General features: G+C 57.0%; 55 protein-coding genes (1 of these 55 running past the window's edge). 34 read left to right on the top strand and 21 right to left on the bottom strand.

The annotated features are described in order from the left end of the window. Positions 1–90: 90 nt before the first annotated feature. Positions 91–789 carry a helix-turn-helix transcriptional regulator gene (locus B9A13_RS09785; RefSeq protein ID WP_084234959.1) on the bottom strand — a complete coding sequence of 233 codons (699 nt, stop codon included), beginning with the start codon at positions 787–789 and terminating at the stop codon, positions 91–93. A gap of 372 nt (positions 790–1,161) precedes the next feature. Between B9A13_RS09785 and B9A13_RS09775 the strand changes: the two genes are divergently transcribed. From B9A13_RS09775 to B9A13_RS09735, 9 genes are all read left to right on the top strand, one after another. Then, positions 1,162–1,542 (top strand): Rid family detoxifying hydrolase, encoded by a 381-nt coding sequence (locus B9A13_RS09775; RefSeq protein WP_084234957.1) that lies wholly within the window; start codon positions 1,162–1,164, stop codon positions 1,540–1,542. 15 nt (positions 1,543–1,557) lie between these two features. Continuing rightward, a complete protein-coding gene (locus B9A13_RS09770) occupies positions 1,558–2,766 on the top strand; it encodes a pyridoxal phosphate-dependent aminotransferase (RefSeq protein ID WP_084234956.1) in 1,209 nt (402 codons plus the stop codon). 56 nt (positions 2,767–2,822) lie between these two features. Further along, the gene (locus B9A13_RS09765; protein WP_084234955.1) at positions 2,823–3,893 is read left to right on the top strand and encodes an aminopeptidase; all 1,071 of its coding nucleotides are present in this window, start codon (positions 2,823–2,825) and stop codon (positions 3,891–3,893) included. 3 nt (positions 3,894–3,896) lie between these two features. Further along, entirely contained in the window at positions 3,897–5,309 is a 1,413-nt protein-coding gene (locus B9A13_RS09760; RefSeq protein ID WP_084234954.1) for a Sapep family Mn(2+)-dependent dipeptidase, read from the top strand. Positions 5,310–5,326: 17 nt separating this feature from the next. Next, positions 5,327–6,967: an ABC transporter substrate-binding protein gene (locus B9A13_RS09755; RefSeq protein ID WP_084234953.1), complete on the top strand. Its 1,641-nt coding sequence runs from the start codon at positions 5,327–5,329 to the stop codon at positions 6,965–6,967. A 103-nt stretch (positions 6,968–7,070) separates the two neighbouring features. Next, positions 7,071–8,093 carry an ABC transporter permease gene (locus B9A13_RS09750; RefSeq protein WP_084234952.1) on the top strand — a complete coding sequence of 341 codons (1,023 nt, stop codon included), beginning with the start codon at positions 7,071–7,073 and terminating at the stop codon, positions 8,091–8,093. A 5-nt stretch (positions 8,094–8,098) separates the two neighbouring features. Beyond that, positions 8,099–8,995, top strand: a complete 897-nt coding sequence (locus B9A13_RS09745) for an ABC transporter permease (RefSeq protein WP_200809706.1) — start codon at positions 8,099–8,101, stop codon at positions 8,993–8,995. Beyond that, complete coding sequence (locus tag B9A13_RS09740) at positions 8,996–9,979, top strand: ABC transporter ATP-binding protein (RefSeq protein WP_084234951.1); 984 nt, start codon at positions 8,996–8,998, stop codon at positions 9,977–9,979. Beyond that, entirely contained in the window at positions 9,976–10,941 is a 966-nt protein-coding gene (locus B9A13_RS09735; RefSeq protein WP_084234950.1) for an ABC transporter ATP-binding protein, read from the top strand. Before B9A13_RS09740 ends, B9A13_RS09735 begins: the two co-directional genes overlap by 4 nt. A gap of 250 nt (positions 10,942–11,191) precedes the next feature. Here the strand turns inward: B9A13_RS09735 and B9A13_RS09730 are convergent, their stop codons facing one another. The 3 genes from B9A13_RS09730 to B9A13_RS09720 all read right to left on the bottom strand — a co-directional run bounded on the left by B9A13_RS09730 (position 11,192) and on the right by B9A13_RS09720 (position 13,355). Next, positions 11,192–11,953: an enoyl-CoA hydratase/isomerase family protein gene (locus B9A13_RS09730; RefSeq protein WP_084234949.1), complete on the bottom strand. Its 762-nt coding sequence runs from the start codon at positions 11,951–11,953 to the stop codon at positions 11,192–11,194. Positions 11,954–11,990: 37 nt separating this feature from the next. Beyond that, on the bottom strand, positions 11,991–12,923 hold the full coding sequence (locus tag B9A13_RS09725; protein ID WP_084234948.1) for a 3-hydroxyacyl-CoA dehydrogenase family protein: 933 nt from the start codon (positions 12,921–12,923) through the stop codon (positions 11,991–11,993). 204 nt (positions 12,924–13,127) lie between these two features. Then, a complete protein-coding gene (locus tag B9A13_RS09720; protein WP_423241267.1) occupies positions 13,128–13,355 on the bottom strand; it encodes a ketopantoate reductase family protein in 228 nt (75 codons plus the stop codon). An 849-nt stretch (positions 13,356–14,204) separates the two neighbouring features. On the opposite strand from B9A13_RS09720, the gene B9A13_RS09715 reads away from it, so the two are divergent. The 4 genes from B9A13_RS09715 to B9A13_RS09700 all read left to right on the top strand — a co-directional run bounded on the left by B9A13_RS09715 (position 14,205) and on the right by B9A13_RS09700 (position 18,014). Beyond that, positions 14,205–15,245, top strand: a complete 1,041-nt coding sequence (locus tag B9A13_RS09715) for a ketopantoate reductase family protein (RefSeq protein WP_084234946.1) — start codon at positions 14,205–14,207, stop codon at positions 15,243–15,245. Between the two features lie 405 nt (positions 15,246–15,650). Next, positions 15,651–16,073: an SLC13 family permease gene (locus tag B9A13_RS09710; protein WP_159448095.1), complete on the top strand. Its 423-nt coding sequence runs from the start codon at positions 15,651–15,653 to the stop codon at positions 16,071–16,073. A 45-nt stretch (positions 16,074–16,118) separates the two neighbouring features. Beyond that, positions 16,119–16,949 carry a GntP family permease gene (locus B9A13_RS09705; protein WP_159448094.1) on the top strand — a complete coding sequence of 277 codons (831 nt, stop codon included), beginning with the start codon at positions 16,119–16,121 and terminating at the stop codon, positions 16,947–16,949. A gap of 99 nt (positions 16,950–17,048) precedes the next feature. After that, a complete protein-coding gene (locus tag B9A13_RS09700; RefSeq protein WP_084234978.1) occupies positions 17,049–18,014 on the top strand; it encodes a 3-hydroxyacyl-CoA dehydrogenase in 966 nt (321 codons plus the stop codon). Positions 18,015–18,092: 78 nt separating this feature from the next. Here B9A13_RS09700 and B9A13_RS09695 read toward each other — a convergent pair whose 3' ends face one another. Beyond that, positions 18,093–19,280 carry a thiolase family protein gene (locus tag B9A13_RS09695; RefSeq protein WP_084234943.1) on the bottom strand — a complete coding sequence of 396 codons (1,188 nt, stop codon included), beginning with the start codon at positions 19,278–19,280 and terminating at the stop codon, positions 18,093–18,095. Between the two features lie 495 nt (positions 19,281–19,775). Here B9A13_RS09695 and B9A13_RS09690 point away from each other — a divergent pair, with 495 nt between their 5' ends. Then, positions 19,776–21,179 (top strand): sigma-54 interaction domain-containing protein, encoded by a 1,404-nt coding sequence (locus B9A13_RS09690; protein ID WP_084234942.1) that lies wholly within the window; start codon positions 19,776–19,778, stop codon positions 21,177–21,179. A gap of 113 nt (positions 21,180–21,292) precedes the next feature. Here B9A13_RS09690 and B9A13_RS09685 read toward each other — a convergent pair whose 3' ends face one another. The 11 genes from B9A13_RS09685 to B9A13_RS09635 all read right to left on the bottom strand — a co-directional run bounded on the left by B9A13_RS09685 (position 21,293) and on the right by B9A13_RS09635 (position 34,349). Further along, a complete protein-coding gene (locus tag B9A13_RS09685) occupies positions 21,293–22,414 on the bottom strand; it encodes a glycosyltransferase (protein ID WP_084234941.1) in 1,122 nt (373 codons plus the stop codon). Continuing rightward, complete coding sequence (locus B9A13_RS09680; RefSeq protein WP_084234940.1) at positions 22,414–23,772, bottom strand: sugar transferase; 1,359 nt, start codon at positions 23,770–23,772, stop codon at positions 22,414–22,416. The genes B9A13_RS09685 and B9A13_RS09680 overlap by 1 nt, the downstream gene beginning before the upstream one ends. A gap of 11 nt (positions 23,773–23,783) precedes the next feature. Next, positions 23,784–26,657 (bottom strand): O-antigen ligase family protein, encoded by a 2,874-nt coding sequence (locus tag B9A13_RS09675; protein WP_084234939.1) that lies wholly within the window; start codon positions 26,655–26,657, stop codon positions 23,784–23,786. A gap of 62 nt (positions 26,658–26,719) precedes the next feature. Continuing rightward, a complete protein-coding gene (locus tag B9A13_RS09670) occupies positions 26,720–27,175 on the bottom strand; it encodes a GtrA family protein (RefSeq protein WP_200809705.1) in 456 nt (151 codons plus the stop codon). Between the two features lie 468 nt (positions 27,176–27,643). After that, a complete protein-coding gene (locus tag B9A13_RS09665; protein WP_084234938.1) occupies positions 27,644–28,363 on the bottom strand; it encodes an ABC transporter ATP-binding protein in 720 nt (239 codons plus the stop codon). A gap of 173 nt (positions 28,364–28,536) precedes the next feature. Beyond that, complete coding sequence (locus B9A13_RS09660; RefSeq protein ID WP_084234937.1) at positions 28,537–29,967, bottom strand: ABC transporter permease; 1,431 nt, start codon at positions 29,965–29,967, stop codon at positions 28,537–28,539. A gap of 41 nt (positions 29,968–30,008) precedes the next feature. Further along, positions 30,009–30,866: a dTDP-4-dehydrorhamnose reductase gene (rfbD, locus tag B9A13_RS09655; RefSeq protein ID WP_084234936.1), complete on the bottom strand. Its 858-nt coding sequence runs from the start codon at positions 30,864–30,866 to the stop codon at positions 30,009–30,011. 6 nt (positions 30,867–30,872) lie between these two features. Then, the gene (gene rfbB, locus B9A13_RS09650; protein WP_084234935.1) at positions 30,873–31,892 is read right to left on the bottom strand and encodes a dTDP-glucose 4,6-dehydratase; all 1,020 of its coding nucleotides are present in this window, start codon (positions 31,890–31,892) and stop codon (positions 30,873–30,875) included. Further along, the gene (rfbC, locus tag B9A13_RS09645) at positions 31,889–32,455 is read right to left on the bottom strand and encodes a dTDP-4-dehydrorhamnose 3,5-epimerase (RefSeq protein WP_084234934.1); all 567 of its coding nucleotides are present in this window, start codon (positions 32,453–32,455) and stop codon (positions 31,889–31,891) included. The genes rfbB and rfbC overlap by 4 nt, the downstream gene beginning before the upstream one ends. A 40-nt stretch (positions 32,456–32,495) precedes the next feature. Continuing rightward, the gene (rfbA, locus tag B9A13_RS09640; RefSeq protein ID WP_084234933.1) at positions 32,496–33,380 is read right to left on the bottom strand and encodes a glucose-1-phosphate thymidylyltransferase RfbA; all 885 of its coding nucleotides are present in this window, start codon (positions 33,378–33,380) and stop codon (positions 32,496–32,498) included. Positions 33,381–33,392: 12 nt separating this feature from the next. After that, on the bottom strand, positions 33,393–34,349 hold the full coding sequence (locus B9A13_RS09635; RefSeq protein WP_159448093.1) for a glycosyltransferase: 957 nt from the start codon (positions 34,347–34,349) through the stop codon (positions 33,393–33,395). A 349-nt stretch (positions 34,350–34,698) separates the two neighbouring features. Between B9A13_RS09635 and B9A13_RS09630 the strand changes: the two genes are divergently transcribed. The 10 genes from B9A13_RS09630 (at position 34,699) to B9A13_RS09585 (ending at position 43,458) form a co-directional block, all read left to right on the top strand. Beyond that, positions 34,699–35,241 (top strand): stage V sporulation T C-terminal domain-containing protein, encoded by a 543-nt coding sequence (locus B9A13_RS09630; RefSeq protein WP_084234931.1) that lies wholly within the window; start codon positions 34,699–34,701, stop codon positions 35,239–35,241. 139 nt (positions 35,242–35,380) lie between these two features. Continuing rightward, positions 35,381–35,836, top strand: a complete 456-nt coding sequence (locus B9A13_RS09625) for a ribosome maturation factor RimP (RefSeq protein ID WP_084234930.1) — start codon at positions 35,381–35,383, stop codon at positions 35,834–35,836. Between the two features lie 22 nt (positions 35,837–35,858). Beyond that, positions 35,859–36,908 (top strand): transcription termination factor NusA, encoded by a 1,050-nt coding sequence (gene nusA / locus B9A13_RS09620; RefSeq protein ID WP_084234929.1) that lies wholly within the window; start codon positions 35,859–35,861, stop codon positions 36,906–36,908. Positions 36,909–36,977: 69 nt separating this feature from the next. Next, on the top strand, positions 36,978–37,250 hold the full coding sequence (rnpM, locus tag B9A13_RS09615) for an RNase P modulator RnpM (protein ID WP_084234928.1): 273 nt from the start codon (positions 36,978–36,980) through the stop codon (positions 37,248–37,250). Further along, on the top strand, positions 37,243–37,710 hold the full coding sequence (locus tag B9A13_RS09610; RefSeq protein WP_084234927.1) for a L7Ae/L30e/S12e/Gadd45 family ribosomal protein: 468 nt from the start codon (positions 37,243–37,245) through the stop codon (positions 37,708–37,710). The genes rnpM and B9A13_RS09610 overlap by 8 nt, the downstream gene beginning before the upstream one ends. Positions 37,711–37,752: 42 nt before the next feature. Next, positions 37,753–40,176: a translation initiation factor IF-2 gene (gene infB / locus B9A13_RS09605; RefSeq protein ID WP_084234926.1), complete on the top strand. Its 2,424-nt coding sequence runs from the start codon at positions 37,753–37,755 to the stop codon at positions 40,174–40,176. 178 nt (positions 40,177–40,354) lie between these two features. Then, positions 40,355–40,714 (top strand): 30S ribosome-binding factor RbfA, encoded by a 360-nt coding sequence (gene rbfA / locus B9A13_RS09600; protein ID WP_084234976.1) that lies wholly within the window; start codon positions 40,355–40,357, stop codon positions 40,712–40,714. Then, positions 40,701–41,645, top strand: coding sequence for a DHH family phosphoesterase (locus B9A13_RS09595; protein ID WP_084234925.1), 945 nt, complete (start codon positions 40,701–40,703; stop codon positions 41,643–41,645). Before rbfA ends, B9A13_RS09595 begins: the two co-directional genes overlap by 14 nt. Then, positions 41,642–42,547, top strand: a complete 906-nt coding sequence (gene truB / locus B9A13_RS09590) for a tRNA pseudouridine(55) synthase TruB (RefSeq protein WP_341456027.1) — start codon at positions 41,642–41,644, stop codon at positions 42,545–42,547. Before B9A13_RS09595 ends, truB begins: the two co-directional genes overlap by 4 nt. Next, the gene (locus B9A13_RS09585; RefSeq protein ID WP_084234924.1) at positions 42,544–43,458 is read left to right on the top strand and encodes a bifunctional riboflavin kinase/FAD synthetase; all 915 of its coding nucleotides are present in this window, start codon (positions 42,544–42,546) and stop codon (positions 43,456–43,458) included. Before truB ends, B9A13_RS09585 begins: the two co-directional genes overlap by 4 nt. Positions 43,459–43,740: 282 nt before the next feature. On the opposite strand, the gene B9A13_RS09580 is transcribed toward B9A13_RS09585, so the two are convergent. Next, positions 43,741–44,919 carry an MFS transporter gene (locus B9A13_RS09580; RefSeq protein ID WP_084234923.1) on the bottom strand — a complete coding sequence of 393 codons (1,179 nt, stop codon included), beginning with the start codon at positions 44,917–44,919 and terminating at the stop codon, positions 43,741–43,743. 253 nt (positions 44,920–45,172) lie between these two features. Here B9A13_RS09580 and B9A13_RS09575 point away from each other — a divergent pair, with 253 nt between their 5' ends. The 10 genes from B9A13_RS09575 (at position 45,173) to rpsR (ending at position 53,595) form a co-directional block, all read left to right on the top strand. After that, a complete protein-coding gene (locus B9A13_RS09575; RefSeq protein ID WP_242942830.1) occupies positions 45,173–47,533 on the top strand; it encodes a SpoIIE family protein phosphatase in 2,361 nt (786 codons plus the stop codon). A gap of 95 nt (positions 47,534–47,628) precedes the next feature. Next, entirely contained in the window at positions 47,629–47,904 is a 276-nt protein-coding gene (locus B9A13_RS09570; RefSeq protein WP_084234921.1) for a translation initiation factor 2, read from the top strand. A gap of 319 nt (positions 47,905–48,223) precedes the next feature. Further along, complete coding sequence (gene dusB, locus B9A13_RS09565; RefSeq protein WP_084234974.1) at positions 48,224–49,192, top strand: tRNA dihydrouridine synthase DusB; 969 nt, start codon at positions 48,224–48,226, stop codon at positions 49,190–49,192. Positions 49,193–49,196: 4 nt separating this feature from the next. Next, positions 49,197–49,829, top strand: coding sequence for an RNA polymerase sigma factor (locus B9A13_RS09560; RefSeq protein ID WP_084234920.1), 633 nt, complete (start codon positions 49,197–49,199; stop codon positions 49,827–49,829). After that, entirely contained in the window at positions 49,816–50,712 is an 897-nt protein-coding gene (locus B9A13_RS09555; RefSeq protein WP_084234919.1) for an anti-sigma factor family protein, read from the top strand. Before B9A13_RS09560 ends, B9A13_RS09555 begins: the two co-directional genes overlap by 14 nt. A 213-nt stretch (positions 50,713–50,925) precedes the next feature. Continuing rightward, positions 50,926–51,441: a QueT transporter family protein gene (locus B9A13_RS09550; RefSeq protein ID WP_200809704.1), complete on the top strand. Its 516-nt coding sequence runs from the start codon at positions 50,926–50,928 to the stop codon at positions 51,439–51,441. A gap of 110 nt (positions 51,442–51,551) precedes the next feature. Beyond that, complete coding sequence (gene galU, locus B9A13_RS09545) at positions 51,552–52,421, top strand: UTP--glucose-1-phosphate uridylyltransferase GalU (protein ID WP_084234918.1); 870 nt, start codon at positions 51,552–51,554, stop codon at positions 52,419–52,421. Between the two features lie 157 nt (positions 52,422–52,578). Further along, complete coding sequence (gene rpsF / locus B9A13_RS09540) at positions 52,579–52,875, top strand: 30S ribosomal protein S6 (protein WP_084234917.1); 297 nt, start codon at positions 52,579–52,581, stop codon at positions 52,873–52,875. Positions 52,876–52,887: 12 nt separating this feature from the next. Then, on the top strand, positions 52,888–53,322 hold the full coding sequence (locus B9A13_RS09535) for a single-stranded DNA-binding protein (RefSeq protein WP_084234916.1): 435 nt from the start codon (positions 52,888–52,890) through the stop codon (positions 53,320–53,322). Between the two features lie 24 nt (positions 53,323–53,346). Then, positions 53,347–53,595: a 30S ribosomal protein S18 gene (rpsR, locus tag B9A13_RS09530; protein WP_084234915.1), complete on the top strand. Its 249-nt coding sequence runs from the start codon at positions 53,347–53,349 to the stop codon at positions 53,593–53,595. A gap of 80 nt (positions 53,596–53,675) precedes the next feature. Here the strand turns inward: rpsR and B9A13_RS09525 are convergent, their stop codons facing one another. From B9A13_RS09525 to B9A13_RS09505, 4 genes are all read right to left on the bottom strand, one after another. Further along, positions 53,676–54,161: a deoxycytidylate deaminase gene (locus B9A13_RS09525; RefSeq protein WP_084234914.1), complete on the bottom strand. Its 486-nt coding sequence runs from the start codon at positions 54,159–54,161 to the stop codon at positions 53,676–53,678. Between the two features lie 448 nt (positions 54,162–54,609). After that, a complete protein-coding gene (locus B9A13_RS09520) occupies positions 54,610–55,989 on the bottom strand; it encodes a short-chain fatty acid transporter (protein WP_084234913.1) in 1,380 nt (459 codons plus the stop codon). Positions 55,990–56,666: 677 nt separating this feature from the next. Then, on the bottom strand, positions 56,667–57,329 hold the full coding sequence (locus B9A13_RS09510) for a V-type ATP synthase subunit D (protein WP_084234911.1): 663 nt from the start codon (positions 57,327–57,329) through the stop codon (positions 56,667–56,669). Between the two features lie 15 nt (positions 57,330–57,344). Continuing rightward, on the bottom strand, positions 57,345–57,543 hold the 3' end of the coding sequence (locus B9A13_RS09505; RefSeq protein ID WP_084234910.1) for a V-type ATP synthase subunit B. The gene runs 1,178 nt beyond the window's last position; only the last 199 of its 1,377 coding nucleotides appear in the window; its start codon lies off the right edge, out of view — the gene reads right to left on this strand; its stop codon occupies positions 57,345–57,347.

Raw genomic sequence — 57,543 nt, 5'->3', positions numbered from 1 at the left:
AGAGGGGAGGGACCCGGTTTTTCCCGGATTTTCACAGAAAAGCGCCCGCCGGAGAGAGATTTTTCTCCGACGGGCGCTTTTTGCGTATTTTTATGACTGCTCGTTTTCCTGTTCCGACTGGCCGTTTGCATGATTCAGGTTCCGAAGGTGCATATAGACGGTGTTCCTGGAGATTCCCAGCATGTCGGCGGTCTGGACCACCGCGTCCTTCAGGTTGAAGATGCCCTGACCGTACAGGATGGAGATGATCTCCTTGTTCCGGAAGCTCGGCAGGATCAGGGGCGAGCCGTTTACCGTCTGCCGGGCCTGCTCCACGGCGTTCTCTATCACGTCTCCGATGTTTTCGGCGAAATTTTCGGAGATGAACATCTGTTTTTCGTCTCCCCGAGACTGGAAATTTTTCAATATGGTCTCAAAGGGTGTGTTCAGATAGAAATTGATGCACACAAGGCCGATGATTCTTTGGTTTTCCCCTTTGATGGCGATGGTGGAGGCTTTGATGGGCTCGCTTTTTTTATTGGTGCTGTGATAGGAGATAAACGGCACGTCGTCAGTTTCCCGGATCCGGGAGAGCATGGAAAGGGCGAGATCCGTGATGGGGGCGCCCTCGCGCCTGCCGGAATGGAACCCGTTGATGATTTTGACCACCGAGTTGTCCAGGCTTTCCAGACTGTGTACCACGATTTCATACCCGTCGCCCAGATAGTTGGAAAGGCCCTCCGCAAACTGCTTATAGGATTCCAGCACGATTCGATCGGTTTCGGTGAGCGTGACGGTGATGTTTTCCATGACAGCGCCTCCAACAGTTTTTTTACGGGCCGGCGTTTCCATAGATAGCATAAACTCCGGGAATTGTCAATAAATGAATGTAAAAAAGCTTATTATATAAGGAGAAAAGAGTGAAAGAACGTTCATAATGAAAATTATTTCATTATACGCTAAACATATTGACAGTGAAATGGGAATGGATTATAATACAGGAAAGTGGATACCGCAAGGGATGATAAAGCTGTCGAAAAGAAAGCAAAGGCGCTGCAAGATTGGATTGGGGCGCCTTTTTCTTATAGGCGGCGGGGTTTTAGGGCCGGTTTTTCCGGACATGAACCGAATCCCCGGGCGTGAAAAGGCTTCCATATTACCAATACGGAGAGGACGACAGGAATGAGTAAACAGGTAATCCAGACGGACAAGGCACCCGCGGCTATCGGCCCCTATTCCCAGGCAATTGTGGGCAACGGTACGATATATGTATCCGGCCAGATCCCCATAAACCCGGAGACGGGCGTGATGCCCGAGACCATTGAGCAGCAGGTGGCCCAGTCCATGAAAAATGTGGTCACCCTTGTGGAAAAAGCCGGGGGGAGCACCGAAACTATAGTGAAATGCGGCATCTTCATCCGGAACATGGCCGATTTTCCAAAAATCAACGATGTCTACGCCACCTTTTTCACCTGCCCGCCGCCCGCCCGCGCCGTGGTGGAGGTTTCTCAGCTTCCCAAGGGAGCTATGGTGGAAATCGAAGCCATCGCCCTGGTCGGCTGACGCGGGAGTGCCGACATGGATGTTGAAAGCAAGCTGGCGAATGGGTACCGGGGAGTGCAGGGCGGTCTCTTTTCCAAAGTGACCAAGGCCGACGTGGGAGACGGGTTCGCGGCCATGGCCGAAAACCGGGTGACCCTCATGGGCTGGGCCGATCCCTTCTATCCCGACGCATCTTTGCCCGGCGCGGTGAAGGAAGCCCTGGTGGAAGCCTATACCTCGGGACTTGCTTCCCACTATACCATGCCCATCGGCATGCCGGAACTCCGGGAGGAAATCGCCCGCCGCAGCCGGGTTTTTCACAGGCTGGAGGCGGACCCCAAAAGAAACGTGATGATTACCCCCGGATCGGACTCGGGTCTGTACTACGCCATGTCCGTCTTTTTGAATCCCGGGGACGAGGTGCTGGTGCCGGACCCCAGCTACCCCAACAATTTTTTAAATCCGAAGCTCCTGGGCGCCGTCACCGTGCCGGTGCCTCTGGACAAAGAGCACGGCTGGCGCCTGGACCCCGCTGCCTTTGAGGCTGCGGTGACCGACAGGACCAAGATGGTCCTGCTCACCCACCCCAACAATCCCACCGCCACCGTCTTCCGCAGGGAGGACCTGGAGGAGCTGTGCAGGATGATCTGCCGGCGGGATCTGGTGCTGGTGGTGGACCAGGCCTTTGAGGATATGGTCTTCGACGGCATTGAGTTTGTATCCCCCGCCTCTCTACCCGGGATGTGGGAGCGGACCATTACCGTGTGCTCGGTTTCCAAGGGAATGGGCCTGAGTGGCCTCCGGGTGGGATACCTTATCGCCTGCGACCGGGTGATGGATGTTCTCTACGGCGCCGCCGTGAGCGTCGTGGGAGCTACCTGCACCGCCTCCCAGTGGGGGGCTCTGGCGGCCTTCCGGAACCCTGATTTCATGGAGGAATACCGAAAAAAGTATGATTTCCGCAGAAGGACGGCTTTCCAGATTTTAAACCAGGTGCCGGGCGTCTCCATGCTCCTGCCGGAATCGGGCTTTTACTCCTGGGTGGACGTTTCCCGGCTGGGCTCTTCCGCCAAAATCACAGAGCACCTCGTCGCCTGCGCCAAGGTGGCCGTCAACGACGGGAAAAACTACGGCGCGAGGGGAGACGGGCATCTCCGCATCATCCACGGGTGCCTCTGGTCCGACGAGGAGGCCATGAAAGCCGTGGAACGCATTGCCGAAGCGTTAGACAGCTATCGGGAATGATTTGTGATCAATAAAAAACAGAATGCCGGAATGAAAATGAAAAGGAGTGCGAAAGTATGAAAGCATCAACTCAGCCCAGTTCCCATACCTATTATCTCAATTGGGAAGTGCAGCAGGCGGCCCGTAAGATTATCCGCGAGATTATGCTGGTTCAGCCCGGCGAAACGGTGCTCATCACCACCGATACCACCAGCGACGAGCGCGTGGTGCACGCCACCGCCGGCGCCGCCATGGAGGTAGGCGCGTATCCCATCGTCATGCAGTATCCCGCCAGCCTGGAAAAAGCCATCATGATCGAGCCTACGCCTCCGGTTTTGGCAGCCATCAAGGCGGCCGACGTCTGGATCGAGTACGACTACCAGCTTTTCTATACCCGCGGCTGGAAACAGGCTATGGACGCAGGGACGAGACAGCTCACCGCCGCCGCCATGGACGTGGACATGCTCATTAACGTCATCGGACGGTATGACCACAAGAAGATCGTCGCCCTGGGAAACCGCATCTGCGATCTCACCAACGCGGCCAAGAAGATGCGCATCACCAGTCCCGCCGGAACCGATCTTTCCTGCCTGTGCGAAGGGCGCCTGTGCCGCCAGAGCGGTACGGTTGCCGACGAGAAGGGCGTCTCCGTCATGCTGGGCGGACAGACCTCCTTCTGCCCCATCGAGGACACCATCAACGGAACTCTGGTCTTCGACGGCGGCCTTTTCCCGCCCCAGGAGATCGGCGTCATGAGAAATAAAGTGATCCTCACCGTGGAAAAAGGCGTCGTCACCAAGATCGAGGGAGAAGGCCGCGAGGCCCACCTCTTCCGCAAATGGATGGCCAGCTGGAACGATGAGAAAATGTACTGGCTCGCCCACATCTCCTGCGGCTTCAACCCCGGCGTTCTGGAACCCACCGGCCGTATTGAAGAGGATGAGCGGATCTTCGGCTGCGTGGAAGTGGGCCTCGGCACGCAGGGCGAGGGCCTGGGCGGAAAGAGCTGGGTCGCCGCCAACCACACCGACGGCATGGTTCTCAATCCTTCCATCTATCTGGACGACGTGGCCATGGAGAAGGACGGCTTTTATGTGGAGCCCGGCCTTGTGGCAATCTGCAAGGACCTGGGCGTCGCTGGGTATTAAGCCATGGGCGGCGATGTGTTTCCCGGCATTTCCCGGGAAATCGACGAATTAAAAGAAAAACTGTTTGAATCCCTCCGGCAGCAGGTGAAGATCCCCAGCGTGGAGGGCGCTCCCGCGGAAAACGCTCCCTTTGGCCCCGCGGTGGCGGAAGCCCTGGACCATGTGCTGGCCCTGGGAGCCTCCCTGGGCTTTGAAGCGGAAAACCACGGCGGCTATGTGGGGACCATCGACTGGGGAGAGGGAAAGGAACTGCTGGGGATTCTCGCCCACGTGGACGTGGTCCCTCCCGGAGATCTTTCCGCCTGGGAGACCCCGCCTTATGAAATGACCGAAACGGACGGGATGGTCCGGGGACGGGGCGTGGCCGACGACAAGGGCCCTCTCCTCTCCTCTCTTTACGGTATGTACGCTCTGAAAAAAACGGGCTTCCGGCCGAATAAGCGGGTCCGCATCATCGTGGGTACCAACGAGGAGACCGGATGGGGTTGCATGAAGTATTACACGGCCCACTGCGAGACCCCGACCATGGGATTTTCCCCCGACGGGATGTTTACCGTGGTCAACCGGGAAAAGGGGATCCTGTCCCTTGCCCTGGCGAAAAAGCTCCCCGGAGATCTCTTTTCCGGGATTTCCATGGAGGGGGGAGAAGCCGTGAACCTGGTTCCGGCCGCCGCCTCGGCCCGGCTTGCGATGCCGGACAAAGAACGGCTGGCCGCCCTGAAGCGGGCGGCGGAGTCTTTGCCGGAAACCCTCGGTTCGGTTTCCATATCCGAGAAAGACGGAAATCTCTTTATCGCAGTAAAAGGGAAAAGCGCCCATGCCATGACTCCGGAAAAAGGCGTGAACGCAATCGGCGGGCTTTTCCGGCTTCTCGTTTCCCCGGGCTGCCTTTCGGACCGGGAGAAGGAAGAGTTGGAAACCGTTCTGAACCTGCTGGGAGATCAGCCGGACGGGAACGCCCTCGGCCTTGCCTGCTCGGACGAGGTGTCCGGCGGCCTGACCCTGAACCTGGGGATGTTCCGGCTCTCCGGCGGCGAGCTGACTCTCCGTTTCGACATGCGAACCCCAGTCACCTGCTCCATTGAGGAGCTCGCCGGCCGCCTGGTATCCCGGTTTGAAAGGGAAGGGTATGCAAAGACGGAGGAACGGATCAAAAAGCCTCTGTACGTTCCCGCCGATTCTCCGCTGATTCAGAAGCTGTGCGGGGTGTACGAGAAGGTTACGGGGGAGAAATCGGTCCTCTACTCCATCGGCGGCGGAACCTACGCCAGGGCATTTCCCAACTGCGTCTGTTTCGGCTCGGTTTACCCGGGAGAGGAACTCACCGTCCACTCCCCCAACGAGCGGACGGCGGCGGCGAACATCCTGCGCAACGCAAAAATGTACGGACTGGCAGTGTACGAACTGACAAAATAATATAGGAGGAAAAGAAAATGAAAAAGCTGAAGAAGGCCGTATGTCTGCTGTTGGCAGTATCTATGGCCGTCCTCGCGGGATGTTCCGGAGGAACGTCGGCGACCCCGACCCCCACCGAACAGGCTTCCAGCGAGCCCACCCTTCTGCGCGCCACCTGCACCGCCACCCCGGAAACCCTGGACCCCGCCAGGGGAACGGGCGAGAACGACCTGATCATTTTTGTAAACCTCTATGAATCCCTCGTTGTGCCCAACCGGGAGACGGGTGAGCCCGAACCCTTCCTGGCCACCGAATGGACCACCTCGGACGACGGCCTGAAATGGACCTTCAAGCTCCGCGACGACGTTGTCTTTGCCGACGGCACCCCCATGACGGCCGACGACGTGGTCTACAGCATGGAGCGCATGCTGGCGCTGGGCGAAGGGTATGCCTATGTATTCACCGACATCCTCGGCTCTGTCAAGGCGGTGGATACATACACCGTGGAATTTGATCTCAAGAGCTCCTTCGGACCCTTCCTTACCGCTCTCACCTGCCTGAAGATCGTCAATAAGACCCTCCTGGTCGCCAACACCGTGAAGGATAATTCCTACGGGGATAACGGCGACTACGGCAAGGAGTACCTCCTCACCAATTCCGCAGGCTCCGGCCCCTATGTGATCAAGAAGTTTACCATCCGCGAGTCCGTGGACATGGTCAAGAATGAAAACTACTGGGGCACTCTGCCCGCGGAAGCCCCCGACGAGGCCACCTTCACTCAGCTCACCGACTCCGCCACCACCAAGATGATGATGGCCAGCGGCGACATTGACCTGGCCCACGGTCATCAGGACAACGAGACCCTCCAGGCCCTGCTTACCACCGAGGGCGTGAAGTCCGCCGTGGTCTCCGAGGACGGCCTGAACTACTTCATGATGAACACCAAGAAGGCCCCCACCGACGACGTGCACATCCGCAAGGCCATTTCCTACGCCTGCGACTATGACGCCCTCATCGCGGTGTACGGAGACGTGGAGAAACCCAACGGTCCCGTCCCGCCCAACCTCTTCGGCGCCGACAACACCATCCAGGGTTACTCATACGATCCCGAAAAGGCCAAGGAAGAGATCGCCCTGTCCAAGTACGCCGACAATCTCGCCGACTACCCCGTGGAGCTGGCTTACATCCAGGGCAACGGCGACACCGGAAAGCTCACCATGCTCCTTGCCAGCAACCTGGAGGCCGTAGGCTTCAAGGTCACCATCAGCGAGGTGCCCTGGGTCCTCTTCTGCAACAACGAGGCTGCCGTCGACACCAGCCCCAACGTCACCAACGCCTTCTGCTCGGCCAACTATCCGGAAGCCGGCTCCCTCCTGGAGTTTAAGTACGCCTCCTGGACCACCGGAAACTGGAACCAGAACGAATGGCTCCAGGATGCCACCTTTGACCAGATGATCACCGAAGCTCTCAAGACCGTGGACAACACCGAGCGTCTCCAGAAGTACAGCGAGATCCAGAAATACCTGGTAAACGACGTGGTACCCTCCGTCTACGCCATGGTTTCCGCCACCAAGCCCTCCTGGAACTCCAAGGTCTTCACCTGGCCTGTGAGCGAAGGCAAGATGTATGCCTCCTCCGAATACAACTACTATCTTGCAAACTTTGTGATGCTCAAGTAATGCAAAATCAGCGACCATAAGCCGGACGCTCAAAGCGCGCGGGGGCGGCGTTTTCCGCCGCGCCGCCCCCGCGCGGGGCGTCTGATAACAAAGTGAGGTTGCCATGCAGAATACATTCGTGATGCTTGTGAAAAGAGCGGTGCACTTTATCCTGGTGCTGATGCTGCTGTCCTTTCTGATCTTTTCCTTCATCCGCCTCATCCCCGGAGACCCGGTTCGGCTCTCTTTGGGCGTGATGGCGCCGGAGGAGACGGTTCAGAGGATGCGCCATGAGCTTTATTTTGACCGCCCCCTGGTGGTCCAGTATTTCCACTGGCTCCAGGGCGTGGTGACGAAGGGCGACTTCGGTCAGTCCCTCTACACCCATCACGCCGTGAGCCAGGATATCGCCACCTATCTTCCCAGAAGCCTGGAGCTGGCCTTTTACGCCGCCATTCTCATATTGATTTTCGGGGTTCTGGTGGGGACGGTGTCCGCCCTGTTCAAGAATACCTGGATCGACAACGTAATCCGGTTCCTTTCCTATCTGGGAGTGGTGACTCCGCCTTACGTCATCGCACTGTTTCTCCTGATTCTCTTTGCCTATACCCTCAAATGGTTCCCCATCGGGGGCGTACCCTCCATTCCGGAGGAGATCGTGAAGACCGGGATGCCGGGGCTGGACGCTTTGCTGGCGGGCAACTGGGCCCTGTACGGCAAGGTTTTGAAAAGTCTGGTGCTGCCCACTCTGAGCATCTCTTTGGGCAGTATCGCCTATCAGGCCCGTATCCACCGTTCCTCCATGATCGAGAACATCAACGCCGATTATATTGCGTTTGCCAGAGTGGCCGGTGTCAGCAGTACCAGACTGGTGATGAAGCACATGATGAAGCCGTCCTTTATTCCCACCTTCACCATCTACGGGCTTCAGGTGGCGGCGCTTCTGGGCAACGCGTTTCTGATTGAAGTGATTTTCCGGTACCCCGGCTTCTCCCAATACAGCCTCAACGTCATCCTCAATAAGGACCCCTACAGCATCGTGGCAGTCACCTTTGTCTTCGGGGTCATCTTTGCCGTTGTGAATTTGCTCATCGATCTGGGCGTCTCCTGGCTGGATCCCAGAATCCGACTGAAAGCATCGGAGTAAAAGCTATGGTGAATACAGTGAATATCCAAACCGTAAAAAAAGTGAATCCCCGGGCGGAAGCGATGAAAAAGGCCTGGTATAAATTCTCACGGAACCCCCTGTCCGTTCTGGGCCTGGTGGTGGTCGTGGGGGTGATTTTCGTCGCCGTTTTCGCCACCGTTCTGGCGCCCCATCCGGAGGACGCCGGCCTCTCCATCCATATGACCGAGACTTTCCAGGCCCCGGGCCTGGCCCACCTGGCGGGGACCGACGAGTACGGGCGGGATGTCTTCAGCCGGATTCTCATCGGGCTGCGCTACTCTCTGGCCATAGGCCTCTTGGTTCTGGCGATTTCGGTGCCCTTCGGCGTCCTCATGGGCCTTCTGGCCGGATATTACAAGGGGCGGCTCATAGAAGCGATCATCATGCGCTTTACCGAGCTTTTCATGTCCATCCCGCCCCTGATTCTCGCCATGGTGATCTGCACCATGTTCTCCTCCAAGTATATCTTCGCGGCCATCGGCATCGCCGTGGCCTGGTGGCCCTGGTACACCCGCATCACCTACAATCTGGTGACCTCGCTGTCCAATGAGCTGTATATCGTATACACCCAGCTGTCCGGCGTGAAAATGATGAAGATCATCATCCAGGAGATGCTTCCCAACATCATGTCGCCCATTCTCACCAAGATGAGCCTGGACATGGGAAGCATCATCATCACCGCTTCCAGCATGAGTTTCGTCGGCCTGGGCGTGCAGCCTCCCACGCCGTCTCTGGGCGAGATGATCTCCAGCGGAATCAAGTACCTGCCCAATATCTGGTGGCTCACCATCATGCCCGCTCTCATGGTGGTGCTGGTGGTGCTGGGCTTCAATCTCCTGGGAGACGGGCTCAGTGACGTCCTCTCAGTGGAGGAGAAGTAGATGGAAGACAAATATGTGCTGAAACTGAATAACCTCTCCGTAAGCTACAAGGTCTACGAGGGCCTTCTCAAGGTGATTCCCGGCCTCGACATGACGGTGATGGCGGGGCAGCGGGTGGGCCTTATCGGGGAGGCCGGCTGCGGCAAGACCACCGTTTTGAAGACCGTAGCCTCCATCCTCCAATGCCCTCCCGCCGTTATAAAATACGACGCTCTGGAGGTCTGCGGGAAAAAGGCGGAAGGGAAGGCCGGCGTCCGAAATGTGCGGAAAACGGTTTCCATGATTTTTCAGGACCCCTCCACCTCTCTCAACCCCACCCTGAAAATTTCCACCCAGATGAGCGACATCCTGAAAAGCCAGTTCCCGGGGCAGAAGAGGGAGGATTACCAGCGCAGGATGCTGGAGAGCCTCCAGGCCGTCGCCATGCCGGCTCCCGAGCGGGTGCTGGACAGTTACCCGGTGCAGCTGTCCGGCGGGATGCGCCAGCGGGTCTGTATCGCCATGTCCCTTATGAAGGACTCGGAGTTCATTCTGGCTGACGAGCCCACCACCGCCCTGGACGTGACCATCGAGGAGCAGATTCTGGACCTCCTGGACCGCCTGGTGCGGGAAAAGAACAAGTCCCTCATTCTGGTCAGCCACGCCTTGGGCGCCGTTCGCAAGATCACCGAGCGGCTTTTCGTGATGTATGCCGGGAACATTGTGGAGACCGGCCCAACCCGGGAACTCTTCGCCTCGCCCCGGCACCCGTATACCATCGGTCTTCTGGCGGCGACCCCCAAGCTCACCGGCGAGGGCATCGCCGACGGAATCGAGGGGGATATCCCCAGCTATCTCCATCCCCCACAGGGCTGCCGCTTTGCCGACCGCTGTCCCAGAAAGACGGACCTTTGCCTGGAGAAGGCCCCCGTGCTGGAACCGGTGGAGGAAAAGCCCGGCTGGTACGTTGCCTGCCATCACGCGGAAGGGAAGGTGCGTCCATGAGCGGCGAGAGCATGATAACGGTAAAAGACCTGCGCAAGGTCTTTAAAACCAAATTCGGCGACCTGGTGGCGGTGGACAACATCAATTTTGAGATCCGCCGGGGGGAGATTTTCGGCCTGGTGGGCGAATCCGGCTCCGGCAAATCCACCATCGGCTCCATGATCGTGGGGACCTATCCCCCTACCTCGGGCTCCATCACCTTTCAGGACGGCCGGGACATCAGTAAAAGCTACAAGTTCAGAAGCCAGGAGCTCAAGCGGGAAATTCAGCTGGTTTTCCAGGACCCGGGGGGATCCCTGAATCCCAGAAAGACCATACGGCAGATTCTCTCGGTACCCCTGCAGCTGTTCTCCGACAAACACCTTTCCAAGAGCGAGCTGGACGAACGCCTGGAAAAGGCTCTCCTGAAGGTGGACCTGCCCACGGAATATCTGGACAAATACCCCAGAGCCATCGGGGGAGGCGAAAAACAGCTGGTCTGCATCGCCAGGGCACTGGCGGCCGACCCGTCCTTCATTGTCCTGGACGAACCCACCAGCGCCCTGGATGTTTCCATCCAGGCCAAGATCACCAATAAGCTCATCGAGCTGCAGAAGGAAAACGGGATCTCCTATCTATTCATCACCCACAACCTCTGTCTGGTGCGCAATATGTGCCACAGGCTCGCCATCATGTACCTGGGCAACATCTGTGAGTTTGCCGAGACCGCCGAATTTTTCGAGCGGCCGCTGCATCCATACACCCAGATGCTCCTTGCCTCCATTCCCGTAGTCAGCGACGAGGAGGAGAAGCTCAAACCCCAGAAGATCCATTCCGTGGGGGAGATCCCCAGCCCGCTGAACAAGCCTTCCGGCTGCAGCTTCCATCCCCGCTGCCCCTATAAGATGGACATCTGCGCCGAGAAAGTTCCGGAGATGCGGGAGATTACTCCGGGGCATTTCGCCTGCTGTCATATGCTGTAGGCTGCCGTTTACAGGGCTGTCCTCCATTTTAAATCTGCTTTCTTCATTACCGCGGTACAGGGGAAACCCTGCGCCTCCGGTCTCAATCCTCTTTGCGACTGTGCTCTCCGGCCGCCTCGGGCGGACGGAGAGCACAGTCGCTTTTTATTTCTTGGCCGGGATGGGAAAGCGGGGCCGGGAGGATTTTGTCTCCCGGCCCCGCTGCTTGTCAGAGCCGATTCAAGAAGGGTTTCGATGTATGCGGAAAACCCTATTTTCCCATATATTCCGGTTTCCGCTTTTCCCGAAACGCCGATATGGCTTCTTTGAAATCCTCGGTTTCCAGCATTTCCATCGTAAAATCGTGCTCTAAATTGAACTTATCCCCCAGGCAGGCGTTGTCCACCAGATTCATGGCCCGCTTCCAGGCCCGAAGAGTCAGGGGCGGGCAGCTGAGAAGCTCATCCGCCGTTTCCATGACGGCCGCCATGAGGTGGTCCGGGGGCACCACCTTGTGTACCGCCCCGTACCGCATCATCTCTTCCGCGGTAAGGAAGCTGCCGGTTAGAGCCATGTACCGGACTACTTTGGGGGGAATCAGAAGGGAAAGAAAACCGGCAGCTCCCACAAGGCCGACCTTTACCTCCGGCAGCCCAAATTTCGCGCTCTGGGCGGCGATGAGAATATCGCAGACGGCGGCATAGGCAAGACCCGCCCCCAGGGCGTAGCCGTTCACCGCGCAGATCACCGGCACCCGGCAGTTGTACACGGCTCCGACTCCGTTTTTTAAAGCGTCCGCCTCCCGGAGCAAAGCAGACCTGGGTGGATTTTCAAAGGTAGAAATATCGTTGCCCGGCATGAACATCTTTCCGTTTGCCCGAAGCACCGCCGCATAGATATCATTTCTGTCGCTGATCTCCATGAAAGCCTTGCCGATCTCGGTGTGAAGCTGCAGGTTCAGGGCGTTGACGGGAGGGCGGTCCACGGTTACCACGCAGACATGGCCCATTATCTGAGTCGATACGAATTCCATGTTGTTTTTATTCCTTTCATATGGTAATCCGGATGGTTTACAGCTTCCCCAGCACCTTCAGAAGTCCGATGAGCCGCTCGTCGCGGATCTGCGCCATTTCCTTGAAACTGCGGCCGTGCATGGCCGCCTCGCAGCCCTCGGGCAGCATCTCCCAGCTCTTCTCCGGGAACTTGCTCCACGAGGCCATCTCTCCCCACCATTTTTCCACCGGAGCCAGGGTCATCATTTTTTTGACACCGCCCTCGCCACCGCCCAGATGGATGATCATGTTGGGGCCCATGACACCCCAGCGCAGGCCTGGGCCATACTGGCAGGCTGTGTCCACGTCCTCCACGGAGATGACGCCCTTGACCACCAGGTCGATGGCCTCCCGCCAGAGGGCGAGCTGGAGCCGGCTGGCCACGTGGCCGTTCATTTCCTTATAGATCTTCACCGGCTCTTTTCCGATGGATCTGTAGAAATCGAAAACCGTGTCCAGGGTTTCCTGACTGGTCTGCTCTCCCTTAACCAGTTCTACCAGAGGGATAAGATGGGGCGGATTAAAGGGATGCGCCGTGACGCACCGGGCGGCAAAGGCCGAATACCTTGAAATCTCGGTGATGAGAAGGCCCGAGGTGCTGCTGCAGTAAAAAGCGTCCGTGTTGTACTTGTCGATCTCCCCGAGGACCGCCTGCTTGACCTCGTACTTTTCCGTGATGGATTCCTGGATGAGCTGCGCGTCCCTGACGGCCTCCCCGATCTCCGTGGTGTACCGGATCCGGTCTTTCATGGTTTCCAGACTGTCTTCGGCTCCCACGCTGACGAAAAAGGCAAGATTGCTTTCGATGAGTCCCTTGCATTTTTCCAGGAATTCGGCTGAGACGTCCTGGACCGTTACGGGGAATCCCTTGTACGCATAGAAGGACGCCCAGCTTGCGCCGATGGTGCCGGCCCCTATGCAGGCGATGGATCGAATGTCCGATGCTTTCATTTTTTACGCTCCTTCTTTTCAGTTCAGATTCTGCCGGCCTATGATGGGTCGGGACCGCCGAACCGCGCGGGATACGCCGTTTTCATCATACCGTATGAACGGGGAAAGATGTTCCCTGGAAAGGGTTTTAAGCCGTTTCGCAGCCGGCGGAACAGGATTGAAGACCGCCGCGTGTTTTCGATTCCGATCCCGTATAGCGCCGGATTATTCGGGAATGGCGGGGAACGAGAAAAGCTTCAGATTGTCCGTGGAAAACTTATATGTTCCGGACTCCAATCCTTTTACGATCTTTACCACGGTGTCGTTTGCCGGCGTGGGGATTCCGGTCTTTCTTCCATACTCGCATACCACGCCGTTGATGGCGTCGATTTCCGTCTTAAAGCTCTTTTCGAGGTCCTGCAGCATGCTGGCCTTGGAGTTCTGAGGGTGCAGACCACGCTGTCGGGTCCAAGGTGGGGCAGCAGCTGATTTAAGGCTTTCTTATTATAGGTCTGTTTTGCCATATAGATGACGATGTCGTGTATGCCCTCCATGCCGTCGGGGGTGATGGCCTTTACGGGAATGTTCCAGTCGAACGTTCCCAATATTGTGGCCCCGTGGCGATAAATAACCAGTATATGTAAAATATGATAAGATTTATACGGCGGGAAGGAGCAGGCATGCAGCTGTTTTTATCCAAATTCACGGATGGAAATTCCGCCCGTGCAAACTGTAAATTCAGATAAAACAATTGCGCTGCAATATGTCTGAGAAATTTCCCGATTCTCGCGAAAGGACGCGGCAAAAAAAGTTGGGCGGAATCTGGCCTCTTTCGCCAAAAAATCGAACAAATTCAGTTGCAAATACCGAATGAGTATTGTATAATCAAACCAAGCATATACTTCAATCGGTATTGCGGCTGCCCGCCTGCCGATATAAATAGTATCTCGGAACGGAATTCCCGTTCCGGTGACGATAGATCGCTTGCCTATTGACTTGCTTTATTTTATAATGGTTTTATAAATTAATATATTTTGTGAACCCTGCTTCAAACACTTCATTTTTATGTGCAGTATTTATAATGTGCATCGAATTCTAGTGACATTTTTCTGGAGCAGGGTATTTATTTTCGATATGGCAGAAAATCCCTATTTCGATGAAAAGGAGGAGGATACCATACGACATCTCCCCGTCGGAAAAACACGTTCCATTATTAACAAAAGCAGCAGTATATCGGAAGCTGGCATCAAAAGATTCAGCCCCCAATGCGATAGTTAGATGGATAGAAGGGAGAAAAACAAAATGAGAACGATGATCCTGGGAGCGGGCTCTTTGGGGACTATTTTAGGAGCTTATGTCGCAAAGAGCGGACAGGATGTGCTTCTTGTGGATGCGTACAAGGAGCATGTGGACGCGCTGAACAAGAACGGAGCCACGGTAGTGGGCGGTGTGGAGATGAACGTACCCGTCAAGGCGTGCACCCCCGACGAAGTGGAAGGGAAATTTGACATTGTATTATATCTGACGAAAGCGCCCGCCAATGAAAAGGCGCTGACCCAGCTGCTGCCACATTTGAAGGAAGACAGCGTGGTCTGTACGCTTCAGAATGGACTGCCCGAGGAAGCGGTTGCATCTTATGTAGGAAGAGAAAGAACCATCGGCGGAACCGTCCTCTGGGGCGGAGTACTTCAGGGACCGGGGGTTTCAAAATATACCAGTAATCCGGAAAAGGTAAAAGAGGCCGCTTTTGAAATCGGCGAGCTGGACGGAAAGATCACGGAGCGGACTAAAAAAGTCAAGGAAGTTCTGGATGCGGTAGGCAATACCACCATTATAACAAATCTTATGGGAGCCAGATGGGCGAAGCTCTTTATCAACGCCACATACAGCGGGTTGTCCGCTGCGCTGGGAATCAGCTATGGGGATATTCTGGACAGCGAGGAGATTTTCCGGCTTTCCATGTATGTGGGCAACGAAGTGCTCAAAACGGCTCAACGGAACGGAATAACCATCGTGGACGACGTACAGGGCTTTGACGTCAAGAAAGGCGAATACGACACGGAGACGGAGAGGCTCACCAAGGCGTACATTTACAAGGGCATATTCGGCATTCACAGAGGAGTGACGGCCAGCATGCTCAACGACATGCGCCGGGGCATTTTCCAGACGGAAATCGACCAGATCAACGGCTCGGTGGTTCGGGCGGCGGAAAAGGTCGGCTTCCCCGCGCCGTTTAACGCAAAGATTGTGGAGCTAGTAAAACGGGCCCAGGAGAAGAAGGAAGTACCCACAGTAGCGAATCTGAAAGAGTTTGACCAGCTCGTTAAAGATGTAAAATACTGACCGTAAGCGAAAACCGGGATCCGCCGCGCTGGGGGGCGCAGGAAAACGGATTTCGGGGTACAGCAGCTTCCGGCAGCTATTTTCTTCCCTTTCCCGGGAAAATCGCCGGGGAAGAGGAGTAACCAAGACCAACGGAAAGGGGGCCCATATCCGAATAGGAGTGTTGCAATCGAAAGGAGGCCTGATAGTACCAGGAAAGCAGCATGATCCAGTTTTCTCCCTCAGAGTCGGCAAAAACGCGTCATCAGCGATGAGGGGCGTAAAGAATCCTACAAAAACCGACGGCGAATTTGCCGGCAGGAGACCCGACCGGATATGGCCGAACCTCCGAAAGACGGTATACCAGGACGCAACGCCTCAGCTTATCTCGTATCGCAAAACGACTATTTTGTAAGGAGGAGCATTATGCTTAGTTTGGTGGGTATCATAATAGCGCTTGCCCTGTTGATCATTTTCGCGATGAAGGGCTTCAACATCCTCTGGATGGCTCCGATACTGTCTTGCTTTGTAATTATCATCAGCGGTATGGACCTGAAGGAAGGCCTTACGGTTACATACATGACGGGCTTCGTAAACTTCGCCAAGAACTACTACCTCGTGTTCCTGTTCGGCGCGATTTACGCAAAGCTCATGGAAGACTCCGGTGCGGCGAAATCCATCGCCTATGGAATCATGAAACTGGTCGGCGAGCATCATAAGTTTGCCATGCTGATAGCTACGATGGTAATCACGGCGGTACTGACATACGGCGGCGTCAGCCTCTTCGTGGTTGTGTTCGCGGTTATGCCCATCATGCGGCCGGTCTATAAGAAAATGGATATTCCCTGACCGGTATTCCTGGGCGCCATGATGACCGGCTCCGGTACCTTCACGATGACCTGCCTGCCCGGCACCCCCCAAATTCAGAACGTCATTCCTTCCACCGTTCTGGGCACTCCCCTCACCGCGGCTCCGGTAGTTGGTATCGTCGGTGCCATTGTGGTCATTATCTTTGACATGTGGTGGCTGAATGCCGACATGAAGAAGCTCGAAAAGAAGGGAATCGGATTTGAAGCGACCAAGGGCTCTCTGCAGGATGTGGAAGTTCCCGCCGGCGAAACTGAACATCTGCCCAATGTCGTTCTGGCGCTCCTTCCCATGGTCGGACTGCTGATTCTTTTGAATGCCGTTAAGCTGAATATCGTTCTGAGCCTGATCGTGGCCTGCATCCTCTGCCTTGTACTGCTCTTCAAATACTACAAGGATATGCTCAAATCCCTCAACCAGGGCGCTTTCAACGTGTGCGCACCTATCGTCAACACCTGCGCCATCGTGGGCTTCGGCAGCGTGGTCGCCGCTACTCCTGGTTATCAGTACCTGGTTAGCCTGCTGGTCAATATGCCCGGCAGCCCCCTCATCTCCTGGACCATCGGCGTCAACGCCCTGGCCGGAATCACCGGTTCCGCTTCCGGCGGCCTGACCATCGCCATGAACACTCTGGCTCCCCTTTATGTCGACAAGGTCAATCCGGAAGTACTCCACAGAATTGGTTCCATCGCCTCCGGCGGTCTGGACTCTCTGCCTCACAACGGCGCGGTTATCACCACCCTGATGGTGGTCGGACTCACCCACAAGCAGGGCTACAAATACGTCGGTATGACCTGCACCGTCGGCCCGATCATCGCCAGTGTCTTTGCTATAATCGCTGCCACCATCTTGTATTAGGCATAAAATCAGACAAACTGAACATATATCTGAATAGGATGACTTATGTCATCCTATTCGGATATATGCCCCAAATTTGAATTTGAGGAGGACGATTATTTGAAGGCAACAGACATTAAAAAGGTGGCGTGCATCGGCGCCGGAGTCATCGGATACAGTTGGGCAACCAATTTCTGCATGAAAGGCTATCCCACCGTGGTGTATGACGTCTTTCCCGCCGCACTCGATAATGCCAAAGTGAAAATTGGAGAATACATCGATATTCTCGTAAACTGCGATGTATTCAGCAAAGAAGTCGGCGAGGCCGCGAAAGCCAGGGTATCCTATACCTCCGATCTGAAAGAAGCGGTGCAGGATGCCCAGTTTATGCAGGAGTCCGGCCCGGAAAACTATGAGATCAAGCAGAAACTTCTGGCCGAAATTGATAAGTACGCGCCTGCGGATGCGATTTATTCCAGCAGCACCTCCGGTCTTCTGATTTCGGAAATCGCCAAATTCTCAGAACATGCCGACCGGTGCCTGGGCGGACATCCGTACAATCCTCCGCATCTGATTCCCCTGGTGGAGCTGGCCAAGGGCGACAAGACCACCGATGAAGTGGTTCAGACCGCCTATGATTTTTACAAGCTCATCGGCAAGGAGCCCATCATTCTCCGTAAGGAAGTCCTGGGCTTTATCTCCAACCGCCTTCAGAACGCACTGTACCGCGAATATGTGGAGATCGTTAGCCGCGGCGTCTGCTCCATCGAGGACGCGGACAAGGCGCTGGTCTTCGGCCCCGGAATCCGCTGGGGAATTCTCGGCCCCACTCTTACCTGGCAGCTGGGCGGCGGAGCAGGCGGAATCAAGCACATCTTTGATCACATCGGGCCCTCCATGGACCTCTGGCTTAAGGATATGGCTGTTTGGCAGGAGTATCCCAAGGATTGGGGTGCTTTTGCCCAGGAGGGCGTAAATGAGGAAATGAAAAATCGGGATAAAGAGTTCGGCAATACTCCCGAGGAAATTAAGCAGTTCCAGAATAAAGCTCTCATCGAGCTTCTCAAAATTCACAAGAAGCTGTAATGACAGAAAAAACCGAGCGGAGGGATTCCCTTCGCTCGGTTTTTCTGTATGTTCAGAAAAGCGTATGATTTGGAGAACTTATACGCGCTCCAGCACAGCCGCCATGGCGGGGCCACCGCCGACGCACAGGGAGGCTACGCCGTATTTGGCCTTCCGGTAGTTCATCTCGGTGATGGCGGAGACCACGATCCGGACGCCGGTGAAGCCTACGGGATGCCCCAGGCCGATACCGGAACCGTTGGCATTGACCTTGTTCATGTCCAGCTTCAGGACCTTGTTGCACGCCAGGAACTGGGCAGCAAAGGCTTCGTTGATCTCATAATAATCGATATCCTTTTCCGTAAGGCCTGCTTCTTTGATTGCCTTCGGGATAGCGTATGCCGGCCCGATGCCCATAATGCGGGGCTCCACACCGTAGCTGACGGTGGACAGGATCTTTGCCAGCGGCTTGAGTCCATGTGCCTTGGCGTATCCGGCGGTGGTGACCACCAGTGCGGCCGCAGCGTCGTTGATGCCGGAGGCGTTGCCCGCCGTGACGGTGCCGCCCTCTTTCTTAAAGGCGGGTTTGAGCCTTCCGAGGCTTTCCATGCTCACGTCGGCTCTGGGATGCTCGTCTCTGTCGACGACTACGACTCCCTTTTTGGTCTGGATCTCTACGGGAACGATCTCATCTTTCAGCTTGCCGGAGTTGATGGCTGCGCAGGCTCTCTGATGGCTGATAATCGCAAGTGCGTCCTGCTCTTCCCGGGTGATGTGGTATTCTTCTGCCAGATTCTCAGCCGTCAGGCCCATGTGATATTTTACGATATTGCAGACGAGACCCTCCTGAGTCAGACCGTCCACCAGCTTCCCGTCGCCCATGCGCAGCCCTTCCCGTACGTTCATTGCCAGATAGGGAACGCGGGACATGACGTCGGCGCCAACGACGAGGCCCATCTGGCAGCCGCCGGTAAGTAAGCTTCTGCGGACGATATCCAGGGCCTTCATACCCGAAGCGCACTGCTGATCGATGGTATATGCCCAGGATGTGGCGGGAATGCCCAGCTTGATTTCCACCTGTCGGGCGGGGTTTCCGCCGTTGCCGTGTTTGTAAATGCAGCCCATGCCCAGCTCTTCCACATCGACGGGCTTGACGTTTGCCCGGTTCAGGGCGGCGTTCGCCGCGATGCAGGACAAATCAACCAGAGGTACATCCTTCAGTTTTCCGAGAAAATCTCCCACAGGGGTTCTCGCGGAGCCTACGATTACGATGTCATTTGCGTCCAAGATATTCGACCTCCTTTATATTTCAGAAAGCTTCCGTTCCGCGGATTTGAAGATTGCCCGGTGTGTTTGCCTTAAGCGGTTGCAGACACCGCGACATGCTTCCACCTCTTTTGGGACTTCCGCTGTTCCTTCCGGGTGTTCGCCAAATCGGATTGATTATGCGGAAGGAATCCGCTCGGATTCGATCCTGTGGTATTCTGTCTGAATCTATATAATAAGAACAGCAAACAGCATGCCGTATAATGAATAAATAAAAAAATAGGATAATTGCACAGATAATGATTATAAAAAGCAGAATAATTAACGAATATTACAAATTGAAGTTTGGGAAATAGATTTAAATTGAAAAATATATGGAAGATGAGATAATAAAAACAGCCGGATTCTACAAATGTAGAAATATGAGTTCTATATTTTGATAAAAATTCTATTAAAATAGAAATTCTTATCCCGGATTTCAGCGGCACGGCTTTAGACGGAAAGGAGGGGCTGGCTATGGATTGGGACATGCAGATCAAAATGGACCGAATTGTGGACGATTTTATCGGCTCGGTCCTCATAATCGACAGAAGCGGGCGCATTATATACGCAAACAGCAAGATGCTCAAGGTTTTTAATATTCATGCCGAAGAAATCATCGACCGTACGATGGAGGAAGTGGTGGCGGAGGGGATATTCAAGGTTTCTCCTTCCATGGAGGCGCTGAAGACAAAGGAGGTTGCCATCAAGTATGTGGAGGGGCGGTCGAAGATACCTGTATTTACCGTTTCAAAACCATATTTTAACGAAGAAGGCGACGTGGATTTTGTCGTTTCCTTCAGCCTGGACGAATTTTTTTTCAATGAGATTCTCAGCAAAGCCAATGAGGATAAAAACAGGGCCTTTCAGCTTTTGAACTGTCTTGCCGATATGGGCGATAAAGATAACCCGATTGTTATTGCCGACGGGTCGATGCACAAGCTGCTGGCCTTTATCGGCAGAATCGCTCCCACGGATTCCGCGGTCCTCATATCAGGGGAATCCGGCACGGGTAAGGAGGTCTTTTCAAGATACATACACAAGGCCAGCAGCAGGGCAAACCGGGTGTTTCTTCCCATCAACTGCGCAGCTATTCCCGCGGGCCTCATTGAGTCGGAACTGTTTGGATACGAGGCGGGCGCCTTCACCGGAGCATCCAAGGAAGGGAAGACGGGCCTTTTTGAACTGGCCGACCGGGGGACGCTCTTTTTGGATGAAATATCGGAGCTTCCCCTTTCGCTCCAGCCCAAGCTGCTCCGGGTGCTGGAAACCGGAGAGGTCAAGAGGCTGGGGAGCGAGCGGTATATCAAAACCGACGTGAGGATTATTGCGGCCACCAACAAGGATCTCAAACAGCTTGTGCTGCAGGGGAATTTTCGCAACGACCTGTATTACAGGCTGAATGTGATTCCTATCACCATCCCGCCCATCCGCGACAGGCGCAAGGATATTGTTCCCCTGGCAAGTCTGTTTCTGAACCAGTACAATACCCGATACGGATGCAGCAAACGATTTGACGACGACCTGCTGCGGGCGATGGAGGACTATACCTGGCCCGGGAACGTGAGGGAAATTAAAAATGTGGTGGAGAGGATGGTCATCGCCTCCTCCTCCGTGTGTCTGACCCGGGAGGACCTTATGCTGGACGCCGAAGCCGGACAGAGCCGTATGGAGGAAAAGGTTTCGCCCCAGGCTGCTCTGCAGTATTTAGCAGAGGAGGAGGACAGATCCATGGCGGAACTCACCCGGGAATTTGAAAAAAGGCACATCCGGAAGGTCCTAGAATCCTGCGATTACAATGTGGCAGCGGCGGCAAAGAAACTGAAGGTACATCCCTCGGGCCTTTATAAGAAGCTGAAAAGCTACGGCCTGATGAAGTGAAGCCGTTTGACAGCTCCTGCTCGCTTGATACGCACCAGATAAAGCCGCGGTAAGACGCATTAATTGCGTTTTACCGCGGCTTTTGAATGTTTATTTTTGACCGGCCGGTTTGCCTACAGGCGAAGCGCCGCCTCATAGGCTGCGGTATTGGCCCTGAAAGCGGGTTTCAAAGTAAAAGCTGGGACGGTTTCCAAAGCCCTGCGGCCCAAATTCGCTCCTCTGTCGGGGCTTTGGAGGATCTCCAGAACGATCCGGGCCAGGGCACCGGACTCTCCGGGGCGATACAACCTCCCGTTTTCTCCGTCCAGGATCAGATCCGTGTGGCCCCGGATCCGGGAGGCCGCTACAGGCAGGCCGCACAGCTGGGCCTCGATTACGTTGAACGGCAGTCCCTCGCTGATGGAAGAGCTCACCGCGATGTCGCACGCCGGATAGATTTCCTCCATCCTGTCCCGGAATCCCAAAAAACGGACGGCTTCCTCAATCCCGAGGCGCGCTGCCTCCCCGTGCATCTCCGCCAAGGTATCTCCCTGGCCGCATAAAAGCAGTACGGTCTGCGGAGCTTCTCTGACGATTTGCTCCATAGCACGGAGAAGCTCGATATGATTTTTCCGGCGGGAGAACTCAGCGGCGTATACCAGGACATAAGCCGTCTCCGGAAGGGAGAGGGCTTCCCGGGCCGTCCTGCGCGCATCCTGGGACACGGGGCGGAAGCGGTCCTCATCCGCACCCATGCCCGGCACCTGAAAGAGAAGGCCGCCCTTCCGCACCAGAGAGCGGGCGGCGGCCGCATCCTCGCCGTTCATGGTGATAAGGCAGTCGGTGACGCCGCGCAGCATCCGCTCCGGCAGACGGTACCGAAGGGTATTCAGACCTCCGCAGCCTTTCCAGAAGAGATATCCGTGCACGGTGTGAACCGTTTTGGTGTTTCCCTTGCCCGCCAGGAACAGGGCAAGGCGGACCACAGAGCCGGCCAGGGCCGTATGGGTGAGAATCAGATCGAAGCGCTCCTTCCGGAGAATCCCCCGCAGAAGAAAAACGGCCCGGAGGTTCCGGGGGGAGAGAAGGCTTTTTTCCATGGGAATGGTATGCAGAATCTGAGCGTATTCCGGCGCCTCCTGTCCGGGGATGGCCGCATGCACTTCGAAGCCCCTGTCGCGGAAATATTTCAGATAAGGCAGATGAAACCGCTGAAGGTGGGACAGGGTGGAGGCGGAAATCAGGACCTTCGGCATCACACCCGCTCCTTTTCTTTCTCCGGCGCGGCCGGAGCGGTATCGACTCCCTCGGCATACCCTTTGGTGCAGACCACCCGGACGGTTTCGGCCAGGATCTTCAGATCCAGAAAGAAGGAAAAATTCTGGATATAGGTGAGATCCAACAGAATACGTTCTTCCGGCGTGGTGTTGTATTTCCCGATGACATGAGCCATCCCGGTGAGACCGGCACGCACCTTGGTGCGGTATTGGTATTCGGGAAGAGTCCTGCTGTAAAGCTCAATAAAGTGTTCCCTCTCCGGCCGGGGCCCCACCAAAGACATGTCCCCTTTAAGAACGTTCCAGAATTGGGGGATCTCGTCGATCCGGGTCCGGCGGAGCCACCTGCCGGGTCGGGTGATCCGGGGATCGTCCCTCTGGGCGAGAACCGGCCCCGTTTCGCGTTCCGCGTCCGGCACCATGGTCCGGAATTTATAAAGGCGGAATACCTTGTCTCCCAGGGTTACGCGGTTCTGAGAAAAAAAGACCGGGCCGCCGTCCTGCTTGACGATGACGGAGACCACCAGGAACAGGGGGCTGAGAAGGACCAGGGCCAAAAAAGCTCCCGCGATGTCTGCGGCGCGCTTGAAAAATCGCTGTTCCGGGGTCAGCCCGATGGATTTTGCCCGGTAGGCCATGAGATCGTCAAACTGAGTGAGGACGGCGTTGTGAATGACCAGCTCGTAAATATCCGGGACCACGATGAGCTCCCGCCCGCTGTCCCAGCAATCCAGGGCCACGAAATTTTTAATCTCCGGCGGCGGGGAGACCAGTACCGCCGCGGGATATTTCGCGAGGGCGGACAGGATATCCTGCTCGCTTCCGTAAGGCAGCACGCGCTCCACCCGGTTGGCGGCCGTGCGCCGGTTGATTTTCTCGGCAATCTCCCGGCCCCGTTTCCCGTCGCTGCAGAAAAGCACCGTGGAAAGGGGAGGGTTGTACCGATACCACAGGCGGTGAAAGAGAAGAATCCAACCCGCCATGGCAAGACATTCGAACAGAACCATAAGAAACAGAGTGGTGATCTGGACGTAATAGAGAACTTCGAAAAACGGAAGGGACATCATGAAAATATTGACCAGAAGAACCGACCCGAAAACGGAAAAGGCCAGGTGATGCATTCGCCGGGATAGATCGAAAACCGAGTTGAAATACAGAATCCCGACGGAAAACAACACAAACCAGGGCAGGCACTGGCGAAAGTTCACCCTGTCCGGTAAACCCCACAGCACCTGCTCCACGTAGATTCCGGCAATCATGGCCGCCGTCAGGAAGAGTACGGCACAGACAGCTGCCACTCCGGAAAGAAAAGTGTGTTTTTTCTGTCGTCCCTCCATATCCGATCTCCTCAGTTCGAAGGATTTAATGAAACGGCACAGTCGGTCGTATCCGACACTCCGCCGATCTCAACCTGGAAACTGTCGGAATGTACCGCGGCTTCCGCAAGCCAGCAGCCCTCGTCCGGCCGGTACCCGCAGGTAAGGAGATCTCCGTTCAGGCGTATCGAAGGAGTCATGCTTTCCGCCTGATAAACTTTCACCTGCAGCATGCCCTGGGCGGAATTGACCGCGGGGATCTGCAGGACGGTGCTGCCGTCGGACGCCTGAGTGACAAAGTCCGAGACTCCGTCGCAGTTTAAATCATAGGTTTCGCCGGCCTGGACCAGCACTCTGTCGTTCCTTAAATATTCCTCGGCCCAGAGGTATTGCGCCAGTGCTTGACTGGGTTCGATTTTTTGAGGAAGGGTGCGGTTGAGCTCCATGAGATAGCTGCAAAGGGAATCCACAGATTCCGCTAACTTGCGCGATCCCTCGTCCCCTGCGGTCCATTCGGCGAGGCTGTATTGGGAGAAGACGTCGTCCCACGCGGATTCCTTGACCCGCTCGCCCCGGATGTAGATTTCCGCCATTTCCGCGGCCTTTTCAAAATCGGGATCCGCTTTCTGCAGATAGTATCTGACCAGATAGATGGCCGTACCGGGGATGATCCTGCGGTTTTCGATGGATTCGAGATATTCTTTGTCCTGAGAAAGAAGGGAGATGCTGTTGGTCTGAGCCGTGCTCATAAGGAAAGAGAGCTTGTAGTCGTCCCCGTTGAAGGGATCCAGCAGAGCGGCAGTTCGGAAAGTATCTAGGTTGTAGCTGCCTTTCATGCTCTGCAATGCCCAGATACGGCCGACGGAAAGCAGGATGGCTGCCGCGGCGAGAACGGGAGCGGCGGCGGTAAGCACCCGCTTTGCGGGCTTTTGGATGGAAAAGGTCTGTTCAACAGGAAATAGGGCGGCCAGAACCGCCAGCAGCGCACAGGCAATGGTGCGGAAGGCTGGCTGCATGAAGTCGATTTCTATCATGGAGTGAAGGAAGACTAAGGAAACGGCGCCTCCGAGATATGGAAGCAGCTGGGGGTAAAGCCCTTTCTTTTTTGCCAGATAAAGGGCCCGGAAGGCAAAGACCGCCAGGGCGGCGAAGAGGCCGAGACCTATGATTCCTCCGTCCACAAAGCTTTGGATATACTGATTGTGGGTATGGGCGGTTTCATAGTAATAGTCTGCGACGCTCCGGTCCGCGCCTTCAAAGGCTCCTCCGCCAAGTCCGATGAGGGGGGAGGTGAGGCCCAGCCGGATGCCGTCCCGAAAAAAGACCAGCCGCTGAATAGCGTTGTCGTTGACCCAGAGACCCTGGAGACGGTTGACGATGAATTCCGGCACCATCAGATACCGAAGGGGGATTGTCCCGGCTCCGGAGGCTCCCGAATAGGATGCGGTTTTCAGCAGGGTCCCCGCGTCGGAGGAAAAACGGAAATAGACGGCGGCCGACCCCTCCGGCACCGTGAAGGAAAGGTGCTCGCCGGAGGCAAGACTTCCCGAGGCAAGCACGGTGCTTTCTTTCAGCGCGGCCTGGGTATAGCTCATGGAAGTGACTTCCACAGAAATTTTATCCCCCGAAGTAGACAATTCAGCGCTCAGAGTGTAATCTCCGCTCTTCAGAGCCTCGGCGCGGCGAATGCTCTCCCCCGGTCCCAGAAAATAAGCTCCCCGAAGGAAAAAGGCGGCGAAAAAAAGGACGGCGAGAACCGCGACGACAATGCCCGCGACCGTTTGCTTATGACGCAGGAACCCCGATACAGAAAACGCCGGAAGGCGGACCCTTTCCGAGGCAAACCCCGCCCCGAAGCTTAGCGCCAGGGTGAGAAACAGCGGAAGAACGCCGAAATTCAGGGAGGCAAACACCAGTCCAGCGCCGATAAATGAGGCAATAATCAGAAGAACGGCGGGAATCAGAAGCGCTTTGCGTTCTCCGGATTTCCCCAGCAGCAGCCAGATAATAATCGCCGGCAGAACCGCCGCAAAAGATCCCAGGCTGAAGCAAAGGACGAAAGTGACGCCGCACAGGATGCCCAGTCCCAGATAGAGGGATCGGCGCAGCCTGTCCGTTTCCACCCCGTGCCGCTGGAGGGAAAGAAATACGCCGATGGCGGCCATGGCGGCGAATACGTTGGGGTTGTCCATGGACGTTGTGATTCGGGTATTGGCCTCAAAGGAGGCAAAGCCTTCCGCGATGGGCTCGCCCAGAAGCGCGGAAACAGCGTGCAGAGGGGCGAACAGCAGCCCCGAAGTGGCAAGCTCGATACTTACAAGGGATACCACGCCGATACAGACGGCCAGGGCGGAGAGAAACCGCTGGGCGGTTTCCCGGTTTTTCAGGAACATAAGATATAAAACGGAAAAATAGAAGAAACCACCGGCGGTCAGGAAAAACTCACGGAGAGCGAGTTTCTGGAACCAGCCGTAAAACATCCCCGCAAAGTAAAGAAGGCTGAGGGCGAAGAGCAGGAGCGGAAGAGGAGAGAGGTTTTCCCGCAAGATCCCCCGCATTTCTTTTCGGGAAAAAACGATCAGAAAGGCCGGGGCGGCAGCCAGGGCATAGATGAGCTGGGAATCCCAGCGCAGCTGCCAGGCGCCGGCAACTGCGAAAAAGCAAACGACGGCACAGATCAGAATACACGGCCAGAAGAATGGCCGCGCGGGACGGGCGGAAACGGCCGCAGCCGAGGGACTGCCGGAACCCGATCTGTTTTGCGCCTCACGGGAAACGAACGCAGAATTTCCTGCTTTCTGCGGATTTGGATGCCTGGAATCCGGCGCGGCAGGTTTGCCGGCGGCAGGAACCTGCTCTCCCCGGGGAGCCGGAGCGGGTTTGTTCTTTCCTCTTTTTGAAGACAATTCCTATCCTCCTAACAGACGGCAAAGATTGAAATACGGCGGTACGGCCGGCCTGTGTAGACTCAGTGCTTTTCAGCGGGCGGATCGGCCCCGGGCGGCAGCGAGTAGACGGCCCTTCTTTTGGTAAAATAGTTCCAGAACCAGATGATGTTGGCGGAGAAAAGCTTGGCGAGCATGAAATGAAATCCGATCAGCCGAACCATGCTCCACATGAGCACCTGGTTCATACCCAGCCCCATGGCGCTGGTTGCCACAAAGATGGTTGTGGTTCTGGCGCCCTTGTTTTTCTCACCCCTGAAAACCCACACGAAACAGATCACATAATTTACGACCATGGATATGGAAAAGCTGATACAGGAAGAAACGAGGTAATAAATCCCTGCGTACTTTGTCAGTATGTACAATATCACATAGTCCACAAAAAAGCTGATTCCGCCGTTGATGCCGAATCGGATCAGCTCCAGGATTCTGTTTTTTCCTTCTTTGGTCTTCAGACGTACTTTTAATCGATTGATCAAAACACTCACCGCCAGACAACATCACCGATGAAAACCGGCATCGGAGGATGCCGTATCAAATGGCTGCATCAAAACGCAGTCCTCCGGATACGATGCGTTTCCGCCGCCGAGATTACCGGCAGAAACGCGCAGGGAACAACCCCTTTCGTAAGACGGGCGGAAAATCCCTCAAAACAGTCTCATACGTGCGCTCGGGAATACAGCTGCCGGAATCTCGGGTTTTGCAGCCTAGTAACTTCGAATTCCCTCAGCCTCAATTATACACGCAAACGGAGCGAAAAGCATGGGTCAGGCAAGAAAACTTCATTTGAAAAGTGCCTGCCGCGATAAACGCAAAAGAAACGGGCATGAAGCTTCTGCGCATGTGGGCCGCTCCGGCCCGCGCGCTGGGATTTCAGGCCGCCGCCCAGGCAGTTGGCGGCGCGGCCGGTTTCCGAAGCATAACAGAATAAAAGGTCCGGAAATTCTTTAGTTGCCGGCGTAAGCCCGGCACACTTCCTGGGCGCTGCCGGTCATTTTTACCTTTCCATCCTCCAGCCATACCACGCGGCTGCAGAGTTCCTGAATCTGCTCCATGGAGTGGGATACGAACAGGACCGTCGTCCCGCCGCTCATGAGCTCCGCCATGCGCTGCCGGCTTTTTTTCTGGAATGCCGCGTCTCCCACCGCCAGAATCTCGTCCACGATGAGAATTTCGGGATTGACCACCGTGGCGATGGAAAAGGCAAGGCGCATTAGCATGCCGGAGGAATAATTGCGGATGGGCGCGTGGATAAAATCCTGCAGCTCCGAAAAGGCGACGATCTCGTCGTATTTGGAAAGCAGAAACTGCTTGGAATATCCCAGGATGGCGCCGTTTAAAAAGATATTCTCCCGCCCCGTAAGGTCCTGGTCGAAGCCGGAACCCAGCTCCAGCATTGGAGCGACGGTACCGCCCGTGCGCACCATCCCCCGGGTGGGCTTGAGGATACCCGCGATAATCTTCAAAAGCGTGCTTTTTCCGGCTCCGTTGCGTCCTACAAGTCCCACCACTTCACCCCTGGAAATGTTGAGGCTGATGCCGTCCAGTACCCAGAACTCCTCAAATTTCAGCTCTCCCCGCAGGGCGCGCACCGCATATTCCTTCAGGCTGTTTACCTTGTCCCGCGGCAATTTGAAGCGCATGGACACATCTGTAAGATCTATCATACACTTCGCCTCCTTAAGGCGGGGAGAGTCGATCCTGACCCGCCTCCGCTCGGTTAGATTCGTGTTTGCTTCGCTGCTGACTTAAGTCTTAGCCGGTATGCCGCCCTCCGCCTCGCTTATCGCGATTCTCCCGGCTGCGAGACCGAGAACCGGCTCGGGTCCAACTTTTCGCCTTACAGATTGATGACAAACCAATCCTGCACCTTCTTGAAAATCAGCGTTCCCACGGTAAGCGAACCCAGGGCGAAGACAAGGCAGTACAGATACGCTCTGGGTTCGGGAGACACTCCCTGAAGGATGACGATCCGGTTGAACCGGATGAAATGGTACAGGGGGTTGAGCTTATAAAAGACCATAAACCTGTCGGGAATGATGCTCACGGGATAAAAGATAGGGGTCGCATACATCCACAGCATGATCATGATATTCCAGAGAAACTGCGTGTCCCGGAAAAAGACCATAAAGGCGGAAAGCATGAGGGCAAGCCCCGTGCAGAAGGCAATCATGCACAGTATGCCGAAGGGAAGGAGAAGAATCGCAGGGGTAATGGGCGTTCGCATGATGATGGACACCAGGAGAAGCGGGATCATGGAAATAAGAAGATTTATGGAGGACGACAGGGCCCTGGAGACAGGAAAGATGTACTTTGGCACATAGACCTTTGTGATGAGCGAAGCATTGGAGGTTATTGATACGAGAGACATAGTGGTGGCTTCCGAAAAAAAGTTGAAAAACACGATCCCGGTCAGAAGATAAACGGGAAAGTTGTCGATATCCGAACGGAACAGCCGGGAAAAAATGACGTACTGCACCATCATGGTGATAAGGGGGTTGAGAAGACTCCATACGACCCCCAGAACGGAACGCTTGTACTTTGCCTTGAAGTCTCGGATTACAAGCTGCGAGAGCAAAAACCGGTACCGGACGACGGCGGAGACCGCGTTGAGGATAAGAGAGGACTTTCCGCTCTTCTGCTTTTTCAGCGCGTCGGCGAACAGGAGAAGAAGCAGCAGCCCCACCGCAGCGGCGAAGACGAAATAAAACCGGCCGATGAGCAGCCGGCTGCTGCCGTAAACGGTAAGACAGAGAACAAGCGGCTGGGTTTGGCCGTTCACAGTGAGGACAGTATCCCCTAAATCCGAAGGGGCTCCTGTAAGGACTGTGACGGCGTTGCCGGAAGCCCCGTCCGCCGAGGTGATTTCCAGAGCCAGCCGCTTTCCCTTTTCGGAGATGAGCGGACTATCCGGCCGGATATCGAACAACCCGTTATCCGAAAGCTTTGACACGTCTATGCTTTGCCGGAAGAGCACGTTTTCCTCCGAATCCAGGATCCGGACCAGAAGGGAGCCCGTGTTGTCTCTTCCGTAAGTTCCGAAGAGAAGAGAGATTTTATCGAGAGTATCGGAAGAAAGAGTGAAAGATTCTGTGACGGCAGTGCCCTGCGTAAGCTCTCCCACGGAAGAAACCGCCTCCGGGCTTTGGGACACCGCGTCGGAGGAGGAAAACTGCAGCTGTTCACCGCCGATGAAGTAGAACCCAATCGCCAGGGCGAAGTACAGCAGGAGGAAGTAGGCAAACCCCTGCTTCAATTTGCGTTTGTCCATTCCTTCCGACGTTCCTTTCCGTATCATTGCCCGGGAGCATTTTATAGGGAGGGCCGGATATCGTCCGCGGCAAGACACCGGGCCAGCGCGTCCTGCCAGGGGGGAAGGCGGGAAAATCCGCCTGTGTCCAAAGAAGCTTTTGAAAGCCTGGAGTTCAAAGGCCGTTTTGCAAGCGTCGGGTATTCATCCGAAGCTATCGGCCGGACATCGGCGGAAAACCCGGCCTGCCGGAGTATTTCCCGGGCAAATTCCGCCCGGGAGCAGAAGCCTTCGTTGGCGGCGTGATAGATTCCGTGCCGGTCTGAAAAAAGCATGGCGGCCAGAAGCTCCGCCAGGTCGGCCGTATAGGTGGGAGAGCCGATTTGCTCGGAAACCACCGGGATCTGCCCGCCCCGGGACCCCAGCCAAAGGATGGTCTCCAAAAAGTTGTTCCCGCCCTTTCCGAAAAGCCAGGAGGTTCGGATGATAAAATACCTGTCCAGGATTTCCCGGACCGCGTCCTCTCCCAGGGCTTTCGTCAGCCCGTACTGATTCAGGGGACGGCGGGGGGAATCGGCTTCATAAGGGTCTTCGCCGTCCCCGCCGAAGACGTAATCGGTGCTCAGATATAAGAGCTTCGCGCCGGCCTCCCGGCAGGCCATGGCGACGTTCCGCGTTCCGTCTGCGTTCACGGCCCGGCAGAGCTCCCTGTCCTCCTCGGCCTTGTCCACCGCCGTATAGGCCGCGCAGTGGATCACGGCGTCCGGCCGGTACGCCCTGACGGCGGAAAAGGTTTCTTCCCTGTCCTTCAGGTCGAACGTTTCGCTTCCCGCGCCGAGACAGGGGATCTTCTTAAGGCGCAGCCGGCGGACCATGTCCCGGCCAAGCTGCCCTGTGGCTCCCGTTACAAGAACTTTCATAAAACGTTACCGGTTTTTGTACATTGCTTCATAATACTCCCGATACTCTCCCGATAAAATTCGTTCCCACCAAAAACGGTTTTCCAGATACCAGCGGAGGGTCCTGTCAAGCCCCTCCTCAAAGTTGACGGAGGGATGCCAGTCCAGCTCCCTTTCCAGCTTGCCGGCGTCGACGGCGTAACGCCTGTCGTGCCCCGGCCGGTCGGCGACGAATTGGATGAGGGACTCCGGCTTGTGAAGTCCCCGGAGGATGGCCCTTACCACCTCCAGGTTTGCCCTCTCGCTGTTTCCTCCCACGTTGTAGACCTCTCCCGGGCGCCCGCGGCGGGAGATAAGGTCTACGGCCGCGCAGTGGTCTTCCGCGTAAAGCCAGTCCCGCACCTGATCCCCCCGCCCGTAGACGGGGACGGAACCGCCAGACAGCGCCCGGGTGACGGCAAGGGGGATGAGCTTTTCCGGAAAGTGGTGCGGCCCGTAGTTGTTGGAACAGCGGGAAATGGTGACGGGCAACCCGTAAGTCCGGTGATACGCCAGAACCAGAAGGTCCGCTGCCGCCTTGCTGGCGCTGTAGGGGGAAGAGGGGCGCAGGGGAGACTCCTCGGTAAAGCGCAGTTCCTTCCGCTCCAAGGGAAGCTCCCCGTACACCTCATCGGTGGAAACCTGATGAAAGCGGGGAACGGAGTGTTTCCGGCAGGCGTCCATCAGAACCTGGACGCCCAGCACGTTGGTGCGCAAAAAAAGTCCCGGGTTGCCGACGGACCGGTCCACATGGGATTCCGCGGCAAAATTCACCGCCAGGTCGAATCGCTCCTCCCGGAACAGAGCGTCCACCACCGCCTCGTCTGCGATGTCGCCCCGTACAAACCGGAAACCGGGGACTCCCTCGGCCTTCTTCAGGGTTTCCCGGTTTCCCGCGTATGTCAGTGCGTCCAGGCAGCACAGTCGGATTTCCGGATGCGCTTTCTGCATGTAATAGATGTAATTGCTCCCGATAAAGCCGGCTCCGCCGGTGACAAGCACGTTCATAGGCGATCCCCGCCGAAGACGAATCCCGCGTCGCTGTCCTTCAGCAAAGGCGCCTTCCGGTCTTTGCTGCTGAGGATCGGGTCCGAGACGTCCCAGGGGATCCCGATGGCCGGATCGTCGTACCGGACGCTTCTGTCGTGCAGGTGAGAAAAATACTGATCGGTCTTGTACTCCACTTCCGATGCGTCCGCAAGAGTCAGATATCCGTGGGCAAAGCCCCGGGGGAGATAGAGCTGCAGCTTGTTTTTCTCACTCAGTTCCGCGGCGAACCAGCGCGTATACCCGGCCGAACCCTTCCGCAGATCCACCGCCACATCCCATACGGCGCCCCGGGTGCACCGCACCAGCTTTGCCTGGGCCATGGGCGGATTTTGAAAATGAAGGCCCCGAAGGGTTCCTTTTTTTGCGGAGAAGGAATGGTTATCCTGCACGAATTCGTCGCAGATCCCAGCCTTCTGCAGTTCCCGGAGAGAAAAGGATTCCATGAACCAGCCCCGCTCGTCTTCAAAGACGGCCGGTTCCATAAGATATACACCGGCGAGGCCGGTTTCAGATATCTTCATATGTACACCCCGCAATCTTCCTGGGATAGTTTTCGGCCAATCAGTACCGGATGCGGTGCTCCGCCACTGCCCGCAGGTGCTGCCCGTAGGAAGAGTTCCCGTATTTTTCGGCGGAGGACAGCAGCTCCTCTTTGCCGATCCAGCCTCGGATATAGGCGATCTCTTCGGGAGCGGAAATCTTGACGCCCTGGCGCTTTTCAATCATGCGTATGTAGTCGGAGGCGTCGGCGAGGCTCTCGGGGGTGCCCGAGTCCAGCCAGGCGAAGCCTCTTCCCAGCAGTTTGACATCCAGATCGCCGCATTCGAGATACAGCCGGTTCAAATCGGTGATCTCCAGCTCGCCCCGTCCGCTGGGTTTTATCTTTTTTGCAAATTCCGTTACGCGACGATCGTAAAAATAAAGGCCGGTAACCGCATAATTGCTTTTCGGTTCCCGGGGTTTTTCCTCAATGGAAACGGCCCGCCCCTCGCTGTCGAATGTGACGACACCGAAATGCCGGGGATCCTCCACATAATACCCGAAGATTGTGGCCCGGCCGCGCCCGGCGTTTTCCGACGCGTCGGATAAAAGACGCACGAGACCGTTCCCGTAAAAGATGTTGTCCCCAAGGATCATGGAACAGGAACCGTCCCCAATGAAATCTTCCCCCAGTAGAAAGGCTTGGGCAAGACCCTCCGGAGACGGCTGGACGCAATAGGAAAGCCGGACACCGAACTGCTCTCCCGTCCCCAGCAGCGCCTCAAATTTCGGCACATCCCGGGGTGTGGAAATGATCAGAATTTCCCGGATTCCGGCCAGCATCAGGGTGGACAGGGGATAGTAGAGCATCGGCTTGTCGTAAACCGGTAAAAGCTGTTTGCTTGTCACCAGAGTCAGAGGGTAAAGCCGGGAACCGGACCCGCCTGCGAGAATAATACCCTTCATTGCAATACTCCGTCATTTCAGAAGATTTAAAATTCGCCCGAAAAGAAAAGCGGGAATCATGGGCATAAAAAGCTCGAACAGGGTGACGGACCGATCTGCCTGTCTGTCGGCCCAAAGTCGGGCGGCGCTGGCGGGATCGGGATGCCTGTAATAGTCTTCCCTCGCCCGGGCCCATCGGACGGATTCTTCCAGAGGCCCCCGGAGCTCTTCTCTGCTGCCCAGGCGCTCCGACAGAGAGCGGACCCGGCTTAAAAAAAGCTCGATCCGCAGCCGGGAATAATCCTCTTTAGTCCGGACCCCGGTCAGCACCCCTGTCTGGTTTCCGCCGTGCTGCCGGTAGCGCACCGTGGCGGCCGGCTCAAAGGCGATCTCTCCCTGCACGGCGGAAAAGAGGGCCAGCCAGTGGTCGTGTACCATATAGGGCTCGAAAGGGATGGCCGCCTTTGCCATTTCCGCCCTCATCACCATGGCGCAGCCTGTGACGAAATTCCTGTAGATGAGGCCCGGAGCAAGGCCGGCGCCCTCCCGGAAAACATGACGCCGCCGGAGCCGGGTGATGCTGGGCGCAAGCTCCCGCCCGGCCTCGTCGATGACGGAAAGGTCGCTGCAGCACAAAAGGGCCCCGGTCTCTTCAAGCCTCCGGACCATCCGCGCGATCTTCCAATCCTCCCAGATATCGTCCTGGTCGCAGTACGCGATGTATTTTCCGCGGGCCATAGAAGTCAGTTCCTGAAACGCGCCGTTGGAACCCAGGTTTTTTTGCCCTTTCACGAGCTGCCAGGGGAAGGCCGTGACGCACTCCCGGAATATTTCGGGGTCCGTGGGGCAGTCGGGGCAGTCGTCCCGGATAAGAAGCTCCAGCGGGCGGTATGTCTGACGGTTGAGGGAGAAAAGCAGCTCCCGCAGCCAGTCCGGATTGGGCCGGAATACCGCAAGCACGACGCTGACAAGCGGCTGCTCCGCCTGCATATTCCGACCTCCCAGCGCAGCGGTTACGCTGCATGCAAAATTTGACGATTTTACGGAAACAGTTGTGTAATCTGCGTATATTTTACTTATTATAGTATATAGACAACCTGTCGTCAAGGCAAGGCGGGAGGAAAAACCCGCCTTGCCGGAACCGGACATTCCCGCATGCGCCAGAGGCCCGGTGGCCGGATGCGCTTTTTAAGGGAATACTGGAGGGCGCCGGATCACGGTGCGCGGAAAAATAGAAGAATCATCCATGGATAGATTTCCTTTGAATGCGAATACTACCTGTGTAATTTCAGAATTTGCCGCCAAAAGTTCATTGACATTTAGGGGGATTACAGAGTATATGAAAGCCACTGGAATTGTTAGAAGAATTGACGACCTGGGCCGGGTGGTGATTCCCAAGGAGATCCGCCGCACCATGCGCATCCGGGAGGGAGACCCCCTGGAGATTTACACCGACAAGGACGGGGAAGTGATCTTTAAAAAATACTCCCTCATGGGGGCTCTGGAGGATTTTGCCGGTCAGATCTGCGAGACTCTCAGCAAAAATACGGGGAGCGTCGTGGCCGTATCCGACAGGGACAGCATTATTGCCGCCTCGGGGACCCAGCGGCGGGATCTGGTGGAAAAACGGATCAGCGCGGAGCTGGTGCAGATTATGGAGGGACGCCAGATCTATCAGAGCAAGGCTTCCGACCAGCCGGTGCCCGCCGTCGATTCCGGCGACAAATACAAGGTTTCCATTGCCGCGCCCATCATATCCGAGGGAGATGTGCTGGGCTGTGTCCTCTTCCTGGGAACGGAAAACGACGCCAGGACGGGGGAGACGGAGTACAAATTGGCTCAGACGATTGCGGGTTTTCTGGGAAAACACATGGAATCGTAAGAAAAAGCTTGCATTTCAACCGGCCGGATGATATAATCGCATCGTTAGCAACGTTGGCCGGACTAAGAGTGGGGATTCCCCACTCTTTTTGTTGGAACCTTCGCGAATGGAAAAATAAGGATTTAAGGAGCCGGACGGAATGAAAAAGGTCACGGAACTGGTCTCGGAGCTTGCCCGGCCCGTTGTGGAAAAGCACGGCTGTGAACTTTGGGACACCGAGTACGTGAAAGAAGCCGGAAGCTGGTTTTTACGGGTCTATATCGACCATCCCGGCGGGGTTTCCATCGGGATGTGCGAGGCGGTAAGCCGGGAACTTGACGCCCTTCTGGATGAGCTGGACCCCATTGAGGGAAGCTATACCTTTGAGGTCTCCTCCGCGGGAGCCGAGCGCCCTCTGCGCCGTCCGGGGGATTTTGCGAAATTCATGGGTTCCCTTGTGGCCGTGAAGCTGTATCAGGCGAAAAACGGGAAAAAAGAATTTGTGGGGAAGCTATCCGGCTACGAGGAAGGCGCGGTGCTCCTGGACACGGCCGAAGAAAAGCTTCGTTTTGAAAAGAAAGAGATTGCCCTCGTGCATCTTCAGATTGAATTTTAAGGGACAGGAGAGACCGTACGACATGAACGCCGAGTTTTTTGACGCGATAGAACAGATCGAAAAAGAAAAGGGAATTCCAAAAAGCTATATGCAGGAAAAGATCACCCAGGCTCTGCTGACGGCGTTTAAACGGGATAACGACGGCGTGGACAACGCTGTTGTGGAAATGGACGAAAAAAACAAGGAAATCCGCATGTACGTACAGAAAGAGGTCGTGGAAACCGTGGAGTCCCCCGCGACCCAGATCTCTTTGGCAAAAGCCAGGGAAACCCTGGGGAAGGCCGAGCTGGGCGACGTGGTCAAGCTGGAGGTCAAAACCAAGAATTTCGGCCGCATTGCCGCCCAGACGGCAAAACAGGTCATCATCCAGGGGATCCGGGAAGCCGAGCGCGGCCTGATCTTCGAGGAGTTCACATCAAAAGAACACGAGATCATGACCGGCGTGGTCACCAGGATCGATCCCAGGACCGGAAATGTCTCTCTGCGCATCGGAAGCAATTCCGAGACCACCGAGGCCATGCTTTCCATGAGCGAGCAGGTCCGCCACGAGGTTTTAAACGAGGGGGACCGGATCAAGGTATATGTGGTGGAGGTCAGAAAATCTTCCCATGGGCCCCAGGTGCTCATTTCCCGCACCCATCCGGGACTGGTGAAGCGCCTGTTTGAGCTGGAGGTGCCCGAGATATACGACGGCACCGTGGAAATCAAGAGCATCGCCCGGGAAGCCGGAAGCAGGACCAAGATTGCCGTCTGGTCCAACGACGAAAACGTGGACCCCATCGGTGCCTGCGTGGGCCCCCGGGGAGGCCGGGTTTCCGGTATCGTGGAGGAGCTTCGGGGAGAAAAGGTGGACATCATCAAATACAGCGAGGATCCCGCCAAGTACATTGCCTCCGCCCTTTCTCCGGCGGACGTGATCCGGGTGGACCTGCTGGAGGACGGAAAAAGCTGCCGCGTCATCGTTCCCGACGACCAGCTTTCCCTTGCCATCGGCAAGGAGGGGCAGAACGCGCGGCTTGCCGCCAAGCTCACCGGCCATAAAATAGATATCAAGCCCCAGTCCGCCGAATAGCCGGCGCTTCAAAAAACCAACCGGCCAAACGCCGGATAAAGCGGGACAGATCCGGGAGGAAACGGGGATATGAAAACCAGGAAAACACCCATGCGGCAGTGTGTCGGATGCCGTGAGATGAAGCCCAAGCGGGACCTGCTCCGCGTGGTCCGCTCCCCCGAGGGAGAGATCTCCCTGGATTTCAAGGGGAAAAAGCCGGGACGCGGCGCCTATGTCTGTCATGATCCAGGCTGTCTCGCAAAAGCGAAAAAGTCAAAGGCACTGGGGCGCGCCCTGGATGTGGAGATCCCCGAGGAAGTTTACGACCGGCTGACTCGGGAAATGGAGGCCCCGGATGAATAAGGCTCTTAGTTGGATCGGCCTTGCCAAAAAGGCCGGGACATTGGCCGCGGGAGAGGAACCCGTGGGCGCCGCCGCCAGAGCGCATACGGCAAAGCTTGTCGCCGTTGCCTCCGACGCGGCGGAAAATACCTGCCGCCGGGCAAAGCACTTTGCCGAGGCGGGGGGCGCCGCGTTTATGGGCGTTCCCTTTACCAAAGCGGAGCTGGGGAGCGTTATCGGACGCGGTTCCTGCGCCGTCTTCGCCCTGACCGACGCGGTTTTTGCCGCAAATCTGGCGGAAAAACTGGCCGGGGAGGACCCCGCCGGGTATGCCTCCCAGGCGGAGAGCCTGGCGGAGCTGGCCCGCAGGGTACAGCAGAGGAAACTGGAGTCTAGACTCCATGAAAAGAATAAAAAGCTTGGAACAGGAAAAAAACGCGCCCCCCGAAACGGGGCGCGGAGGAAACCGGGCAAGGACTGACGCGAGGGATTGTCGGCGCAAAACATACGGAGGTGGCTTTTTTTGAGCAGTTTAAACAAGTACAGGGTGCATGAAGTGGCAAAGGATTTTAATTTGGGTTCCAAGGAGATTGCGGATGTTCTCACCGAGTATGCCCAGTCTCCCAAGAACCATATGCAGGTGCTGACGGATCAGGAGCTGGCCCTTATATTTGAGTATCTGACCCAGCACAATCAGATCGGCAGCATCGAGGAAATCTATGCCGACACCTATACCGAACCGGCGCCGCAGCCTTCTCCGGAGCCGGCGCCCGCGCCTGCGCAGCAAAGCCGTCCCGTCCCGCAGCAGCAGGGGAAGCCTTCCGCCCCCGCCCCCGCTCCGGTCAGCGCAGCCGCCGCGCCGGCGGCTCCCGCCCGTCCGGCGGAAAATAAGCCCTTCCAGCCCCGTCCTCAGGCGGATAAGCAGCCTGCCGCTTCCCAGGCGGTATCACGTCCCGCCGGCACCAGGCCCCAGACCAAGATCGTGGATACCCGGAAGACGGCCGCGGTCAATCTGGACCGGTATGACGAGCGCCTGGAGACCATGGTGCCCGACAAGGTGCAGAATATATCCCAGAAGAAGGAGAAGATCCGCCGCGCCGCAGATCAGCGCCGCCCGGCGCCCGGCTTCGGCAGCAAGAGACGCCAGGAGGAGCAGGAGAAGATGCGCCGCCTCCAGCTGGAGATTGCGAAAAAGCAGCCTCTGAAGGTGGAAATCCCCGATGAGATCGCCGTGGGAGAACTGGCTTCCCGCCTGAAAAAGACCGGCGCGGAAGTAGTGCGGCAGCTCATTAAGCTGGGTGTCATGGCGTCCGTCTCCGACGTCATAGATTACGACACGGCGGCCCTCGTGGCCATGGAGCTGGGCGCTAAGGTGACGAAGGAAGTGGTGGTCACCATAGAGGAGCGCCTCATCGACGTGAGCGCCGACAGCGAGGCGGATCTGGTTCCCAGAAGCCCCGTGGTGGTGGTCATGGGCCACGTGGACCACGGCAAGACCTCTCTGCTGGACGCCATCCGGAAATCCGACGTGGTTTCCGGAGAGGCCGGAGGCATTACCCAGCACATCGGCGCCTATCGGGTGCAGATCAAGGGAAAGCCCATCACCTTTTTGGATACCCCCGGCCACGAGGCCTTCACCTCCATGCGCGCCCGCGGCGCCATGGTCACCGACATTGCCATTCTGGTGGTGGCGGCGGACGACGGCATCATGCCTCAGACGGTGGAGGCGATCAACCACGCCAAGGCGGCGAATATTCCCATTATCGTGGCCATCAATAAAATGGATAAACCCGGAGCCAATCCGGAAAGGATAAAACAGCAGCTCACGGAATACGGCCTGGTGTCCGAGGAGTGGGGCGGCGAAACGATTATCTGTCCCATTTCCGCCAAGCTTCATCAGGGGCTGGACAGTCTCCTGGAAGCGGTGGTTCTGACTGCTGAAATGCGGGAACTGAAGGCCAACCCCAAACGGGCCGCCCAGGGCACCGTGATCGAGGCAAGGCTGGATAAGGGCCGCGGCCCGGTCACCACCGTTCTGGTTCAGAACGGCACCCTGAAGCAGGGAGACGTGATCATCGCCGGCAAGGCGGTGGGTCGCGTTCGCGCCATGACTGACGACAAGGGGGAGAAGCTCACCCAGGCCGGTCCTTCCGTGCCGGTGGAAATCATAGGCATGTCCGAGGTGCCCGGCGCGGGCGACCTCTTCTACGCCGTGGCCGACGAGCGCATGGCCAGGGAGCTGGTCATGCAGCGCAAGGAAGAGGAAAAGGCCGCCGCCAGCGCGCCGTCCCACAAAGTCACCCTGGAGGACCTTTTCTCTCAGATCCAGCAGGGCGAGGTCAAGGAGCTCGGCATCATCGTGAAGGCTGACGTTCAGGGTACCGCCGAGGCGGTGAAGACATCTTTGGAGAAGCTCTCCAACCCGGAGGTGCGCGTGCGCGTCATTCACAGCGGCGTGGGCGCCATTTCCGAATCGGATATCATGCTGGCATCCACCTCCAACGCCATTGTGGTGGGCTTCAACGTCCGGCCGGACAACGCCGCCCGGGACAGCGCGGCCCGCGCCAACGTGGACGTCCGGATGTACCGGGTGATCTACGACTGCATCAATGAGATGGAAGCCGCCATGAAGGGCATGCTCTCCCCCAAGTTCAAGGAGAACGTCCTGGGCCACGCTCAGGTGCGGCAGGTATACAAGATTACGGGCGCTGGTACTATAGCCGGCTGCTACGTCCAGGACGGGAAGATCCTCCGCGCAAGCCAGGTCCGCGTGGTGCGCGACGGCATCGTGGTTTTCGAAGGCGAGCTTGCCTCTCTGCGCCGCTTCAAGGATGACGTGAAGGAAGTGGCCGCGGGCTACGAATGCGGCATCGGGATCGATAAATTCAGCGACATCAAGGAAGGCGACGTAATAGAGGCCTTTGTGATGGAGCAGATAAACGCCTGACCGGGAAGAGCTCCCGAATTTATTTCATGACTTCTGAAATGCATCTGAAACGGAAAAACGCCCTCGTTTTGCCGTCAAAAAAAGCAACGATTGCTCTATTTGTAAATGCATTTCGAAAAACGCATTTGTTCAGTGGACATTATTAAGGCGATCCGCCGGAAAGACGGGGATGAGGAACATGCCTGGAAACAGGATTGGAAGAATCAACGAGGAAATCAACCGCGAGCTGGTAAACCTTCTGCGCTCGGTGAAGGATCCCCGGGTGCGCGGCATGGTGAGCATCACCGCGGTGGACACGACGGCGGACCTTCGCTATGCCAGGGTCTATGTCAGCGTCCTGGAGTCGGAGGACGCCAGGGGGGTCCTACAGGGGCTTCGCTCCGCGGCGGGCTATCTTCGCCGGGAACTGGGGGCGTCCCTGTCTTTGCGCTATGTGCCGGAACTCCTGTTTGAGCAGGACAATTCCATCCGGCAGGGCGCCCGGATTTCCAAACTTCTCAGGGAATTGGACAAGGAGAATGGAAATGAAGTTCAGTGAAGTCGCCGACCTGCTTCGCGGGCAGGATAAAGTTCTGATACTGACCCACCGTCGCCCCGACGGGGATACGCTGGGTTCCGCCGCGGCCCTGTGCCGGATGCTTCGGGATCTGGGAAAGACGGCGTATATGCTGAAAAATTTCGGTACCATTCATTTATTCGCGTCTTACGTGGAGCCCTATGGCGCACCGGAGGGGTTCAAACCTTCCTTTGTGGTCTCGGTGGACACCGCGAGCCTGGACCTGATTCAGGAAAACGGGATGGGGTATGCAGACGGCATAGACCTTGCCATTGATCACCATCCCTCCAATTCCCGTTATGCGAAAAAGACGTACGTGGATCCCAAAAGCGCTTCCTGCGGCGAGGTGATCTACGCCCTGGCGCGGGAGCTTACGGAACTCACCCGGGAGATTGCCCTGCCGCTGTATCTGGCGGTCTCCACCGACACGGGCTGTTTCCGGTACGGCAACACCACGGCCCAGGCCCACCGGGTGGCCGCCGAGCTCATGGACACGGGGATCGACGCCTACGCGGTGAACAAGGCGGTTTTCAGCACCAAGACCTTCAAGCGGCTGAAGCTGGAGGCCATGCTCTTCGAAGGCCTGGAGCTGTATGACGGGGGGACGGTGGCTGTTGCTGTCCTGACCCGGGACATGATGAACCGGGTGGGAGCCACCGAGGACGACGCCGACGATCTGGCCGCGTTTGCCCGCCAGGTGGAAGGCGTGGACGTGGGAGTGACCATCCGGGAACTGGATCCGGGGTCCTGTAAAATATCCCTCCGGTCTTCTCCGGCCGTCAATTCCTCCAAGGTATGCGCCCTGCTGGGCGGAGGCGGACACGCCGCTGCCGGGGGCTGCACCGTGGAAGGTACGGTGGACGAGGCCAAGGAGGCTATCTTAAAGGCGCTTGATACGGTTTGGAAGCGGTGATGCCGGTGCCGTCGGGAATCCTTCTGGTGGACAAGCCCCAGGGCTGGACCTCCCACGACGTGGTGGCCAAGCTCCGGGGAATTTTAAAGGAGCGGCGCATTGGCCACGGGGGGACCCTGGACCCCATGGCCACCGGCCTGCTTCCGATTTTTATAGGGCGGGCCACCCGGGCCGCCGAATACGCATCTCTTTCCGGGAAGCAGTACATCGCCCGGCTGCGGCTGGGCATCCGGACCGATACCCAGGACATAACGGGGTCCGTTCTGGACTCCTTCCCCGTCATCGCGGGGGAAAAGGAGCTGCGGGACCTTCTTTTGCATTTTACGGGAAAGATATTTCAGGTTCCGCCCATGTATTCCGCCGTGAAAATCGGCGGGCAGCCCATGTATAAGCTTGCCCGGAAGGGAAAGTCGGTAGAGCGCCCTCCCCGGCCCGTGACGGTCTCGCGCCTGGAGCTGCTGGGCGGCGGAGGCGGGGAATACGAGCTTCTGGTGGACTGTTCCGCGGGCACCTATGTGCGCACCCTGTGCAGCGACATCGGCGATGCCCTGGGCTGCGGCGCGGCACTGTCGGCGCTGCGCAGGACCCGTGCTGCGGGCTTTTCCCTGGAGGACGCCCATTCTTTGGAGACTGTCGCGGCTGCGGCGGCGGAAGGCCGGGCGGCAGAACTGATTTTGCCGGTGGATTCCCTTTTTCCCGGGTATCCCGCCGTGACCCTGGACGAAACACAGGAGCGCTTCTGCCGGGACGGAAGGGAATTCCCTATTTCCGGAGCGGAGGGGAGATACCGGGTCTACGGCCCAGGAGGGGATTTTTTGATGCTGGGCGAGCTTCGGCGCGGGCCGGGCGGCGGGAGCGTCATGCGTACCGAAAAGAGCTTTTTTGAGGTGAATGGAGTTTGAAAAGCGGCCAGACGCAGGGAAAAGTGATAGCCCTGGGCTTTTTTGACGGAGTCCACAGGGGGCACGCCGCCCTGCTCCGGGAGACCACGCAGCGGGCGCAGGCGCTGGGATACGTCGCCTCGGTGGTGACCTTTGACAGGCACCCGGAAAATCTGATTGTGGGACAGCCGGTGCCCCTTATCAACACGCCCGCCGACAGGGCGGATCTCATGCGCCGCCTATTCGGCATCCAGGAGGTCATTTTCGCCCATTTTGACGAGCATATGATGCACATGCCCTGGGACGAGTTCATCACCGGCTTTCTCAGAGACAAGCTGGGAGCTTCCCATCTCGTGGCGGGGCATGATTTTCATTTCGGCTACAAGGGCCAAGGGAATCCCGCGAGGCTCCGGGAAAAATGTGCCCAGCTGGGCCTCGGCTGCGACATCATCCCCAAGGTGGAGTATGACGGAATCACGGTGAGCTCCACCTATATCCGAAAGCTCATCGCCCAGGGGGAGATGGAGCGGGCCAACGACTTTCTGGGACACCCCCACGTCTTTTCGGACACCGTCCACCACGGCCGCAAAATCGGAAGCTCCATCGGCATTCCCACCATTAATATGACCGTTCCCGATGGTATCCTGGTTCCCGCCAGGGGGGTGTACGCCACCCGGGTCTGCGTGGACGGTATGCCGTACAACGCCATGACCAACGTGGGGATCCGGCCCACCGTGGACAGCAGCGGAAAGGTTTCCGTGGAAACCAACATTCTGGATTTCAGCGGGGAGCTTTATGGGAAGGAAGTCCGGGTGGAGTATTACGCGTATCTGCGGCCGGAGATCCGGTTTGAATCTTTGGAAGCGCTGAAGGCGCAGATTTACCATGATCGGGAGGCAACAAGAGAATACTTCGGGAAGAACGGTTTTTGAGAATCATGCGGGAACCTCAGTCTGTCGAAAAAACCTCGCAGAGTTTCGCCGCCGGAGCGGCGAAATAAAATCGGATGATTTTCGGGCGCGGCGTGTACGTGCCCGAAAATACTTCTCAGGCTGCAAGCGTCGAACCGTCCGCATACGGCGGACGGCCAGGCGCGCGGCAGACTGCAAACCATTTTGTCAAAAAAGGCGGAACGTCTTTTTTGACAAGCTAAGGCCCCCGGCTGAATGCAGCCGGGAGCCCTTTTTATTAGATATCTGGTGTCTGCCGCCGTGTCATGCCGCCGTGGAGTTTTTGTTCTGCCTTCTGCCCAGCAATATGCCGATGAGCAGGGCCGAGACGCAGCCCAAAACGCCGCCCAGAATGAAGGGTGCCGATGGACTGAAGCGGTCCCAGAGAAGCCCCGCCAGAAGGGAGGCGAAGAGAAGCCCGATGCCCTGGAGCATGCCGTAGATGCCCAGTGCCGTTCCCTTGTATCCTTCCGGCGCGTTTTCCGCCACAAAGGCCCGCTCCGCGCCGCTGATGAGAGCCGTATACGCTCCGTATGCCAGAAACAACAGCGGGACAGCCCCTTTGTACGATACAAAGGCGAAGGCGAAGTAAACAAGGCCGTAAATGAGATACCCGGGGACCAGAATCCTGCTCCTCCCCAGCCTGTCGGAAAGTCTGCCGAAGGGGATGGAGAGAAGGGAGGCGGAAAGATTGAACCCAAAATAGAGAAGCACCGTCTCCGAGGCGGAAAAACCCAGGTCCTCCGCCCGCAGGAGAAGAAAGGCGTTGGAGGAGTTGCCCAGGCAGAACAGGAAAATGATGAAGAGGTAGGCCCGGAGTATGCCTCCGGGCATCGCGCTTTTTGCCCGGGCAGGCCGGACTGCCTCCGGCTCGGCCTTTTGCTCCCGGACGGCGGGGATAATGGCGATGCCGGCCGCGGCGGGAAGGATGGAAAAAAGAAAGGCGGGGCGGAAGCCGAAGCCGGTGGCGACGAACAGGTATGCTAGGAGCGCTCCCAGGGCGGAGCCACCCATATCCAGCGCCTTGTGAAGCCCGAAAGACCCTCCCAGCTTTCCGCTGTTACTGGACTCGGCAACCAGAGCGTCCCTGGGCGCGGTCCGGATTCCCTTGCCCACCCGGTCTACCACTCTGGCAACCAGAATCCCCGGCCAGGAGGCGGAGATCAGAAGCAGGATCTTATACGCGACGGAAGCCGAATATCCGGCAAGCATCAGGACCTTCTTATTTTCCCGCCTGTCTCCCAGATAGCCGCTCATGGCCTTGAGAAGGGAAGCCGCGGATTCCGCGATTCCCTCGATGATTCCCACGGCCACGGGGGTCGCCCCAAGCACCGTTGTCAGGTACAAAGGAATAAGGGGATAGACCATTTCCGTGCTCATATCCACAAAAAAGCTTACGAGCCCGATCAGCGCGATGTTGGAGAGAATGCGTTTTCTATTCATAATTCTTCGGTCACCCATTCTGAATTTCCCTGTGTTATTCCGCGGGGGGAAGATGGTTCCGCACTCCCCATTGTACCGCCGGGCCTCCTCAAACGCAAGAATCAGATCGAAAAGAAAACTTACGGCACTTTTTTATGTCTCCTTCATTTCCCGACCATATTTTACCAATTACATCTGTATAATGGGTGGTACACAAAGCAAAACCGGCCGTTTGACGGCAATACATGCGATTCAGAACGGGAATGGGGTTGACATGTCAATGAGGACGAGCTATGTGAAGCAGCGGGCTGGGCAGATGCGCCGGCATTTTTTGGAACAGGGGGCCGTGGTACTCCAGAGACCGGCCCTCATGAAGGCCCTGGAGTGTCTCATCCGCTTTTTTCTGGGGGGAACCCTGGCCGGGGCGGAGATATTCGGAGGGCACGCGCCCTTCGGTCTGGCCTTTGTGGCGGCCTCGGGGGCGGGGCTGAGCGGCCTGTCCGCCCTCCTGGGAGTTTCCTTCTGCTCCTTGCTGTTCATGGGGTTTACGAGGGGCCTCAAATATGTGGCGGCCTCGGTGCTCATCTTCTCCGTGGCCTTTTCCTTTTACGACACCCGTATCTATAAAAAGCCCTTTTTTATGCCTCTCATTGCCGGGGCCATGACGTTATGCACCGGCTTTGTGTATCTGTCCGACGGAGGCTTTTTTACGCCGGAAACGGTATTTTTCGCAACCGAAGTCCTCCTGGCGGGGGGATGCGCGTATTTTTATAAGATTGCCATATCCCCCGGAAGCCTGGAGATGGAAGAATCCCGGGAACTTCGGCAGACGGTGAGCATGCTGATACTGATCATGGGAATCCTGGTGGCCCTGGCCACCGTTACCCTGCCCGCCGGGATCTCTTTGGGGCGGCTGGCGGCCACCCTGGCGGTCCTTGTCGCGGCGGCCAGAGGAGGAATCGGCATGGGCAGCGCCACGGGAATATCGGCGGGGCTGGCTATGGACCTGGCGGGAGGCGGGACCCCCTTTTACAGCGTGGCCTACGCCTTTTCCGGCCTCATCACCGGCGTGGTGAGCCGGCAGGGGAAGGCCTTCGCTTCCATAGCCTTTGTGCTGGCGGGAGCTCTGACCATGGTCTGGGCCATGGAGGAAAGCCTGCGTCTTCCCCTGCTTTATGAGAGCATGATCGCCGCGGGAATTTTCCTTCTGCTGCCGGAGGAAATGCTTCGGAAATGGGACGTGCTGTTTCAGACGGAGACGTCGGACGAGCGCCCCGCCGCAAAAGCCCGGGAGCTTGCCGCCCGGCGCCTGGAGCAGAGCGCAGCCGCTTTCCGGGAGCTCTACGAGGCCATCGGAACGAGTTTTGCCCCCCGCAGCAACGACAACGACGCGGCTGTGATTTTCGACCGGACCGCCTCCCGGATTTGCCGGAAGTGCGCCCTGGCCTCCGTTTGCTGGGAAAAGGATTATGTGACCACCTTCAACGCGTTAAACGACGCGGTGGGTCCCATGCTCAAACGTAGACGGGGGACACCGGAGGATTTCCCGAAGCACTTTTCCTCCCGCTGCCTCTATTTCACGCGGTTTCTCGCGGCCGCAAACGAGGAGCTCACCGCTTTTCTTTACCGCCGTCAGTTCGGCAACCGGCTCCGGGAGAGCAGGAGAGCGGTCTGCCTCCAGTATGCCGATCTATCCGGAATCCTCAGCGAGACCGCGGCGGAGATCGGCGGGGACATGTCCTTTGAGCCCAGGGCGGAAAAGAGTCTTCAGCTCCGACTGAAGGGAATGGGGATCAAGGGACGGGCCATGGTGTTTTTAGAGCCCACGGGACGGCTGCGCGCCGAGATAGAGGGAAAAGATCTGGAACCGCTGCTCAAAAACACGGCGGACCTGGAGGAGGCCCTGGGTGTGCCATTGGAGGCGCCCCGGCTGCAGAAGGGAGAGCTGTGGCAGAGGCTGATACTGCTGGAAGCCGAGCCCCTCAGGGCGGAGGTAGCCGTGGAGTCGGCCAGAAAGCGCGGAGAGGCCATCAGCGGGGACTGCGCCGCTCACTTTAAAAACGACGACGGGACGCTGTACCTTCTTTTATCCGACGGAATGGGAAGCGGAGAGGGCGCGGCGCGGGAGAGCGCCATGACCCTGCGCCTCATGGAGCGGTTTCTCCGGGCCGGAATCGAGCCGGAGCCCGCCCTTAAAACCCTCAATTCCGCCCTTTCCCTCCGGGGGGACGAGGCAAGCTGCAACACCGTGGACCTCATGAAGATCGGGCTTTTCAGCGGGGATGCCTCGGTTTATAAATTCGGGGCCGCTCCCACCTATGTGAGAAAAGGCGGCAGAGTCAGCCGCATAACCTGCAGCGCGATGCCGGCAGGCGCTTTGGGCTCGGGAGCGTCTCCCGACGTGACCCGCCTGCGCCTGGGAGCGGGGGACTGGGTGATCCTGGCAAGCGACGGCCTGTCCGACGGAGCCCAGGACGAATGGGTCCGGAGCCTCGTTGCCTCCTGGGAGGGAGAAGATCCCGGGGAACTGGCCCGGTGCCTTCTGGAGCGGGCCCAGGCTTCCGGTACGAACGAGGACGACAGGACGGTTCTGGCCCTTCGGCTGGAAAACAGGCCCCGGAAAGCGGCCGGCTGAAAAAAGCGAAAAATTTCACATTTTGCCCTTGTCCTGGAATATTGGCCCCCGGCGGGGGGAAAACTGGAATCATCTGGGGCAAGGAGTGATGGAATGTGGTCAAGGGCGTTGCAAAACGGATTATTGTCGTGGAGTCCCCCGATCCGCAGCTGTTCGAACAGGCAATTTTCATTCTGCGCGTCAGCGCCACGGAGGAGGGGGGCGTCACCGCGCAGCAGGTGATGGAGGAGGCGTGCAAAGTGGCCAACGGTTATGTGCGAAAGAACGTGGGAAAACGGTGGAACGGAAAGAGAAGCCTGCCCCCGCCTGTCTTTGCCGCTCTGGGAGCGGCGGTTACCGCGGCGGTATGGCTCCTGGTCACGCTGTTGTAATACGGATATGCGATGGGAACGATAAAAATAAAAATCGAGGATGTTTTTCGTCCCGCAAGGCAGACGACGCCGGCGGGCTCTATGCCCGCCCAGGAGGATAACGGCGAGGGGCGGAATACAGGCCGATTTTTATCATTGGTTCATCGCATACCCGTACGAGAAGACGATATTCGGCGGGCCTTTCCTGCGGGGAGGGCCCGCCGCGGACTGCCGGGAAGGGTAAGGCTTGTCAGAAAAGCCCCGCTTGTGGTAAGATAGTCTCGTCCGGTTCTGCAGTTTGCCGGATCGGGAAAACGGCGGGAAGGACGGGCTGGGCTTGGTGCGCATCGGCAAAGTGGAAATTAAATCGCCTCTGGCGCTGGCGCCCATGGCCGGGGTTACCGACCTGGCGTTTCGCACAGTGTGCCGGGAATTGGGCGCGGGATACACCTGCACCGAAATGGTCAGCGCCAAGGCGCTGTGCTATCAGGATAAAAAGACACGGCAGCTCTTAAAGCTGGGAGAGGGGGAGCACCCCGCCGCCGTCCAGATTTTCGGCAGCGACCCCGTCTGCATGGCGGAAGGCGCGGCGCTGGCGGCGGAGTATTCCGGCGCGGACGTGCTGGATATCAACATGGGCTGCCCCGTGGGCAAGATCGTGTCTGGCGGAGACGGCAGCGCCCTGATGAAGGATCCCGAGAAGGCTGCCCGGATCGTGGAAGCCGTTATGCGGGCCGTTTCCCTGCCCGTGACGGTGAAAACCCGGCGGGGCTGGGACAAGGGCAGCGTCAACGTGGTGGAGTTTGCAAGGACGCTGGAACAGGCGGGGGCCTCGGCTGTATGCGTCCACGCCAGGACCCGCTCTCAGATGTACTCGGGTTCGGCCGACTGGGACAGCATTGCCGAGGTTAAAAAGGCACTGTCCATCCCGGTCGTCGCCAACGGGGACGTGTTTTCCCCCGAGGACGCGCCCCGGATTTTAAAGCGCACCGGAGCGGACATGGTGATGATAGGCCGGGGGTCTTTCGGAAACCCCTGGATTTTTCAGCAGGCGGAAGCGGCCCTTGCCGGCCTTCCCATACCGGCCCTGCCGCCCCTGGCCCGGCGCTGCGACACGGCGGTGCGCCAGATTGAACTGGCGGTGCGGGACAAGGGAGAGAAGATCGCCATTCTGGAGGCCCGGCGGCACTTTGCCTGGTATCTGAAGGGTGTGCCCTATGCGGGGTATTATAAAACCGAGATTATGAAGATGACGGGAATGGAGGAGCTCTATCGCATAGCCGAGGGGATCCGGAGAGAACTGAGGTGACGAAATGACGGAGGAGAAGGACGAGCGGCTTCTGGTACTCGAGGCGAGGCAGGGAAGCCAGGAGGCCTTTGAACAGCTGGTTAAGCTTCATGAGAAGAGGATATACAATCTTGCCCTGCGTATGGCGGGCAATCCTGAAGACGCCGGCGAACTCGCCCAGGAGGCTTTTTTAAGCGCCTGGAGGGGTCTGCCCGCGTTTAAAATGGAGTGCAGTTTCGGGACCTGGCTCTACCGCCTGGCCTCCAACGCCTGCATTGATTTTCTGCGGAAAGAGAAGCGGCGCAGGGTCGTCTCCATGACCGCGGTTTCCGAAGAGGACGAGGAATATCAGACGGAATATCCGGACCTCCGATACAGTCCCGAGACGGAGCTGGAGCGCCGGGAAATTCTGGACGAAATCCAAAGGGGCTTGGACTCTCTTTCGGTCGAACACAGGCAGATTCTGGTCATGCGGGAGCTGGATTCCATGACCTATGCGGAGATAGCCGAAGTTCTCAAGCTGGAGGAGGGAACCGTCAAGTCCCGTATTTCCAGGGCCAGGGTTCAGCTTCGGGGCTTCCTTGTGAGCACGGGGAACTTTCACCCCCGCGTTTCGTCGAAGGAAGCGGAAGGAGGTGAACTGCATGAGCGGGTGTGAATTTGACAAAGAGCGTTTGAGCGCATATCTGGACGGCGAGCTGTCCCGGGAAGAGGCGGCGGATGTACGAGAGCATCTGGAGAATTGCCCGGAGTGCAGGGAGCTTCTCAGCCAGTTTGAGGCGATTCGCGGCGGGATGAGAGAGCTGGAGGCGGAGCCTCCCGCGGATCTCGCCGGCGGCATCATGGACCGGGTGCGGGCGGAGAAAGCGCCCAACCGGTATAAACGCCATCGCTTTGCCTACGGGACCTTCGTTGCGGCGGCCGCGGTGGTGGCTCTCGTGTTTCTGGCGGGCCCCGGCATCGTGAACAATATTTCCGCCCTGCGGGGAACTTCGGGCGCGGAAAGTGCCGACGCGGCTGCGGGAAGCGCCGACACGGACGCGGGAGGCGGCGAGGACACCCTGAGAAGCGCCATGGCCCCTGCCGTGACGGATTCGCAGGACGCAGCGGCGTACGGGTCTGAAAAAGAGGAGAACGGCCAGGCGTCATCCGAGGAGAAGGCATTCACAGCTGCGGTTCCCGCTCCGGATGAGCAGGCCGGACCAAGCGAAACGTCATCGCCCATAGAAGAAAACAGCCTGGGTATGACATACATGGGCAAGAATATTCCCTCGGCGCCGGCGCTGCCTTACAGCAATTTCTTTTCAGCCATTCTGGTCCTCCGGGGAGAAGTTCCCGCAGCGCTGGAGGGCTATGACGCGGTCCGGATTACAGATACCGAAAGCCATATCATACTGCCGGCGGAGGATCTCCGGAAGATAAAAGACGATTTGGACGAGGCGGGCGTAGCCTACGAATACTACGACCAGGAGCCCAACACCTCGCCGGAGGCGGAAAACGGCATTATCGTCCTGTATCCCGAAGCGAGCGGGGCGGACTGAGCCGGAAATGGAACCTGTAAAAACCGGGCCTTGGCGAAATTTTGCCAAGGCCCGGTTTTAGATCCAGAATGGGGGAAATAAGCGGAAATACGCTGGAAATCGGAAAAACAGGTTGCATTTTTACCCCGCTGTGATACAATAAGGCACTGTCTGATACCGATTCCGGGGAGAAACGGAAAGCGGTATCGGAAACCTGGCAGGGGGGGTATTTGGATGAAAAACATGACGACAAAACAGCTGGTGATGGCGGCCGTTGTAGGCGCGGCCTATGTGGTGCTCACCATGGCGGTGTATCCCATAGCCTTCGGCCCCCTGCAGTGCCGCATCTCCGAGGCCCTTACCGTGTTGCCCTATTATTTTCCCCAGACCATGTGGGGGCTTTTCGTGGGCTGTCTTCTTTCCAACTATCTTGGGGGAGCGACCCCCATCGACATCATATTCGGCTCGCTGGCGACCCTGGCGGCGGGCTATCTCACCTCGAAAATCCGCAGCCGCTGGCTTGCCCCGCTGCCTCCGGTGGTACTCAACGGCGTCGTGGTGGGTGCCACTTTGGCCTATGTGACGGCCCCGGACAACTTCTGGCCCGCCTTTGCGATGATTGGCTTCCAGGTGGCGGTGGGAGAGCTCATCGCCTGCTACGCGCTGGGGCTGCCGATTCTCTACAGGATTCCGAAGATCCGCTTTTTGGGTGAAATGATAACCGCAAAAAAGGACGGAGAAGCCGGCTGAAAACGCCGCACGGAATCGGATAACCGCTGGAATCGGATGGGCACATATGATACAATATAGCCTGCGGGGAGGCGGCTGCTTCCGCCTCCTGAGCATGGGAGGGATTAGGTTTGAAAGTGAAAAAGGCGGTGATTCCCGCCGCGGGACTCGGCACCCGGATGCTGCCGGCCACCAAGACCATACCCAAGGAAATGCTGCCCCTGGTGGACAAGCCGGTACTCCAGTACATCATAGAAGAGGCTGTGGCTTCCGGCATTGAGGACATACTCATCATCACCAACCGCGGGAAATCCCCGGTGGAGGACTACTTCGACTACTGCCCCGAACTGGAGCAGAAGCTTCTGGCCGCCGGCAAGGAGGAGGAGATCCCGAAGCTCCGGGCGGCGGCGGATATGGCCAACATCTTCTTTGTCCGTCAGAAGGAGACCAGGGGGCTGGGACACGCCATCTGGCGGGCAAAGCGGTTCACAGGGAACGAGCCCTTCGCGGTGCTTCTGGGGGACGACATCATGCGCTCCCGCAAGCCTGTGATCCGGCAGCTCATCGACGCCGCGGAAAAGTACGGCGCCGGCGCCGTGGGGACCCAGCGGGTTTCTCCCGAGGCGATCGGAAAGTACTCGTCCCTGAAGATATCCCCCCTGGAGGAGAGGATCTTCCGGGTGACGGACATGAACGAAAAGCCGACCCCGGACCAGGTCTTTTCCTACTACGCCATCCTGGGCCGTTACGTACTGCCCCCGGCGATCTTCGATATACTGGAAACCGTCTCTCCCGGCTACGGCGGGGAGATCCAGCTCACCGACGGGCTTCGGGAGCTCTGTTACCGGGAACCCATGGTGGCGGTGGATTTCGAAGGCCGGAGATACGACACGGGAAACCTGAAGGGATTTCTGGAGGCGACGCTGGATTTTGCACTGGAGCATCCGGAAGCCGGCCCCTGGCTCAGGGAATACATGAAAAAGCTGGCGGAGGAGCGGTAATCGGCGGATTTCGCCAAAGCGGGGCGGTTTTCCTTGACATGGCCCGCCCATCGTGTATAATATATTAGTCAGTCTGCTTCAGACGGGCATTTTCCCGCCTGATTCAATCCTTGCCCCCGGTTGGACGGGGGCCATATGTCCAGAAGGAGGTGCAAACATGGCAAAAGTATCCGCAAATTACGAAGTGCTTTATATCATCGATCCGGCCCAGGGAGAAGAGGGCATTCCCGCCCTCGTGCAGAAATTCAAGACCCTGGTGGAAACCCACGGCACGCTCAAGGAGATCGACGAGTGGGGGAAGCGCAGACTGGCCTACCCCATCAACGATCTGCTGGAGGGCTATTACGTTCTCATGACCTTTGAAAGCGGATCGGAGTTTCCGGCGGAGCTGGACCGTATTTTCAAGATTACGGACGGCATCCTTCGCTCCCTCATAATCTGCAAGGATGAATAGGAGGGGGATCCGATGCTGAACAGAGTGATTCTCATGGGTCGTCTGACCCGGGACCCCGAGCTGCGGCACACCCCGACGGGAACGGCCGTTGCGTCCTTTACCATCGCCGTGGACCGGGACTATTCCAAGGATAAGGATGATAAGGCCACCGACTTTATCGACATCGTGGCCTGGCGGAATACGGGGGAATTCGTTTCCAAGTATTTCTTCAAGGGCCAGATGGCGGCCGTCGTGGGCCGTCTCCAGATCCGGGACTGGAAGGACAAGGAAGGGAACAACCGCAGGAGTGCCGAGGTCGTGGCCGACAACGTGTACTTCGCCGATTCCAAAAGGGAACGGGGCGAAGCACATTCAGGCTACGGCGCACCCACCCAGGAACCTATGTCCGGGCCGATTGGATCGGAGTTCTCCGAGCTGGATGACGACGACGGCGAGCTGCCGTTCTAATATTGAAAAAAGGAGGTACCACATATGCCGGCACCCGCGGACAGAGAGAAAAACATGCGCTCCCGCAAGCGCAGGAAGGTCTGCACCTTCTGCGTGGACAAGGTGGAGCATATCGATTATAAAGACACCGTCAAGCTGCGCCGCTATATTTCCGAGCGGTCCAAGATTCTGCCCCGCAGAACGACAGGGACTTGCGCCATGCATCAGCGTCAGCTGACCGAGGCCATCAAGAGGGCCAGACAGATCGCGCTTCTGCCCTTTATCACCGAATAAGCCGAAAACCCCGCCCGGGACCCGGGCGGGGTTTGTTTTTTATGTTCATGTCGGAAAGAGGGGGTTTGCAGGGAATGCAGTCAGCCCAGACCGTTGAGCAGAGAGTCGTCCTCGAAGACCCAGTCCCTGACGTTTACGACGGTGTAGGAGTCCTCTGTGTTGCGGATCACCACCCGTTTGAGGCCCGCGTTGATGATGAGCCTGCGGCACATGGAGCAGGAGGTGGCGTCCTGCACCAGTTCGCCCGTCTTGGCGTCCCGCCCCACCAGATACATGGTGGCCCCCAGCATGTCGCGCCGCGCCGCGGAAATGATGGCGTTTGCTTCCGCGTGTACGGAGCGGCACAGTTCGTACCGCTCCCCGGAGGGAACCTTCAGCTGTTCCCGGATGCAGTAGCCCAGATCCACGCAGTTTGCCCGGCCCCGGGGCGCACCGCTGTACCCGGTGGAAACGATTTCATCGTTGAGCACGATGATGGCGCCGTAATTGCGCCGAAGGCAGGTGGCGCGTTCCAGCACGGTTTCGGCAATGTCCAGGTAATAATTTTCCTTGTCGATTCGTTCCATAGGGAGGCCTCCTTGAATAAAAATTGGACGTGGAAATACAGCCCTCTGCGCTGCGGTCGTACTGGTATGGATCTGAAATTTACCGCTTTAATACAGTATAGCGCCTTTCTGCGTAATTGACAAGAATAACCGGAAAATCGTCGTAAACTGCGTTTATAAAAAAAGAGAACAGGAAACGAGAGGGCCAAAGCCCTCTTGTTTTCTGTCTGTCGAAAATGCCTTGCAGAGTTTCGCCGCCGGATCGGCGAAATAAAATCAGATCATTTTAGGGCGCGGCGTGTACGTGCCAGAAAATACTTCTCAGGCTGCAAGCGTCGAACCGTCCGCTTTCGGCGGTCGGCGAGGCGCGCGGCAGACTGCAAGTTTTTTGTTGAAAAAGGTGTTCCGCCTCTTTCAACAAGCTCAAACGGGAGGGCGAAAGCCCTCCCGTTTGGAAAAAAACTTGTGGTTACATTCCTGCGCCGGCAAAAAGTGTTGCGAAGGAAATGAGGTATATGATCGTATATAGGATGTACGCCACGATACAGTAACCCATGATGTCGCGCATCTTCAGGCCGACGATGCCCAAAAGCGGTATCGCCCAGAACGGCTGGATGACATTGCTGATGGTTTCGCCGGCGGTGAATGCAATGAGAGTTTCGTTGGCCGGCAGGCCAAGGGATGCGCCGGCCTGCATCATAACAGGCCCCTGAATCATGAAAATGCCGCCGGAGGACGGGACGAAGAGGTTGACCAGCGAGGCGCTGAAATAGTTCCAGATGGGGTAGGTAACAGGAGTGGAAATGCTGACGAAGGCATTGGCTATGATGACAATCAGTCCGGAGGAGCCCATCATGCCCTGAATACCGGCATAGAAGGGGAACTGCAGCACAATGCCGAATGCGTTCCTGGTGCCCTCCTCGAAAGCGCTGATCATGCTTCTGGGAGTCCAGTGGAGCAGGATGCCCAGCATCAGAAGAAGGAAGTTCAGGATATTCAGGGTCATGTTAAGACCGTTGACTGAGACCCAGTATCCAAAGTAAATCAAGCCCGGCACGGAGACCAGCAGGTTGAACACGGGGCTGCTATCCAGCTTTTCAGCTACAGTCATGTCTTTAAAAGCCTTGGCATTGGCCTTGGCTTCCTCGGCTTTGGCGTCCTGATCGAAGAATCTTTTCTGTATGGCCGGATCAATAAGAGGAGTCTTTTCCTCTGCGGGATGGACCAGGAACCACAGCAGGGGAGCCAGGATGATGACGCAGATGACGTACGGAATGATCTGCGCGGGATACAGAACAGTAAGACCGTAGTTCAGAACGCCCATAACGGCTTCAAGGAAGTGACCCTTGGCGTTGACGATGAGAAACTCCGAGCCTGAGAAGCCCAGGCCGCCGCCGATGGTGCCCGCATAGGCCGCGGCAACAAGAAGCTTAAAGTCCAGCCGTTTAAGGTTCTTTGCAAGCTCGCGAACCAGAAACGCCGGGACGATCATTCCAAGGCCCCAATGGAAGGTGTTTACAATAGCGGAAACCAGGGCGATGAAAATAACCGCCTGTAGGGAATTTTTGGGAATTTTTGAAAGTGTTTTTAAAAATCTTTCGCCAGCGGGGGATGTGCCCAGGGTGAAGCCGGTGGCCAGCACCAAAGTCATCTGCATGCCGAAGCTCAGGAAGTTCCAGAATCCCTCGGCCCAGTACTTGAGCATGTCAAAGGGAGTGGATTTCGCAATTAAAATGCCCATCAGATAGACGATGACGGTCAGTATGACAGCGAAGATAAAGGAATCCGGGATTACCTTGTCCATGCCGAAATTGAGCTTTTCGATTGCTTTACGAATACCGTTTCGCATGATTACCCTCCTCAGTCGATTTGAATCTGCTTGCTTTCAAAAGACCGGTGTCTCTGCGCGCTGTCCCTGTCCAAAATCACCTCCATCCATTGCAGTTTACAATCAGGCCTGCCCCTCCTTCTGCGGAGGGATGTTTTCATTGCTTTTTCGAGCTTTAAAATAAGCCAATGAATCCCGCGGTTCAACGCGGGCCTAATCGTTACAAAGAGCAGGGAATGCTGCTTCTTTAAAGGTACAAAATTCCCTCCCAATTTACAGAAAAGATGCCTTCTGCTGAATAGGAGGGGGAAAGTTGCCCAACGGGAAAGGAGCGGTGCAAACATCGCCGAATCTGCTACGGGCAATACAAATATCTAACATATGTATAAAAAAGCTCCGATTGAACCGGAAACGCCGGATCAACGAATTGAAAAATACCATTATCATGATATAACCATTGGCGGAATCTGTCAAGAATATTTGTGGCGGAAACACCAATCCTGGCAAAGGATACCTGCAATATTTTGTAATAAAAAGCAAGGGACGCCGGATAAACGAAAGAGGGAAGGCAAGAGCCTTCCCCTGCGGAATCACTTCGGATCGCCGAGATTTGGCAGAATGCTTCCGTTGGCCGAAATGTCTTTCGATAAAATCAAGACCACCGGAGGAAATTTTCCTCCGGCGGTCTTGTGACGGGGTTACGCTTCCTGTTCGTTGTAATGGTGCGCCTCTTCCAGAATCATTTCCTTGACCTTCATGAGGCGGGTAATATTGCCGCGTTCGTTTTCCTCCAGCTTCATGCTGATGTACTTGATTTTTTCTTCCATCTCCGGAATCATGACATATTCCAGAGCGTTGACGCGGCGGCGGGTCTTTTCGATATCCTGAGCCAGAAGCTGCATGGTTTTTTCCACCTGGGCAAGCTCCAGCATGTCGTTGAACACATGGCTCAAAGCGTCCAGAGCGTTATCCAGCTCTCCGGAAGTCATGGCAAAGCCGTAGGGATAGATTTCACTGGGATCGCTGTTCTTGGTTTTAAACTCGTAGATCGGAACGTCCACGCTCATGATGTTCTGAAAACTCATGTTCAGCTCCACGCTCTGCTTCGGATAGAGAAGCGACTGCTCCAGCATTTCCGGAGACATGATGGCGGAGGCCACGGTAAAGGACGCGTTGGCCTGTTCAAGGCCCGCTTCCACCTTGCGCCGCAGGGCCCTGTTCTGCCGCACGATCTCGAGGAAGCGCTTCATCAGCTCATCCCGCTTATCTTTCAGCAGTTTATGGCCGCGGGTTGCGGTTTTCAGACGGTTTTTGAGCTTGGTAAGCTCCATTCTGGTAGGGTTGACGGTTGCGGAAGCCATTACGTCACTCCTCCCTTACTTTTTCTTGGGAAGATATTTCTCGATATACTCCGGCTTGATGCGCTTGAGCTCGGTGACCGGCAGAATGGACAAAAGCTCCCAGCCGAGATCCAGTGTTTCATCGATGGAGCGGTTTTCGTCGTTCCCCTGGGCCACATAGCGCTTTTCAAATTCGTCTGCAAACTTGGCATAGAGAAGATCGGTGGAACTCAGG

Source organism: Papillibacter cinnamivorans DSM 12816 (genome assembly GCF_900176335.1).
GTDB classification, from domain to species: domain Bacteria; phylum Bacillota; class Clostridia; order Oscillospirales; family Oscillospiraceae; genus Papillibacter; species Papillibacter cinnamivorans.
The sequence above is the reverse complement of the archived record's forward strand: the minus strand, read 5'-3'. Positions and strand labels throughout refer to the sequence as shown.

Bases quoted from the DNA above. Each gene is read 5' to 3' on its own strand.
- B9A13_RS09785 (WP_084234959.1), bottom strand. From the start codon at position 789: ATGGAAAACATCACCGTCACGCTCACCGAAACCGATCGAATCGTGCTG.
- B9A13_RS09775 (WP_084234957.1), top strand. From the start codon at position 1,162: ATGAGTAAACAGGTAATCCAGACGGACAAGGCACCCGCGGCTATCGGC.
- B9A13_RS09770 (WP_084234956.1), top strand. From the start codon at position 1,558: ATGGATGTTGAAAGCAAGCTGGCGAATGGGTACCGGGGAGTGCAGGGC.
- B9A13_RS09765 (WP_084234955.1), top strand. From the start codon at position 2,823: ATGAAAGCATCAACTCAGCCCAGTTCCCATACCTATTATCTCAATTGG.
- B9A13_RS09760 (WP_084234954.1), top strand. From the start codon at position 3,897: ATGGGCGGCGATGTGTTTCCCGGCATTTCCCGGGAAATCGACGAATTA.
- B9A13_RS09755 (WP_084234953.1), top strand. From the start codon at position 5,327: ATGAAAAAGCTGAAGAAGGCCGTATGTCTGCTGTTGGCAGTATCTATG.
- B9A13_RS09750 (WP_084234952.1), top strand. From the start codon at position 7,071: ATGCAGAATACATTCGTGATGCTTGTGAAAAGAGCGGTGCACTTTATC.
- B9A13_RS09745 (WP_200809706.1), top strand. From the start codon at position 8,099: ATGGTGAATACAGTGAATATCCAAACCGTAAAAAAAGTGAATCCCCGG.
- B9A13_RS09740 (WP_084234951.1), top strand. From the start codon at position 8,996: ATGGAAGACAAATATGTGCTGAAACTGAATAACCTCTCCGTAAGCTAC.
- B9A13_RS09735 (WP_084234950.1), top strand. From the start codon at position 9,976: ATGAGCGGCGAGAGCATGATAACGGTAAAAGACCTGCGCAAGGTCTTT.
- B9A13_RS09730 (WP_084234949.1), bottom strand. From the start codon at position 11,953: ATGGAATTCGTATCGACTCAGATAATGGGCCATGTCTGCGTGGTAACC.
- B9A13_RS09725 (WP_084234948.1), bottom strand. From the start codon at position 12,923: ATGAAAGCATCGGACATTCGATCCATCGCCTGCATAGGGGCCGGCACC.
- B9A13_RS09715 (WP_084234946.1), top strand. From the start codon at position 14,205: ATGAGAACGATGATCCTGGGAGCGGGCTCTTTGGGGACTATTTTAGGA.
- B9A13_RS09710 (WP_159448095.1), top strand. From the start codon at position 15,651: ATGCTTAGTTTGGTGGGTATCATAATAGCGCTTGCCCTGTTGATCATT.
- B9A13_RS09705 (WP_159448094.1), top strand. From the start codon at position 16,119: ATGACCTGCCTGCCCGGCACCCCCCAAATTCAGAACGTCATTCCTTCC.
- B9A13_RS09690 (WP_084234942.1), top strand. From the start codon at position 19,776: ATGGATTGGGACATGCAGATCAAAATGGACCGAATTGTGGACGATTTT.
- B9A13_RS09685 (WP_084234941.1), bottom strand. From the start codon at position 22,414: ATGCCGAAGGTCCTGATTTCCGCCTCCACCCTGTCCCACCTTCAGCGG.
- B9A13_RS09680 (WP_084234940.1), bottom strand. From the start codon at position 23,772: ATGGAGGGACGACAGAAAAAACACACTTTTCTTTCCGGAGTGGCAGCT.
- B9A13_RS09665 (WP_084234938.1), bottom strand. From the start codon at position 28,363: ATGATAGATCTTACAGATGTGTCCATGCGCTTCAAATTGCCGCGGGAC.
- B9A13_RS09660 (WP_084234937.1), bottom strand. From the start codon at position 29,967: ATGGACAAACGCAAATTGAAGCAGGGGTTTGCCTACTTCCTCCTGCTG.
- rfbD (WP_084234936.1), bottom strand. From the start codon at position 30,866: ATGAAAGTTCTTGTAACGGGAGCCACAGGGCAGCTTGGCCGGGACATG.
- rfbB (WP_084234935.1), bottom strand. From the start codon at position 31,892: ATGAACGTGCTTGTCACCGGCGGAGCCGGCTTTATCGGGAGCAATTAC.
- rfbC (WP_084234934.1), bottom strand. From the start codon at position 32,455: ATGAAGATATCTGAAACCGGCCTCGCCGGTGTATATCTTATGGAACCG.
- rfbA (WP_084234933.1), bottom strand. From the start codon at position 33,380: ATGAAGGGTATTATTCTCGCAGGCGGGTCCGGTTCCCGGCTTTACCCT.
- B9A13_RS09635 (WP_159448093.1), bottom strand. From the start codon at position 34,349: ATGCAGGCGGAGCAGCCGCTTGTCAGCGTCGTGCTTGCGGTATTCCGG.
- B9A13_RS09630 (WP_084234931.1), top strand. From the start codon at position 34,699: ATGAAAGCCACTGGAATTGTTAGAAGAATTGACGACCTGGGCCGGGTG.
- B9A13_RS09625 (WP_084234930.1), top strand. From the start codon at position 35,381: ATGAAAAAGGTCACGGAACTGGTCTCGGAGCTTGCCCGGCCCGTTGTG.
- nusA (WP_084234929.1), top strand. From the start codon at position 35,859: ATGAACGCCGAGTTTTTTGACGCGATAGAACAGATCGAAAAAGAAAAG.
- rnpM (WP_084234928.1), top strand. From the start codon at position 36,978: ATGAAAACCAGGAAAACACCCATGCGGCAGTGTGTCGGATGCCGTGAG.
- B9A13_RS09610 (WP_084234927.1), top strand. From the start codon at position 37,243: ATGAATAAGGCTCTTAGTTGGATCGGCCTTGCCAAAAAGGCCGGGACA.
- rbfA (WP_084234976.1), top strand. From the start codon at position 40,355: ATGCCTGGAAACAGGATTGGAAGAATCAACGAGGAAATCAACCGCGAG.
- B9A13_RS09595 (WP_084234925.1), top strand. From the start codon at position 40,701: ATGAAGTTCAGTGAAGTCGCCGACCTGCTTCGCGGGCAGGATAAAGTT.
- B9A13_RS09580 (WP_084234923.1), bottom strand. From the start codon at position 44,919: ATGAATAGAAAACGCATTCTCTCCAACATCGCGCTGATCGGGCTCGTA.
- B9A13_RS09575 (WP_242942830.1), top strand. From the start codon at position 45,173: ATGTCAATGAGGACGAGCTATGTGAAGCAGCGGGCTGGGCAGATGCGC.
- B9A13_RS09560 (WP_084234920.1), top strand. From the start codon at position 49,197: ATGACGGAGGAGAAGGACGAGCGGCTTCTGGTACTCGAGGCGAGGCAG.
- B9A13_RS09555 (WP_084234919.1), top strand. From the start codon at position 49,816: ATGAGCGGGTGTGAATTTGACAAAGAGCGTTTGAGCGCATATCTGGAC.
- B9A13_RS09550 (WP_200809704.1), top strand. From the start codon at position 50,926: ATGAAAAACATGACGACAAAACAGCTGGTGATGGCGGCCGTTGTAGGC.
- rpsF (WP_084234917.1), top strand. From the start codon at position 52,579: ATGGCAAAAGTATCCGCAAATTACGAAGTGCTTTATATCATCGATCCG.
- B9A13_RS09535 (WP_084234916.1), top strand. From the start codon at position 52,888: ATGCTGAACAGAGTGATTCTCATGGGTCGTCTGACCCGGGACCCCGAG.
- rpsR (WP_084234915.1), top strand. From the start codon at position 53,347: ATGCCGGCACCCGCGGACAGAGAGAAAAACATGCGCTCCCGCAAGCGC.
- B9A13_RS09525 (WP_084234914.1), bottom strand. From the start codon at position 54,161: ATGGAACGAATCGACAAGGAAAATTATTACCTGGACATTGCCGAAACC.
- B9A13_RS09520 (WP_084234913.1), bottom strand. From the start codon at position 55,989: ATGCGAAACGGTATTCGTAAAGCAATCGAAAAGCTCAATTTCGGCATG.
- B9A13_RS09510 (WP_084234911.1), bottom strand. From the start codon at position 57,329: ATGGCTTCCGCAACCGTCAACCCTACCAGAATGGAGCTTACCAAGCTC.